Here is a 46,738-nt window from a genome sequence, read left to right as displayed (position 1 = left end):
GAAGAAAGAATTATGACGTTGTCTCCTTATTTGCAAGAGGTGGCGAAGCGCCGCACTTTTGCCATTATTTCTCACCCGGATGCCGGTAAGACTACCATCACCGAGAAGGTGCTGCTGTTCGGACAGGCCATTCAGACCGCCGGTACAGTAAAAGGCCGTGGTTCCAACCAGCACGCTAAGTCGGACTGGATGGAGATGGAAAAGCAGCGTGGGATCTCCATTACTACGTCTGTGATGCAGTTTCCGTATCACGATTGCCTGGTTAACCTGCTCGACACCCCGGGGCACGAAGACTTCTCGGAAGATACCTATCGTACCCTGACGGCGGTGGACTGCTGCCTGATGGTTATCGACGCTGCAAAAGGTGTTGAAGATCGTACCCGTAAGCTGATGGAAGTTACCCGTCTGCGCGACACGCCGATCCTCACCTTTATGAACAAACTTGACCGTGATATCCGCGACCCGATGGAACTGCTCGATGAAGTTGAGAACGAGCTGAAAATCGGCTGCGCACCGATCACCTGGCCGATCGGCTGCGGCAAGCTGTTTAAAGGCGTTTACCACCTTTATAAAGACGAAACCTATCTCTATCAGAGCGGTAAAGGCCACACCATTCAGGAAGTCCGCATTGTTAAAGGGCTGAATAACCCGGATCTCGATGCAGCGGTCGGTGAAGATCTGGCACAGCAGCTGCGTGACGAACTGGAACTGGTGAAAGGCGCGTCTAATGAGTTCGACAAAGAGCTGTTCCTTGCGGGCGAAATCACTCCGGTATTCTTCGGTACTGCGCTGGGTAACTTCGGTGTCGATCATATGCTGGATGGCCTGGTGGAGTGGGCTCCTGCGCCGATGCCGCGTCAGACTGATACCCGTACCGTAGAGGCGAGCGAAGACAAATTTACCGGCTTCGTATTTAAAATTCAGGCCAACATGGACCCGAAACACCGCGACCGCGTGGCGTTTATGCGCGTAGTATCCGGTAAATATGAAAAAGGCATGAAGCTGCGCCAGGTGCGTACTGCGAAAGATGTGGTTATCTCCGACGCGCTGACCTTTATGGCAGGTGACCGTTCGCACGTTGAAGAAGCATATCCGGGCGATATCCTCGGCCTGCACAACCACGGCACCATTCAGATTGGCGACACCTTTACCCAGGGTGAGATGATGAAGTTCACCGGTATTCCGAACTTCGCGCCAGAACTGTTCCGTCGCATCCGCCTGAAAGATCCGCTGAAGCAAAAACAGCTGCTCAAAGGGCTGGTACAGCTTTCCGAAGAGGGCGCGGTGCAGGTGTTCCGTCCAATCTCCAACAACGATCTGATCGTTGGTGCGGTTGGTGTGCTGCAGTTTGATGTGGTGGTATCGCGCCTGAAGAGCGAATACAACGTTGAAGCAGTATATGAATCAGTCAACGTTGCCACCGCCCGCTGGGTAGAATGTGCAGACGCGAAGAAATTCGAAGAGTTCAAGCGTAAGAACGAAAGCCAACTGGCGCTTGATGGCGGCGATAACCTCGCTTACATCGCTACCAGCATGGTCAACCTGCGCCTGGCGCAGGAACGTTATCCGGACGTTCAGTTCCACCAGACCCGCGAGCATTAATTCTTGCCTCCAGGGCGCGGTAGCCGCTGCGCCCTGTCAATTTCCCTTCCTTATTAGCCGCTTACGGAATGTTCTTAAAACATTCACTTTTGCTTATGTTTTCGATGATATCCCGAGCGGTTTCAAAATTGTGATCTATATTTAACAAAGTAATGACATTTCTGACGGCGTTAAATACCGTTCAATGCGTAGATATCAGTATCTAAAGCCGTAGATTGTCATTCTACCGATATTAATAACTGATTCAGAGGCTGTAATGGTCGTTATTCATCACCCATCGCTTTTGTGATGGCGACCATTGACTTCTGTAGAGGGTGAAGTCTCTCCCTATTCAGCAATGCAACCTCGTGTTGCCAGGCTCAAATTACGAGCAAACTTACAGGAATAAATCGATGACTATGACAAGACTGAAGATTTCGAAAACTCTGCTGGCTGTAATGTTGACCTCTGCCGTCGCGACAGGCTCTGCCTACGCGGAAAACAACGCGCAGACTACCAATGAAAGCGCAGGGCAAAAAGTCGATAGCTCTATGAATAAAGTCGGTAATTTCATGGATGACAGCGCCATCACCGCGAAAGTGAAGGCGGCCCTGGTGGATCATGACAACATCAAGAGCACCGATATCTCTGTCAAAACCGATCAAAAAGTCGTGACCCTGAGCGGTTTCGTTGAAAGCCAGGCTCAGGCCGAAGAGGCAGTGAAAGTGGCGAAAGGCGTTGAAGGGGTGACCTCTGTCAGCGACAAACTGCACGTTCGCGACGCTAAAGAAGGCTCTGTGAAGGGCTACGCGGGTGACACCGCCACCACCAGTGAAATCAAAGCCAAACTGCTGGCGGACGATATCGTCCCTTCCCGTCATGTGAAAGTTGAAACCACCGACGGCGTGGTTCAGCTCTCCGGTACCGTCGATTCCCAGGCACAGAGCGACCGTGCTGAAAGTATCGCCAAAGCGGTAGATGGTGTGAAAAGCGTTAAAAATGATCTGAAAACTAAGTAATTCGTCGTAATTCGTCCTCCCGAACTTTGTCGGGAGGCGCGATGTGCACCACACTAAAAATATCGCATTGAGTGATTTTCACGCTCATATCAAGCGGTGACATTAACTATGGTAAAGGAGACGCTTATGTTTCGTTGGGGCATCATATTTCTGGTTATCGCGTTAATCGCCGCCGCACTTGGGTTTGGTGGTCTGGCCGGTACCGCTGCAGGCGCAGCTAAAATTGTCTTTGTCGTCGGGATTATTCTGTTCCTGGTGAGTTTGTTCATGGGCCGAAAACGACCCTAGATTTCAGACCATTAAGAAAATTTTATCCAAAGCCAGTCCAGCGGACTGGCTTTTGCGGTTTTAGCGAATAATAAATTGCGTTACTTTGTCATTCTTTCACAACAAAAACAGGAAGGCAGAGGTGGGGCAGCGAATACCTGTAACGCTTGGTAATATTGCGCCGTTGTCGCTAAGGCCGTTCCAGCCTGGACGAATAGCTCTGGTGTGCGAAGGCGGCGGACAGCGTGGAATTTTCACGGCTGGCGTGCTGGATGAGTTTATGCGCGCGCAGTTTAATCCTTTCGATCTTTATCTCGGCACATCTGCCGGGGCGCAGAACCTCTCGGCGTTTATCTGCAATCAGCCCGGTTACGCGCGCAAAGTCATCATGTGCTATACCACAAAACGCGAATTTTTCGATCCATTGCGCTTTGTCCGTGGAGGAAATCTTATCGATCTCGACTGGCTGGTGGAGGCCACCGCAAGCCAGATGCCGTTGCAAATGGATACCGCCGCGCGGTTGTTTGACAGCGGCAAATCGTTTTATATGTGTGCCTGTCGTCAGGATGACTACGCGCCTAATTACTTTTTACCAACCAAACAAAACTGGCTGGATGTGATTCGCGCCTCCAGTGCGATACCTGGCTTTTATCGTAGCGGAGTGTCGCTGGAAGGCATTAACTACCTGGATGGCGGGATCAGTGATGCGATTCCGGTTAAAGAGGCGGCAAGGCAGGGCGCTAAAACGTTGGTCGTCATCCGCACTGTGCCGTCACAAATGTACTACACGCCGCAGTGGTTCAAACGCATGGAACGCTGGCTGGGTGACAGTAGCCTGCAGCCGCTGGTCAATCTGGTGCAGCATCATGAAACCAGCTATCGTGACATTCAGCAATTTATTGAGAAACCACCGGGCAAGCTGCGGATATTCGAAATTTATCCACCGAAACCATTACATAGTATCGCGCTTGGCAGTCGGATTCCGGCGCTGCGTGAAGACTATAAACTTGGGCGTTTATGCGGTCGTTATTTCCTCGCCACGGTTGGCAAGCTATTAACTGAAAAAGCGCCGCTTACCCGCCATCTGGTGCCAGTGGTGACGCCGGAATCGATCGTTATTCCGCCTGCGCCAGTCGCCAACGATACGCTGGTTGCCGAAGTGAGCGATGCTCCGCAGGCGAACGACCCGACATTTAACAATGAGGATCTGGCTTGATTTGCCGTTTTATCGATACCCACTGCCATTTTGATTTCCCGCCGTTTAGTGGCGATGAAGAGGCCAGCCTGCAACGCGCGGCACAAGCGGGCGTAGGCAAGATCATTGTTCCGGCGACAGAGGCGGAAAATTTTGCCCGCGTGCAGGCGTTAGCGGAAAAATATCAACCGCTGTATGCCGCATTGGGGTTGCATCCGGGGATGTTGGAAAAACATAGCGATGTGTCTCTTGATCAGCTACAGCAGGCGCTGGAAAGGCGTCCGGCGAAGGTGGTGGCGGTGGGGGAGATCGGTCTGGATCTCTTCGGCGACGATCCGCAATTTGAGAGGCAGCAGTGGTTACTCGACGAACAGCTGAAACTGGCGAAACGCTACGATCTGCCGGTGATCCTTCATTCCCGGCGTACACACGACAAACTGGCGATGCATCTTAAACGTCACGATTTACCGTGCACTGGCGTGGTTCACGGTTTTTCCGGCAGCCTGCAACAGGCCGAGCGGTTTGTACAGCTGGGCTACAAAATCGGCGTAGGCGGTACTATCACCTATCCACGCGCCAGTAAAACCCGCGATGTCATCGCAAAATTACCGCTGGCATCGTTGTTGCTGGAAACCGACGCGCCGGATATGCCGCTCAACGGCTTTCAGGGGCAGCCTAACCGACCGGAACAGGCTGTGCGGGTGTTTGACGTGCTTTGCGAGTTGCGCCCGGAACCAGAAGATGAGATTGCCGAAGTGTTGCTTAATAATACGTATGCGTTGTTTAGCGTTAGTGGGTAGTTTACCCTTCGTAGGCAGCATCCGGCAGTCGGCGCATAATGCCTGATGCGACGCTTGTCGCGTCTTATCATGCCTACAGGTTTGTGCCGAACCGTAGGCCGGATAAGGCGTTCACGCCGTATCCGGCAGTTGGCGCACAATGCCTGATGCGACGCTTGACGCGTCTTATCATGCCTACAAGTCTGTGCCGAACCGTAGGCCGGATAAGGCGTTTACGCCGCATCCGGCAGTTGGCGCACAATGCCTGATGCGACGCTTGTCGCGTCTTATCATGCCTACAAGTCTGTGCCGAACCGTAGGCCGGATAAGGCGTTCACGCCGCATCCGGCAGTCGGCGCATAATGCCTGATGCGACGCTTGTCGCGTCTTATCAGGCCTACAGGTTTGTGCCGAACCGTAGGCCGGATAAGGCGTTCACGCCGCATCCGGCAGTTGGCGCACAATGCCTGATGCGACGCTGGACGCGTCTTATCATGCCTACAAGTCTGTGCCGAACCGTAGGCCGCATCCGGCATGTCACAAATACAGCGCCGGAAATATCAACCGGCCCACCCCGCGCACCTTTAATGCATCAGCCAACGGCTCAACGTCTTCCGGCGTGGCGCTCGCCCAGCTTTGCGCCTCGCCATACACGCCGTGGGCATGAAACGCGTTCAGGCGTACCGGAACATCGCCAAGTCCCTTGATAAACGCCGCCAGTTCTTCGATGTGTTGCAAATAATCCACCTGGCCAGGGATTACCAGCAAACGCAGTTCCGCCAGCTTGCCGCGCTCTGCCAGCAAACAGATGCTGCGCTTAATCTGCTGATTATCGCGTCCGGTTAATTGTTGATGACATTCGCTACCCCATGCTTTGAGATCGAGCATTGCGCCGTCACACACCGGGAGTAATTTTTCCCAGCCGGTTTCGCTCAACATGCCGTTACTGTCCACCAGACAGGTGAGATGGCGCAGTTGCGGATCGTTTTTGATAGCAGTAAACAGCGCCACTACAAACGGCAGTTGGGTCGTGGCTTCGCCGCCGCTTACCGTTATCCCTTCAATAAACAGCACCGCTTTGCGGACATGGCTAAGCACTTCGTCCACGCTCATGGATTGCGCCATCGGCGTGGCATGTTGCGGACACCTCTTCAGGCAGGTATCACACTGCTCGCAGACCGCAGCGTTCCACACCACTTTGCCGTCAACAATCTGCAACGCCTGATGCGGACACTGTGGCACGCACTCTCCGCAATGATTACAGCGCCCCATCGTCCACGGATTGTGACAGTTTTTGCAGCGCAGATTGCAGCCCTGCAAAAACAGAGCCAGACGACTGCCTGGCCCGTCAACGCAGGAGAAGGGGATAATCTTACTGACTAAAGCGCATCTGCTGTTCATGGCTTATCACGCGCGGCTGGCGTTCCAGAATACGAGTGTTGCGTGCGGCTTCTTCGCCCAGCCAGGTGGTGTTGGTGCGTGAACCTTCGGCGCGATATTTTTCTAAATCCGACAAACGCACCATATAACCGGTAACGCGAACCAGATCGTTACCGCTGACATTGGCGGTAAATTCACGCATTCCGGCTTTAAAGGCACCGAGGCAAAGCTGTACCAGCGCCTGCGGATTACGTTTGATGGTTTCGTCGAGCGTCAGAATGTCGCTGATGCCGGAATAATAATAAGCATGATGCGGGGCGACAGTTTGCAGATGGGTGATCGGATCTGGCTCATCGCCATAGGGTAAACGCGCGCCCGGCGTGGTGCCGATATCGGAACTGATCCCCGACTGTGCGTGTAACATGGCGCGTTTTTGCCAGCCATATTTCACGGGGGTATTGGCGACAAACTCCGCCAGTTGCGCGCTGATGCGATAACCCACTTCATTTGCGGCGGCTTCTTTACCGTAGCGCGCGGCAATCCCTTCTTTCTCACACAGCAAGTTAACCGCTTCCGCCAGCCCATACATGCCAAACATTGGCACAAAACGTTCAGGGTTAATCAGCCCTTCTTTCACCAGGAAGCTATTCTCAAAGAAGTGTGATTGTTGATAGAGGAATTCACACCGCGCATCGATGATGGCGATCTGCTGCTGGCAGTAGTGCGGTAGAGTGCGCGTAAAGAAGTCATCCAGCGATTCGCTGCGCTCGGCAATGGCTTTCAGGTTAAGGCGTACCAGCGTGCTGCCACCACCCGCCAGCGGCAGTGAGTTGTAACAGCTCACAATCCCGTAGCCCCCTTTTGTGAAAATTTTATCATGCACCGGACCGTTGGCGATGTGCGGTTTGCTACATTCACAGATGTTCTTCGCCACTTCCAGCAGTAGGTCATCAGGGGTGATTTCAGGATCGTAGATAAAGGTCAGGTTCGGTGAAACCTGCTTCAACTCTGCGTCTGCACGTAAGATTGCACGGGTAATGGGCGAATCAGACGGGCCGATATTGGCGTGCATAAAGGCGTCTGGCAGGGTTCTGTCGAGGTAACGCCAGAAACGTTTTATTCGAATATCGATCTCGTCTTGTGTTAGAATTCTAACATACGGTTGCAACAACGCATCCAGTTGCCCCAGGTAGACCGGCATCGATGTGACCGACGGTACGTGGTGGTAAAGAATGGTCAGCAGAGAGAGTGCGTCATCAAGATCTTTCGCGCCTTCCAGCTCCAGCCATTCGGAACCGTTCGCCAGAAAACGGGCGTAATCGGGTAAGACATAGCGCGGTTTGTACGGCGCATGACCTTCAAACATATCGCAGATTACACCCTCATCCAGCGCACGGCGGGCTTCGGCAGGCAGCTGCGGATAAGGCCGATTGTTTTCTGCTTCAAGTGCCAGAAAATGGCGCTTCTGCTCCGGGCTAAGCACTGGGCTGGTGACAATTTGCTGGCAACGTTGTTGCAGTGCATTTTCATCAGAAGTGGGCATCTTCTTTTCCTTTTATGCCGAAGGTGATGCGCCATTGTAAGAAGTTTCGTGATGTTCACTTTGATCCTGATGCGTTTGCCACCACTGACGCATTCATTTGAAAGTGAATTATTTGAACCAGATCGCATTACAGTGATGCAAACTTGTAAGTAGATTTCCTTAATTGTGATGTATATCGAAGTGTGTTGCGGAGTAGATGTTAGAATACTAACAAACTCGCAAGGTGAATTTTATTGGCGACAAGCCAGGAGAATGAAATGACTGATCTGAAAGCAAGCAGCCTGCGTGCACTGAAATTGATGGACCTGACCACCCTGAATGACGACGACACCGACGAGAAAGTAATTGCTCTGTGTCATCAGGCCAAAACTCCGGTCGGCAATACCGCCGCTATCTGTATCTATCCTCGCTTTATCCCGATTGCTCGCAAAACGCTGAAAGAGCAGGGCACCCCGGAAATCCGAATCGCTACGGTAACCAACTTCCCACACGGTAACGATGACATCGAAATCGCGCTGGCAGAAACCCGTGCGGCAATCGCCTACGGTGCAGATGAAGTTGACGTTGTGTTCCCGTACCGCGCGCTGATGGCGGGTAACGAGCAGGTTGGTTTTGACCTGGTGAAAGCCTGTAAAGAGGCTTGCGCGGCAGCGAATGTACTGCTGAAAGTGATCATCGAAACCGGCGAACTGAAAGACGAAGCGCTGATCCGTAAAGCGTCTGAAATCTCCATCAAAGCGGGTGCGGACTTCATCAAAACCTCTACCGGTAAAGTGGCTGTGAACGCGACGCCGGAAAGCGCGCGCATCATGATGGAAGTGATCCGTGATATGGGCGTAGAAAAAACCGTTGGTTTCAAACCGGCGGGCGGCGTGCGTACTGCGGAAGATGCGCAGAAATATCTCGCCATCGCAGATGAACTGTTCGGTGCTGACTGGGCTGATGCGCGTCACTACCGCTTTGGTGCTTCCAGCCTGCTGGCAAGCCTGCTGAAAGCGCTGGGCCACGGCGACGGTAAGAGCGCCAGCAGCTACTAAGTAAGATGCTTTACGCCTGATGCGCTGCGCTTATCAGGCCTACGAGACGTATCTACCCGTAGGCCGGATAAGGCGTAGACGCATCCGGCAAAAGCCGCCTCATACTCTTTTCCTCGGGAGGTTACCTTGTTTCTCGCACAAGAAATTATTCGTAAAAAACGTGATGGTCATGCGCTAAGCGATGAAGAAATTCGTTTCTTTATCAACGGTATTCGCGACAACACTATCTCCGAAGGGCAGATTGCCGCCCTCGCGATGACCATTTTCTTCCACGATATGACAATGCCTGAGCGTGTCTCGCTGACCATGGCGATGCGAGATTCAGGAACCGTTCTCGACTGGAAAAGCCTGCATCTGAATGGCCCGATTGTTGATAAACACTCCACCGGCGGCGTCGGCGATGTGACTTCGCTGATGTTGGGGCCGATGGTCGCAGCCTGCGGCGGCTATATTCCGATGATCTCCGGTCGCGGCCTCGGTCATACTGGCGGTACGCTCGACAAACTGGAATCCATCCCTGGCTTCGACATTTTCCCGGATGACAACCGTTTCCGCGAAATTATTAAAGACGTCGGCGTGGCGATTATCGGTCAGACCAGCTCACTGGCTCCGGCGGATAAACGTTTCTACGCGACCCGTGATATTACCGCAACCGTGGACTCCATCCCGCTGATCACCGCCTCTATTCTGGCGAAGAAACTGGCGGAAGGTCTGGACGCGCTGGTGATGGACGTGAAAGTGGGTAGCGGCGCGTTTATGCCGACCTACGAACTCTCTGAAGCCCTTGCCGAAGCGATTGTTGGCGTGGCTAACGGCGCTGGCGTGCGCACCACCGCGCTGCTCACCGACATGAATCAGGTACTGGCCTCCAGTGCAGGTAACGCGGTTGAAGTTCGTGAAGCGGTGCAGTTCCTGACGGGTGAATATCGTAACCCGCGTCTGTTTGATGTCACGATGGCGCTGTGCGTGGAGATGCTGATCTCCGGCAAACTGGCGAAAGATGACGCCGAAGCGCGCGCGAAATTGCAGGCGGTGCTGGACAACGGTAAAGCGGCAGAAGTCTTTGGTCGTATGGTAGCGGCACAAAAAGGCCCGACCGACTTCGTTGAGAACTACGCGAAGTATCTGCCGACAGCGATGCTGACGAAAGCAGTCTATGCTGATACCGAAGGTTTTGTCAGTGAAATGGATACCCGCGCGCTGGGGATGGCAGTGGTTGCAATGGGCGGCGGTCGTCGTCAGGCATCTGACACCATTGATTACAGCGTCGGCTTTACTGATATGGCGCGTTTGGGCGACCAGGTAGACGGTCAGCGTCCGCTGGCGGTTATCCACGCGAAAGACGAAAACAGCTGGCAGGAAGCGGCGAAAGCGGTGAAAGCGGCAATTAAACTTGCCGATAAAGCACCGGAAAGCACACCAACTGTCTATCGCCGTATCAGCGAATAACGGTATACTGATCTGATCATTTAAATTTGAAGCACTGAGTACGGAGAACATATGAAACGTGCATTTATTATGGTGCTGGACTCATTCGGCATCGGCGCTACAGAAGATGCAGAACGCTTTGGTGACGTCGGGGCTGACACCTTGGGTCATATCGCAGAAGCTTGTGCCAAAGGCGAAGCTGATAACGGTCGTAAAGGCCCGCTCAATCTGCCAAATCTGACCCGTCTGGGGCTGGCGAAAGCACACGAAGGTTCTACCGGTTTCATTCCGGCGGGAATGGACGGCAACGCTGAAGTTATCGGCGCGTACGCATGGGCGCACGAAATGTCATCCGGTAAAGATACCCCGTCTGGTCACTGGGAAATCGCCGGTGTCCCGGTTCTGTTTGAGTGGGGATATTTCTCCGATCACGAAAACAGCTTCCCGCAAGAGCTGCTGGATAAACTGGTCGAACGCGCTAATCTGCCGGGTTACCTCGGTAACTGCCACTCTTCCGGTACGGTCATTCTGGATCAGCTGGGCGAAGAGCACATGAAAACCGGCAAGCCGATTTTCTATACCTCCGCTGACTCCGTGTTCCAGATTGCCTGCCATGAAGAAACTTTCGGTCTGGATAAACTCTACGAACTGTGCGAAATCGCCCGTGAAGAGCTGACCAACGGCGGCTACAACATCGGACGTGTTATCGCTCGTCCGTTTATCGGTGACAAAGCCGGTAACTTCCAGCGTACCGGTAACCGTCACGACCTGGCTGTTGAGCCGCCAGCACCGACCGTGCTGCAGAAACTGGTTGATGAAAAACACGGTCAGGTGGTTTCTGTCGGTAAAATTGCAGACATCTACGCCAACTGCGGTATCACCAAGAAAGTGAAAGCAACTGGCCTGGACGCGCTGTTTGACGCCACCATCAAAGAGATGAAAGAAGCGGGTGATAACACCATCGTCTTCACCAACTTCGTTGACTTCGACTCTTCCTGGGGCCACCGTCGCGACGTCGCCGGTTATGCTGCGGGTCTGGAGCTGTTCGACCGCCGTCTGCCGGAGCTGATGTCTTTGCTGCGCGATGACGACATCCTGATCCTCACTGCTGACCACGGTTGTGATCCGACCTGGACCGGTACTGACCACACGCGTGAACACATTCCGGTACTGGTTTACGGCCCGAAAGTAAAACCGGGTTCACTGGGTCACCGTGAAACCTTCGCGGATATCGGCCAGACTCTGGCAAAATATTTTGGTACTTCTGATATGGAATATGGCAAAGCCATGTTCTGATAATGGGTGCGGCTTGATGCCCTCACCCCGGCCCTCTCCCACAGGGAGAGGGTGAAAACATGTTGATAAGGATAAAACAATGGCTACCCCACACATTAATGCAGAAATGGGCGATTTCGCTGACGTAGTTTTGATGCCAGGCGACCCGCTGCGTGCGAAGTATATTGCTGAAACTTTCCTTGAAGATGCCCGTGAAGTGAACAACGTTCGCGGTATGCTGGGCTTCACCGGTACTTACAAAGGCCGCAAAATTTCCGTAATGGGTCACGGTATGGGTATCCCGTCCTGCTCCATCTACACCAAAGAACTGATCACCGATTTCGGCGTAAAGAAAATTATCCGCGTAGGCTCCTGTGGCGCTGTTCTGCCGCACGTAAAACTGCGCGACGTCGTTATCGGTATGGGTGCCTGCACCGATTCCAAAGTTAACCGTATCCGTTTTAAAGACCATGACTTTGCCGCTATCGCTGACTTTGACATGGTGCGTAACGCGGTAGACGCGGCTAAAGCACTGGGCGTTGATGCTCGCGTTGGTAACCTGTTCTCCGCTGACCTGTTCTACTCTCCGGACGGCGAAATGTTCGACGTGATGGAAAAATACGGCATCCTCGGCGTGGAAATGGAAGCGGCTGGTATCTACGGCGTCGCTGCAGAATTTGGCGCGAAAGCCCTGACCATCTGCACCGTGTCTGACCACATCCGCACTCACGAGCAGACCACTGCCGCTGAGCGTCAGACCACCTTCAACGACATGATCAAAATCGCACTGGAATCCGTTCTGCTGGGCGATAAAGAGTAATTGTGTTTCGCTGAAAGGCGATTGTCGTGTTAAGCCGGAGTGGGAGACTGCTCCGGCTTTTAGTATCTATTCATCAATAGCAACTGATTTATAGATTTACTATTATTTTTCATATAGATAAAAAATAAAATACATTCAAGTATCTATTCACGAATCTATTCATTTATGTTCAGCCGTCATCCAGGAAGGGCATATCAGCAACTCTGGTGGACAACCATAAATTTCTGCCATTTTGCTTTTGATGTTTGAGCTAAGCCGTTCCGTCTTTTCGATCTGTTTTAGAGAATTAATCGAGATACCTAACATTTTACTTACTTCAGCAAGCGATAATTTATGCCTGATACGCACGGCGGCTAGCCAGGAAATACGCTGGCTGAACATTAAATTGATAATCTCCCGTTCCTGGTTTTCCAGATCGATCATATTTCCTTCCCTGGATATTTTAATCAGCGAGTTACCTTACCGCCCCCGCTATCCACGTCGACAACTTCCGTAGCTCTTTTTCCTGGTCCGGGAAGTCAACCAACAGCGCTTCGCACTCTTGTTGCAGCATATCCGCGCGGTACAGGCAGCCTTGCAGTCGCCCGGCGAGGGCTTCCAGCGGCGCGGGGTTGAGGCTGTCGGTAAACACCTGGGCGCGGGTGATATGGCCTTTTTCAACGTCGAAATGCAGTTCCACGCCGCCCCAGCTAAAGCGTTCATCCAGCAGATGCGAGAATGCCGGAGCCTGACCGAAGTTCCATTCCCAGCTACTCTGACGGGCAAAGGTTTCGGCGAAGTTTGGCAAGTCTGGCGTTTTGTCCGGGGAGATGATTTCCGCTTCTACACGCTCGCCATAATGGGCGAAAAAGGCCTTGGTTATGGCCTCGCAAACCTGCTCATGGGTGATCCCCGGCAGCAGCTCGGTGAGGTTGGTCACGCGGGAACGCACTGAGGTAATGCCTTTCGCCGCCAGTTTCTTTTTATCCGGATTGAGATAGTTTGCCAGGCGGCTAAGGTCGGCATTGAGCAGCAAGGTGCCGTGGTGGAAGCCACGATCTTTGGTTTCGCGATAGGCCGATCCTGAGACTTTGCGGTCGCCTTCGGCGGTTTTCACCACCAGATCGTTACGCCCGGACGCTTCGGCGCTGACGCCAAGCGCGTTCAGCGCATTGAGCACAATCGACGTGGAGATGGTTTTATCGTACTCCGGCTTGCCAGCCATAAAGGTAAAGCAGGTATTGCCGAGATCGTGGAACACCGCGCCGCCACCGCTACTGCGCCGTGCCAGGCGGACGTTATCTTCTTCCATCCGCCGGGTATTACACTCTTTCCACGGGTTCTGCGCGCGACCAATCACTACCGTGTCGGCATTGCGCCAGAGAAACAGAACGCGCTGCGTGGCGGGCATCTGGCGAAAAATACACTCCTCCACCGCCAGGTTAAACCACGGGTCGTAAGAGTCAGAGATGAGCAGGCGTAATGTGGACATAACGATTTCCTTTCTTGTAGTAATGGGTCACTCTTTTTTCTCGCTTTCTTCCTCTTCCGGCACCGGTTTGCTGGCGGTTAACAGGAAGGGCGATTGCTGCCAGCGGGTACGTTTACCCTGTAGCAGCGTGCGGGTCAGCACTACGCCGATTGCCAGTGAAAGCAGCAACATCAGGCGTAAAATGTTAGTGGTGTTATCCACCTGTTGGGCTTCGGTGGCGAGCGTATGGGTGTCGAGCGTCAGGCGCAGATAGCCGAGCGGTCCGTTTTTCCCGGCAATTGGTTCGACAATCTGCTGGTTAAAATAGCCGCCCGCTTTTTTACCGTCGAGCGCCAGCCGGTCGCGCACTTCGACGCTTTCGCCAGAACGGGCGATAAGATCGCCTTGTTCGTCATACACGCCCGCGTCGAGGATACGGCTTTCATCCGTTAACTGATCGAGGATCGCCTGAATGCGTTTTTCATCCGGCGAGTCGGTACGCATCAGCGGTGCAACGTTCAGCGTTACCTGACGCGCCAGGGTGCGGGCCAGTTCTTCCAGCTGTGGATTACGTTGTCGCTGGTGGTTTTGACTAAACCATGACGCTCCCTGCATCAGCGCCACTAACAAGGCAAGACAGAACAGGACAATCACTGCCCGATGCAGCCGGAATTTCAGTTTTGTGCGAGCCATCTTCCACCCTTTGAAAATTTGAGACTTAATGTTGCCAGAAGCAATGGATACAAGGTAGCCTCATGCGTTATTTTCCCTGCTTCGAACGATTTTACAGGAGCCTTAATGCCTAACATTACCTGGTGCGACCTGCCTGAAGATGTCTCTTTATGGCCGGGTCTGCCTCTTTCATTAAGTGGTGATGAAGTGATGCCACTGGATTACCACGCAGGTCGTAGCGGCTGGCTGCTGTATGGTCGTGGGCTGGATAAACAGCGTCTGACCCAATACCAGAGCAAACTGGGTGCGGCGATGGTGATTGTTGCCGCCTGGTGCGTGGAAGATTATCAGGTGATTCGTCTGGCAGGTTCACTCACCGCACGGGCTACGCGCCTGGCCCATGAAGCGCAACTGGATGTCGCCCCGCTGGGGAAAATCCCGCACCTGCGCACGCCGGGTTTGCTGGTGATGGACATGGATTCCACCGCCATCCAGATTGAATGTATTGATGAAATTGCCAAACTGGCCGGAACGGGCGAGATGGTGGCGGAAGTAACCGAACGGGCGATGCGCGGCGAACTCGATTTTACCGCCAGCCTGCGCAGCCGCGTGGCGACGCTGAAAGGCGCTGACGCCAATATTCTGCAACAGGTGCGTGAAAATCTGCCGCTGATGCCAGGCTTAACGCAACTGGTGCTCAAGCTGGAAACGCTGGGCTGGAAAGTGGCGATTGCCTCCGGCGGCTTTACTTTCTTTGCTGAATATCTGCGCGACAAGTTGCGCCTGACCGCCGTGGTAGCCAATGAACTGGAGATCATGGACGGTAAATTTACCGGCAATGTGATCGGCGACATCGTAGACGCGCAGTACAAAGCGAAAACTCTGACTCGCCTCGCGCAGGAGTATGAAATCCCGCTGGCGCAGACCGTGGCGATTGGCGATGGAGCCAATGACCTGCCGATGATCAAAGCGGCAGGGCTGGGGATTGCCTACCATGCCAAGCCAAAAGTGAATGAAAAGGCGGAAGTCACCATCCGTCACGCTGACCTGATGGGGGTATTCTGCATCCTCTCAGGCAGCCTGAATCAGAAGTAATTGCTCGCCCGCCATCCTGCGGGCGGCACAGCATTAACGAGGTACACCGTGGCAAAAGCTCCAAAACGCGCCTTTGTTTGTAATGAATGCGGGGCCGATTATCCGCGCTGGCAGGGGCAGTGCAGTGCCTGTCATGCCTGGAACACCATCACCGAGGTGCGTCTTGCTGCGTCGCCAACGGTGGCGCGTAACGAGCGTCTCAGCGGCTATGCCGGTAGCGCCGGGGTGGCAAAAGTCCAGAAACTCTCCGATATCAGCCTTGAAGAGCTGCCGCGTTTTTCCACCGGATTTAAAGAGTTCGACCGCGTACTAGGCGGCGGCGTGGTGCCAGGAAGTGCCATTCTGATTGGCGGTAACCCTGGTGCGGGGAAATCCACGCTGTTGCTGCAAACGCTGTGCAAACTGGCCCAGCAGATGAAAACGCTGTATGTCACCGGCGAAGAGTCGCTGCAACAGGTGGCAATGCGCGCTCATCGCCTTGGCCTGCCGACTGACAATCTCAATATGTTGTCGGAAACCAGCATCGAGCAGATCTGCCTGATTGCCGAAGAAGAGCAACCGAAGCTGATGGTAATTGACTCGATCCAGGTGATGCATATGGCGGATGTACAGTCATCGCCTGGCAGCGTGGCGCAGGTGCGTGAAACGGCGGCTTATCTGACGCGCTTCGCCAAAACGCGCGGTGTGGCGATTGTCATGGTTGGGCACGTAACCAAAGATGGCTCGCTGGCTGGCCCTAAAGTGCTGGAACACTGTATCGACTGTTCGGTGCTTCTGGATGGTGATGCCGACTCCCGTTTTCGCACCTTGCGCAGCCATAAAAACCGCTTCGGCGCGGTGAATGAGCTGGGCGTCTTCGCGATGACCGAACAGGGGCTGCGTGAAGTCAGCAACCCTTCGGCAATTTTCTTAAGTCGCGGAGATGAAGTGACCTCCGGCAGCTCCGTGATGGTGGTGTGGGAAGGAACGCGTCCGTTGCTGGTGGAGATTCAGGCGCTGGTCGATCACTCGATGATGGCGAATCCGCGCCGCGTGGCAGTGGGGCTGGAACAAAACCGTCTGGCAATCCTGCTGGCTGTCTTGCACCGTCACGGTGGTCTGCAAATGGCCGATCAGGATGTATTTGTGAACGTGGTCGGCGGCGTGAAGGTAACCGAAACCAGTGCCGATTTAGCTTTACTGCTGGCGATGGTTTCCAGCCTGCGTGACAGACCGCTGCCACAGGATCTGGTGGTGTTTGGTGAAGTCGGGCTGGCAGGGGAGATCCGCCCGGTGCCCAGCGGTCAGGAACGAATTTCAGAAGCGGCGAAACACGGTTTTCGCCGGGCGATTGTTCCGGCGGCTAACGTACCGAAAAAAGCGCCGGAAGGGATGCAGATTTTTGGCGTTAAAAAACTCTCCGACGCGCTTAGCGTGTTCGACGACTTATAATGAGAGATACGGAGGGAGATATGTCGTCATTTGATTACCTGAAAACTGCCATCAAGCAACAGGGCTGCACGCTACAGCAGGTAGCTGATGCCAGCGGTATGACCAAAGGGTATTTAAGCCAGTTACTGAATGCCAAAATTAAAAGCCCCAGCGCGCAAAAGCTGGAGGCGTTGCACCGTTTTTTGGGGCTTGAATTTCCCCGACAGAAGAAAACCATTGGTGTCGTATTCGGTAAGTTCTACCCGCTGCATACCGGACATATCTACCTTATCCAGCGCGCCTGTAGCCAGGTTGACGAGCTGCATATCATTATGGGTTTTGACGATACCCGCGACCGCGCGTTGTTTGAAGACAGCGCCATGTCGCAGCAGCCCACGGTGCCGGATCGTCTGCGCTGGTTATTACAAACTTTTAAATATCAGAAAAATATTCGCATTCATGCTTTCAACGAAGAGGGCATGGAGCCGTATCCGCACGGCTGGGATGTGTGGAGCAACGGCATCAAAAAGTTTATGGCTGAAAAGGGGATTCAGCCGGACCTGATCTACACCTCGGAAGAAGCCGATGCGCCACAGTATATGGAACATCTGGGGATCGATACGGTGCTGGTCGATCCGAAACGTACCTTTATGAGTATCAGCGGTGCGCAGATCCGCGAAAACCCGTTCCGCTACTGGGAATATATTCCTACGGAAGTGAAGCCGTTCTTTGTACGTACCGTGGCGATCCTTGGTGGCGAGTCGAGCGGTAAATCCACCCTGGTAAACAAACTTGCCAATATCTTCAATACCACCAGTGCGTGGGAATATGGTCGCGATTATGTCTTTTCACACCTCGGCGGTGATGAGATCGCATTGCAGTATTCCGATTACGATAAAATCGCGCTGGGCCACGCACAATACATTGATTTTGCAGTGAAATATGCCAATAAAGTGGCGTTTATTGACACTGATTTTGTCACTACCCAGGCGTTCTGCAAAAAGTACGAAGGGCGTGAGCATCCGTTCGTACAGGCGTTGATTGATGAATACCGTTTCGATCTGGTGATCCTGCTGGAGAACAACACGCCGTGGGTGGCGGATGGTTTACGCAGCCTCGGCAGTTCGGTGGATCGCAAAGAGTTCCAGAACTTGCTGGCGGAGATGCTGGAAGAGAACAATATCGAATTCGTGCGGGTTGAAGAGGACGATTATGACAGCCGTTTCCTGCGCTGCGTGGAGCTGGTGCGGGAGATGATGGGGGAGCAGAGATAACCGCGATGAAACGGCTCAAAGGCGAGGTATAAAATAAGTTTTTTGATGAGTTGAAAACCTCTCTGGAAGAGGCTGTCGAGATTAAACAAGGTTTGAAAAAACCTGCACGGGTGACCCGCTACGAAATTGCGGATACTAAGGCTGTTGTAGGCCGGAAAAGGCGTTCACGCCGTATCCGGCATTCGGTGCTCAATGCCTGATGCGACGCTTACCGCGTCTTATCAGGCCTGGAGATTCACAACGTATTGAAATTTCTTGGTTTGTAGGCCGGATAAGGCGTTCACGCCGCATCCGACATTTTACGCATTACTTCGCAATACGCTTGTACTTGATACGCTTCGGCTCCAGTGCGTCTGCGCCCAGCGTGCGTTTCTTGTACTCTTCGTACTCAGTAAAGTTACCTTCGAAGAACTCAACTTTACCTTCATCCTGGTAGTCCAGGATGTGCGTGGCGATACGGTCGAGGAACCAACGGTCGTGCGAGATAACCATCGCACAGCCCGGGAACTCCAGCAGGGCGTTTTCCAGCGCGCGCAGGGTTTCGATATCCAGGTCGTTGGTTGGTTCGTCGAGCAGCAGCATGTTGCCGCCAACCTGCAGCAGCTTCGCCAGATGCAGACGACCGCGCTCACCACCGGAAAGTTCACCAACGCGTTTACCCTGATCAACCCCTTTAAAGTTAAAGCGGCCAACGTAGGCGCGGCTTGGCATCTCGGTGTTGCCGATCTTCATAATATCCAGCCCGCCGGAAACTTCTTCCCAAACGGTTTTGCTGTTATCCATTGAGTCACGGAACTGATCAACCGATGCCAGTTTCACCGTTTCACCTAAAGTGATGGTGCCGCTGTCCGGCTGTTCCTGACCAGAGATCATACGGAACAGGGTCGATTTACCCGCGCCGTTCGGACCGATGATCCCGACGATTGCCCCTTTCGGGATCGAGAAGCTCAGGTCATCAATCAGCAGGCGATCACCGTAGGATTTACGCAGGTTGCTGACTTCCAGCACTTTATCGCCCAGACGCGGTCCAGGTGGAATAAACAGTTCGTTGGTTTCGTTACGTTTCTGATATTCGGTGCTGTTCAGCTCTTCAAAGCGTGCCAGACGTGCTTTACCTTTCGACTGGCGGCCTTTAGTTCCCTGACGTACCCACTCCAGCTCTTTCTCGATCGACTTACGACGCGCCGCTTCTTGTGAAGCTTCCTGCGCCAGGCGCTGATCTTTCTGCTCCAGCCAGGAGGAGTAGTTGCCTTCCCACGGAATACCTTCACCGCGGTCAAGTTCGAGGATCCAGCCTGCAACGTTATCGAGGAAGTAACGGTCGTGGGTAATCGCCACCACGGTGCCCTCGAAGTCGTGCAGGAAGCGTTCCAGCCAGGCCACGGATTCGGCATCCAGGTGGTTGGTCGGTTCGTCGAGCAGCAGCATGTCTGGTTTTTCCAGCAGCAGGCGGCACAACGCTACGCGACGACGCTCACCACCGGAGAGGTTAGCGATTTTCGCGTCCCAGTCCGGCAGACGTAGCGCATCCGCCGCACGCTCCAGCTGTACGTTCAGGTTATGACCGTCGTGAGCCTGAATGATCTCTTCCAGACGGCCTTGTTCAGCGGCCAGCTTGTCAAAATCGGCATCCGGATCAGCGTACAGCGCATACACTTCATCCAGGCGTTTCAGGGCGTTAACCACTTCAGAAACCGCTTCTTCAATGGACTCACGCACGGTGTGTTCCGGGTTCAGCTGCGGTTCCTGCGGCAGGTAACCAATCTTGATGTCTGGCTGCGGACGCGCTTCACCTTCGATGTCTTTATCAATGCCCGCCATAATGCGCAGCAGGGTAGACTTACCCGCGCCGTTCAGACCCAGGACACCAATTTTTGCCCCAGGGAAGAAACTCAGAGAGATGTTTTTCAAAATATGACGTTTCGGCGGAACAACTTTGCCGACACGATGCATGGTATAAACGAATTGAGCCACGTTGGACTTCGCCTCTATGTTTATCGTGATGATGAGTTTTCAAAGGCGAAGTGTAGCCTTTTTCCCCGCCTAATCCCAGTTGGTCGATCACCTTCGCAGTAAAAGTTAAAAAAGTGTCCGTAACGTGGCGTAAACGGCAATGACTGGTTAGCATAAATCTATTACGCGGCATGACGCTGCATTGATGTATTTACACTTAGAGGATGCGCTTGTGGAAAAAGCCAAACAAGTTACCTGGCGGCTGTTGGCTGCCGGTGTCTGTCTGCTGACGGTCAGCAGCGTGGCGCGAGCCGACTCACTGGATGAGCAGCGTAGCCGTTACGCGCAAATCAAGCAGGCCTGGGATAATCGACAAATGGATGTGGTCGAACAAATGATGCCTGGACTGAAAGATTATCCACTTTATCCCTACCTGGAATACCGTCAGATCACCGATGACCTGATGAATCAACCGGCGGTGACGGTCACTAACTTTGTTCGCGCTAACCCCACGCTTCCTCCCGCTCGCACGCTGCAATCTCGTTTCGTCAATGAACTGGCGCGGCGTGAAGACTGGCGTGGCTTGTTAGCCTTTAGCCCGGAAAAGCCCGGAACTACCGAAGCGCAATGTAATTACTACTATGCAAAATGGAACACCGGGCAGAGTGAAGAAGCCTGGCAAGGGGCGAAAGAGCTGTGGCTAACCGGCAAGAGCCAGCCTAACGCCTGTGACAAGTTATTTAGTGTCTGGCGTGCGTCAGGTAAACAAGATCCGCTGGCGTATTTAGAGCGTATCCGTCTGGCGATGAAAGCGGGTAACACTGGCCTGGTAACAGTGCTGGCAGGGCAGATGCCTGCCGATTACCAGACTATCGCCTCGGCAATCATTTCACTGGCGAACAACCCTAATACGGTACTGACCTTCGCGCGTACAACCGGAGCGACCGATTTTACCCGTCAAATGGCGGCGGTGGCGTTTGCCAGTGTGGCGCGGCAGGATGCTGAAAATGCACGGCTGATGATCCCATCGCTTGCCCAGGCGCAGCAGCTTAATGAAGATCAGATTCAGGAGCTGCGCGATATCGTCGCTTGGCGTTTGATGGGCAACGATGTCACCGACGAGCAGGCGAAATGGCGCGATGACGCCATTATGCGCTCGCAATCTACTTCGCTTATTGAACGCCGTGTACGAATGGCGCTTGGCACCGGCGATCGTCGCGGCCTGAATACCTGGCTGGCGCGTTTGCCGATGGAGGCGAAAGAGAAAGATGAATGGCGTTACTGGCAGGCGGATTTACTGCTGGAACGCGGACGTGAAGCTGAAGCAAAAGAGATTTTGCATCAACTCATGCAACAGCGTGGTTTCTACCCGATGGTTGCTGCACAACGCATCGGCGAAGAGTATGAGCTGAAGATTGATAAAGCGCCGCAGAATGTTGACAGCGCCCTGACTCAGGGGTCGGAGATGGCGCGCGTGCGCGAGTTGATGTACTGGAATCTCGATAACACCGCGCGTAGCGAGTGGGCCAATCTGGTGAAGAGCAAGTCAAAAACAGAGCAGGCTCAACTGGCGCGGTATGCTTTCAACAACCAATGGTGGGATCTTAGCGTTCAGGCAACGATCGCCGGGAAGCTGTGGGATCATCTGGAAGAGCGATTCCCGCTGGCTTACAACGATCTTTTCAAACGTTACACCAGTGGGAAGGAGATCCCGCAAAGCTATGCGATGGCGATTGCCCGTCAGGAGAGCGCCTGGAATCCAAAAGTGAAATCACCGGTAGGGGCCAGCGGCCTGATGCAGATTATGCCTGGTACAGCGACCCATACGGTGAAGATGTTCTCTATTCCTGGTTATAGCAGCCCTGGGCAATTGCTGGATCCGGAAACGAATATCAACATTGGCACCAGTTATCTGCAATATGTTTATCAGCAGTTTGGCAATAACCGTATTTTCTCCTCAGCAGCTTATAACGCCGGACCAGGGCGGGTGCGAACCTGGCTTGGCAACAGCGCCGGGCGTATCGACGCAGTGGCATTTGTCGAGAGTATTCCGTTCTCCGAGACGCGTGGTTATGTAAAGAACGTGCTGGCTTATGACGCTTACTACCGCTATTTCATGGGGGATAAACCGACGTTGATGAGCGCCACGGAATGGGGACGTCGTTACTGATCCGCCCGTTTATGATATGCTATCGTACTCTTTAGCGAGTACAACCGGGGGAGGCATTTTGCTTCCCCCGCTAACAATGGCGACATATTATGGCCCAACAATCACCCTATTCAGCAGCGATGGCAGAACAGCGTCACCAGGAGTGGTTACGTTTTGTCGACCTGCTTAAGAATGCCTACCAAAACGATCTCCATTTACCGTTGTTAAACCTGATGCTGACGCCAGATGAGCGCGAAGCGTTGGGGACTCGCGTGCGTATTGTCGAAGAGCTGTTGCGCGGCGAAATGAGCCAGCGTGAGTTAAAAAATGAACTCGGCGCGGGCATCGCGACGATTACGCGTGGATCTAACAGCCTGAAAGCCGCGCCCGTTGAGCTGCGCCAGTGGCTGGAAGAGGTGTTGCTGAAAAGCGATTGATTTTGTAGGCCTGATAAGACGCGGCAGCGTCGCATCAGGCATCGTGCACCGAATGCCGGATGCGGCGTGAACGCCTTATCCGTCCTACAATGCCTGATATACGGCATTGTGAAACGGACTCAGCGCCAGGATCACCGCCTGGTGATAGACGCTGGCGCGAGTGAGTTTCCCGGCGGTAAACACGCCGATCGCCCCTTCCTTACGACCAATCTCATCAATACCGGTATAACGCGACATCACGGGACCAAGCGCCTCGCCTTCACGCACTTTTTCCAGAATCACCGCAGGCAACGGCAAAGTAGCCGAACGCGCCTCGCCGCGCTGGCTGGCGTTTTCAATCACCACCCAACTGAAAGTGCTGTCACCATCGATGCCAGCTTCAATCGCCACCCAAAAATCAGCCTCTGGAAGTAAACGGCGGGCATTTGCTACCCGATTTCGTGCGCCAGCGCGCGTTTCCTCACTGCCAAAGGGTTGTTCCGGTACACCGCTCTCGACGGCAACGGATGCAATATGGCAGGATCCTTCGCCGAAGATCTCGTGAAATGCCTGCAGAATGGCCTGAATTTTAGCGGGATTGGTGGTCGCACAGACAACTTGGTGCATAATCAGCATTACTCAGAAAATTAACGTTACAGCAGTATACGGAAAAAAAGCATGTTACAGGTATACCTAGTCCGCCACGGTGAAACGCAGTGGAACGCCGAGCGACGTATTCAGGGCCAGTCTGACAGCCCACTGACCGCCAAAGGTGAGCAACAGGCGATGCAGGTGGCAACCCGTGCCAAAGAGCTTGGCATTACGCATATTATCAGTAGCGATTTAGGACGCACCCGGCGTACGGCGGAAATCATCGCCCAGGCCTGCGGCTGTGACATCATCTTTGATTCTCGCCTGCGTGAATTAAACATGGGTGTGCTGGAAAAAAGACATATCGATTCTCTGACCGAAGAAGAAGAGAACTGGCGTCGGCAGCTGGTCAATGGCACCGTTGACGGGCGTATTCCTGAAGGCGAGTCAATGCAGGAGCTCAGCGATCGCGTCAATGCGGCACTGGAATCTTGCCGGGACTTACCGCAGGGAAGCCGACCGCTGCTGGTGAGTCATGGTATTGCACTGGGATGCCTGGTGAGTACGATTCTCGGATTACCAGCATGGGCAGAGCGCCGCTTACGTCTGCGTAACTGTTCTATTTCGCGCGTGGATTATCAGGAAAGCCTGTGGCTGGCGTCTGGCTGGGTCGTTGAAACCGCAGGGGACATCTCGCATCTGGACGCCCCTGCATTAGATGAGCTGCAGCGTTAACGGCGGATAGGAATCAGCAGTTCACAGCGCAGATTAATTGGGCGATCTCCCGCTTTGGCGTCTTCTGCCGGGTAGTATCGCTCAATATCCTGACCTTTACGGCGCGTCAGGTTGAGCATTGGCATGCACGTTCCGTATACCGTCAGGATAAACTCCTGCACGCCGGTTCCCAGACCTTCATAGGTAAACATCACATATTCGCCGCCCTGCAGCATCACCGGATGCCCCGTCAGTACATAGCCATCTGCCTGATCCTGGGCTAACGCGGTGGTATAGAATACCTCTTGTTCGTCGTCTTTATCCTGACTCGGACGCGTTTCATTCAGGCCGTAGAGCACTGGCGGAATGGTCGGCGCGTTGCCGAGAAAATCGTGCCAGAACTGATAACGCATTTCATGGCGGAAATCAGAGATTTGCTCCAGCGAACAGGAGTAGCTCTGGGTAACACCAATCAGCGGCGTATCTTCCAGGGTGACAAATTTATGCTCTGGCATAGTGAATTCACCCAGACGCAGCGGCGGGCGAATACCAAAGGCGCTCCATTCAGGAGAACGGCGGTAAAGTGCAGGAGTCTGGGCAAACTGCTTCTTGAATGCGCGGGTAAATGTCTGTTGAGAGTCGAAGCGGTATTGCAGCGCGATGTCCAGAATCGGACGCGCAGTCAGGCGTAGTGCGACCGCCGATTTCGACAAACGACGAGCACGAATATACGCGCCAATAGCATGGCCAGTGACATCTTTAAACATTCTCTGTAAGTGCCACTTGGAATAACCTGCTTTCGCCGCTACATTGTCGAGCGACAGGGGCTGATCCAGATGACCTTCCAGCCAGATTAAAAGGTCGCGAATAATGCCGGCCTGATCCATAAAATATCCTCATCCTTTCAACAACGAGCACCTGACATCAGGTAATTGGATAATAGCATTTTTTGCTGTTTTAGCATTCAGTGTTTTTTTCTTAGTAGAGTATGTTTTAGGTCTTGACGGAAATAAAAGTATTGAGATTTTGTTCTTAATCAATATGTTATTTACCGTGACGAACTAATTGCTCGTGTAATAGATAAAAATGGTAACAATATGAAATACAAGCATTTGATCCTGTCTTTAAGCCTGATAATGCTGGGGCCATTGGCTCATGCAGAAGAGATTGGTTCGGTCGACACCGTATTTAAAATGATCGGCCCGGATCACAAAATTGTTGTGGAAGCCTTTGACGATCCCGATGTGAAAAATGTCACCTGTTATGTGAGCCGGGCGAAAACAGGTGGTATTAAAGGGGGATTGGGTCTGGCGGAAGATACCTCCGATGCGGCTATTTCTTGTCAGCAAGTCGGGCCGATTGAACTGTCGGATCGTATTAAAAACGGCAAAGCTCAGGGCGAGGTAGTATTCAAAAAACGCACGTCCCTGGTCTTTAAGTCGTTACAGGTCGTGCGCTTTTATGACGCCAAACGCAACGCGCTCGCTTATCTGGCTTACTCCGACAAAGTTGTAGAAGGTTCGCCGAAAAACGCGATTAGCGCGGTTCCTGTCATGCCGTGGCGGCAATAACAGAGGCGATTTATGCAACGGGAAACGGTCTGGTTAGTGGAAGATGAGCAAGGGATAGCCGACACGCTGGTCTACATGTTGCAGCAGGAAGGTTTTGCCGTCGAGGTCTTTGAGCGAGGCTTGCCGGTGCTGGATAAAGCTCGCCAGCAGGCTCCCGACGTCATGATTCTCGATGTTGGTTTGCCTGATATCAGCGGCTTTGAATTATGCCGCCAGTTACTGGCGCTCCATCCGGCGTTACCTGTACTGTTCCTGACGGCCCGAAGTGAAGAGGTCGATCGCCTGCTTGGGCTGGAAATTGGCGCTGACGACTATGTGGCTAAACCGTTTTCACCCCGCGAAGTGTGCGCCAGGGTGCGCACCTTACTGCGTCGGGTGAAGAAGTTCTCGTCGCCGTCTCCCGTCATCCGTATTGGTCATTTTGAATTGAATGAACCCGCGGCGCAGATCAGCTGGTTTGACACGCCATTAACGCTGACGCGGTATGAGTTTTTATTGCTGAAGACGTTACTCAAGTCGCCAGGCCGCGTCTGGTCCCGCCAGCAACTAATGGATAGCGTGTGGGAAGATGCGCAGGACACCTACGATCGCACCGTTGATACCCACATTAAAACGTTGCGTGCCAAGCTGCGCGCCATCAACCCCGATCTTTCACCGATTAATACTCATCGCGGCATGGGATATAGCCTGAGGGGCCTGTAATGCGTATCGGCATGCGGTTGCTGCTGGGCTATTTTTTACTGGTGGCGGTGGCGGCCTGGTTCGTACTGGCTATTTTTGTCAAAGAAGTTAAACCGGGCGTGCGAAGAGCAACGGAGGGGACGTTAATCGATACCGCAACGTTGCTGGCGGAGCTGGCGCGTCCCGATTTGCTCTCTGGGGACCCAACGCATGGGCAACTGGCGCAGGCGTTTAATCAGCTACAACATCGCCCGTTTCGCGCCAATATCGGTGGCATTAACAAAGTGCGCAATGAATATCATGTCTATATGACCGATTCGCAGGGTAAAGTATTGTTCGATTCGGCAAATAAAGCCGTTGGGCAGGATTATTCGCGCTGGAATGACGTCTGGCTAACGTTGCGTGGTCAGTATGGTGCGCGCAGCACGTTGCAAAATCCTGCCGATCCCGAAAGTTCGGTGATGTATGTTGCCGCGCCGATTATGGACGGCTCGCGGCTTATTGGCGTTTTGAGCGTAGGCAAACCGAACGCGGCGATGGCTCCGGTCATTAAGCGTAGCGAGCGGCGAATTTTATGGGCCAGCGCCATTTTGCTGGGGATTGCACTGGTGATTGGCGCAGGCATGGTTTGGTGGATCAACCGCTCCATTGCCCGGCTCACTCGCTATGCCGATTCCGTCACTGACAATAAGCCCGTTCCTCTTCCTGAACTCGGCAGTAGCGAGTTGCGTAAGCTTGCGCAGGCGCTGGAAAGTATGCGCGTGAAGCTGGAAGGGAAAAACTATATTGAGCAGTATGTTTATGCGTTAACCCATGAGCTAAAAAGCCCACTGGCGGCGATTCGTAGCGCGGCGGAAATTTTACGCGAAGGTCCGCCACCGGAAGTGGTGGCTCGTTTTACCGACAACATTCTGACGCAAAATGCGCGTATGCAGGCATTGGTAGAAACGTTACTACGCCAGGCAAGACTGGAGAATCGTCAGGAAGTCGTTCTGACTGTTGTTGATGTGGCGGCATTATTTCGCCGCGTCAGCGAAGCGCGCACCGTGCAGTTGGCAGAAAAAAACATCACTCTACATGTTATGCCCACTGAGGTTAATGTTGCTGCTGAACCGGCGTTACTGGAGCAGGCGCTGGGGAATTTACTGGATAACGCCATCGATTTTACCCCCGAGAGCGGTCGCATAACGCTAAGCGCCGAAGTGGATCAGGAACACGTCGCCCTTAAGGTGCTGGATACCGGTAGTGGTATTCCTGACTACGCGCTGTCACGTATTTTTGAACGCTTTTACTCTTTGCCGCGTGCAAATGGGCAAAAAAGCAGCGGTCTGGGGTTGGCGTTCGTCAGTGAGGTCGCCCGTTTGTTTAACGGCGAAGTCACGCTGCGCAACGTGCAGGAAGGTGGCGTGCTGGCCTCGCTTCGACTTCACCGTCACTTCACATAGCTTCAAATTCTTCCCACATAGCCTTCGTATCCTGCTGCCATTGCAAAGGAGAAGACTATGTTGAAATCCCCCCTGTTCTGGAAAATGACCACCCTGTTTGGTGCCGTATTGCTGTTGTTGATTCCGATAATGCTGATTCGGCAGGTGATTGTCGAACGTGCCGATTACCGTAGCGATGTGGAAGATGCGATTCGCCAAAGTACCAGCGGGCCGCAAAAACTCGTTGGGCCGCTTATCGCTATTCCTGTGACCGAGCTTTATACGGTACAGGAAGAGGATAAAACCGTGGAGCGGAAACGAAGTTTTATCCATTTTTGGTTACCTGAGTCATTGATGGTTGATGGCAATCAGAACGTGGAAGAACGCAAGATAGGGATTTATACCGGTCAGGTCTGGCACAGTGATTTAACGCTAAAAGCCGATTTCGATGTTTCGCGTCTTAGCGAACTCGACGCGCCAAATATCACCTTTGGCAAGCCATTTATTGTGATTAGCGTCGGGGATGCGCGTGGTATTGGTGTGGTGAAAGCGCCTGAAGTTAACGGAACGGCGCTGACCATTGAACCCGGCACCGGGTTAGAGCAAGGCGGGCAGGGCGTGCATATCCCTTTACCCGAAGGGGACTGGCGGAAGCAGAACCTGCAGCTGAATATGGCACTGAATTTAAGCGGTACCGGCGATCTTTCTGTGGTGCCTGCCGGGCGTAATAGCGAAATGACCTTAACCAGCAACTGGCCGCATCCCAGTTTTTTAGGTGATTTTCTACCAGCCAAACGGGAAGTTAGCGAGTCAGGTTTTCAGGCGCAATGGCAAAGCAGCTGGTTTGCTAATAATCTCGGTGAGCGTTTTGCTTCAGGCAATGATACCGGCTGGGAAAACTTCCCCGCGTTTAGCGTCGCAGTGACGACGCCAGCCGATCAATACCAATTAACTGACCGGGCGACTAAGTACGCTATTCTGCTGATTGCGCTGACTTTTATGGCGTTCTTTGTTTTTGAAACGCTCACCGCGCAACGTTTACACCCAATGCAATATTTACTGGTGGGGCTTTCATTAGTGATGTTTTATTTGCTCTTGCTGGCGCTTTCTGAACATACCGGTTTTACCGGGGCATGGATAATCGCCAGTCTGATTGGGGCGTTAATGAACGGTATTTATTTGCAGGCGGTATTGAAAGGCTGGCGCAACAGCATGTTGTTTACCCTCGCGCTGTTGTTGCTGGATGGTGTGATGTGGGGACTACTCAACTCTGCCGATAGCGCGCTGTTGTTGGGAACCAGTGTGCTGGTGGTGGCACTGGCCGGAATGATGTTTGTGACCCGTAATATCGACTGGTATGCGTTTTCACTGCCGAAAATGAAAGCCAATAGAGAAGTTACAACGGACGATGAATTACGTATCTGGAAATAAGGTTGAAAAAAAAAACGGCGCTAAAAAGCGCCATTTTTTTTGACGGTGGTAACGCCGATTAATCTTCCAGATCACCGCAGAAGCGATAACCTTCACCGTGGATGGTGGCGATGATTTCCGGCGTATCCGGCGTAGATTCGAAATGTTTACGAATACGGCGGATCGTCACGTCTACAGTACGGTCGTGTGGTTTCAGCTCACGGCCGGTCATTTTCTTCAGCAGTTCAGCACGGGACTGAATTTTGCCTGGGTTTTCACAGAAGTGAAGCATGGCGCGGAACTCGCTGCGCGGCAGCTTGTACTGCTCGCCATCAGGGCCGATCAACGAACGGCTGTTGATGTCCAGTTCCCAACCATTGAACTTGTAGCTTTCAACGCTACGACGTTCTTCGCTGACAGTACCCAGATTCATGGTACGGGACAGCAGGTTGCGTGCACGAATAGTCAGTTCACGCGGGTTGAACGGTTTGGTGATGTAGTCATCTGCACCGATTTCGAGGCCGAGAATTTTATCGACTTCGTTGTCACGGCCAGTCAGGAACATCAACGCAACATTCGCCTGCTCGCGCAGTTCACGCGCTAACAGAAGACCGTTCTTACCCGGCAGATTGATATCCATGATCACCAGGTTGATGTCATATTCAGAGAGGATCTGATGCATTTCCGCGCCATCTGTCGCTTCGAAAACATCATAGCCTTCCGCTTCGAAAATACTTTTCAACGTGTTGCGTGTTACCAACTCGTCTTCAACGATAAGAATGTGCGGGGTCTGCATGTTTGCTACCTAAATTGCCAACTAAATCGAAACAGGAAGTACAAAAGTCCCTGACCTGCCTGATGCATGCTGCAAATTAACATGATCGGCGTAACATGACTAAAGTACGTAATTGCGTTCTTGATGCACTTTCCATCAACGTCAACAACATCATTAGCTTGGTCGTGGGTACTTTCCCTCAGGACCCGACAGTGTCAAAAACGGCTGTCATCCTAACCATTTTAACAGCAACATAACAGGCTAAGAGGGGCCGGACACCCAATAAAACTACGCTTCGTTGACATATATCAAGTTCAATTGTAGCACGTTAACAGTTTGATGAAATCATCGTATCTAAATGCTAGCTTTCGTCACATTATTTTAATAATCCAACTAGTTGCATCATACAACTAATAAACGTGGTGAATCCAATTGTCGAGATTTATTTTTTATAAAATTATCCTAAGTAAACAGAAGGATATGTAGCATTTTTTAACAATTCAACCGTTAGTACAGTCAGGAAATAGTTTAGCCTTTTTTAAGCTAAGTAAAGGGCTTTTTCTGCGACTTACGTTAAGGATTTGTAAATTCGCACCGCGTAATAAGTTGACAGTGATCACCCTGTTCGCGGTCATTTGGTCAAGAAGAGTGGCAATATGCGTATAACGATTATTCTGGTCGCACCCGCCAGAGCAGAAAATATTGGGGCAGCGGCGCGGGCAATGAAAACGATGGGGTTTAGCGAACTGCGGATTGTCGATAGTCAGGCACATCTGGAGCCAGCCACTCGCTGGGTCGCACATGGATCTGGTGATATTATTGATAATATTAAAGTTTTCCCGACACTGGTTGAATCGTTACACGATGTCGATTTCACTGTCGCCACCACTGCGCGCAGTCGGGCGAAATATCATTACTACGCAACGCCAGTAGAACTGGTGCCGCTGTTAGAGGAAAAATCTTCATGGATGAGCCATGCCGCGCTGGTGTTTGGTCGCGAAGATTCCGGGCTGACTAACGAAGAGTTAGCGTTGGCTGACGTTCTTACTGGTGTGCCGATGGTGGCGGATTATCCTTCGCTCAATCTGGGGCAGGCAGTGATGGTCTATTGCTATCAATTAGCAACATTAATACAACAACCGACGAAAAGTGACACAACGGCAGACCAACATCAACTGCAAGCTTTACGCGAACGAGTCATGGCATTGCTGACGACTCTGGCAGTGGCAGATGACACAAAACTGGTCGACTGGTTACAACAACGTCTGGGGCTTTTAGAGCAGCGAGACACGGCAATGTTGCACCGTTTGCTGCATGATATTGAAAAAAATATCACCAAATAAAAAACGCCTTAGTAAGTATTTTTCAGCTTTTCATTCTGACTGCAATGGGCAATATGTCTCTGTGTGGATTAAAAAAAGAGTCTCTGACAGCAGCTTCTGAACTGGTTACCTGCCGTGAGTAAATTAAAATTTTATTGACTTAGGTCACTAAATACTTTAACCAATATAGGCATAGCGCACAGACAGATAAAAATTACAGAGTACACAACATCCATGAAACGCATTAGCACCACCATTACCACCACCATCACCATTACCACAGGTAACGGTGCGGGCTGACGCGTACAGGAAACACAGAAAAAAGCCCGCACCTGACAGTGCGGGCTTTTTTTTTCGACCAAAGGTAACGAGGTAACAACCATGCGAGTGTTGAAGTTCGGCGGTACATCAGTGGCAAATGCAGAACGTTTTCTGCGGGTTGCCGATATTCTGGAAAGCAATGCCAGGCAGGGGCAGGTGGCCACCGTCCTCTCTGCCCCCGCCAAAATCACCAACCACCTGGTGGCGATGATTGAAAAAACCATTAGCGGCCAGGATGCTTTACCCAATATCAGCGATGCCGAACGTATTTTTGCCGAACTTCTGACAGGACTCACCGCCGCCCAGCCGGGATTCCCGCTGGCGCAACTGAAAACTTTCGTCGACCAGGAATTTGCCCAAATAAAACATGTCCTGCATGGCATTAGTTTGTTGGGGCAGTGCCCGGATAGCATCAACGCTGCGCTGATTTGCCGTGGCGAGAAAATGTCGATCGCCATTATGGCCGGCGTGTTAGAAGCGCGTGGTCACAACGTTACCGTTATCGATCCGGTCGAAAAACTGCTGGCAGTGGGGCATTACCTCGAATCTACCGTCGATATTGCTGAGTCCACCCGCCGTATTGCGGCAAGTCGTATTCCGGCTGATCACATGGTGCTGATGGCAGGTTTCACCGCCGGTAATGAAAAAGGCGAACTGGTGGTGCTTGGACGCAACGGTTCCGACTACTCCGCGGCGGTGCTGGCTGCCTGTTTACGCGCCGATTGTTGCGAGATTTGGACGGACGTTGACGGGGTCTATACCTGCGACCCGCGTCAGGTGCCCGATGCGAGGTTGTTGAAGTCGATGTCCTACCAGGAAGCGATGGAGCTTTCCTACTTCGGCGCTAAAGTTCTTCACCCCCGCACCATTACCCCCATCGCCCAGTTCCAGATCCCTTGCCTGATTAAAAATACCGGAAATCCTCAAGCACCAGGTACGCTCATTGGTGCCAGCCGTGATGAAGACGAATTACCGGTCAAGGGCATTTCCAATCTGAATAACATGGCAATGTTCAGCGTTTCCGGCCCGGGGATGAAAGGAATGGTCGGCATGGCGGCGCGCGTGTTTGCAGCGATGTCACGCGCCCGTATTTCCGTGGTGCTGATTACGCAATCATCTTCCGAATACAGTATCAGTTTCTGCGTTCCGCAAAGCGACTGTGTGCGAGCTGAACGGGCAATGCAGGAAGAGTTCTACCTGGAACTGAAAGAAGGCTTACTGGAGCCGCTGGCGGTGACGGAACGGCTGGCCATTATCTCGGTGGTAGGTGATGGTATGCGCACCTTGCGTGGGATCTCGGCGAAATTCTTTGCCGCGCTGGCCCGCGCCAATATCAACATTGTCGCCATTGCTCAGGGATCTTCTGAACGCTCAATCTCTGTCGTGGTAAATAACGATGATGCGACCACTGGCGTGCGCGTTACTCATCAGATGCTGTTCAATACCGATCAGGTTATCGAAGTATTTGTGATTGGCGTCGGTGGCGTTGGCGGTGCGCTGCTGGAGCAACTGAAGCGTCAACAAAGCTGGCTGAAGAATAAACATATCGACTTACGTGTCTGCGGCGTTGCCAACTCGAAGGCTCTGCTTACCAATGTGCATGGCCTAAACCTGGAAAACTGGCAGGAAGAACTGGCGCAAGCCAAAGAGCCGTTTAATCTCGGGCGCTTAATTCGCCTCGTGAAAGAATATCATCTGCTAAACCCGGTCATTGTTGACTGCACCTCCAGCCAGGCAGTGGCGGATCAATATGCCGACTTCCTGCGCGAAGGTTTCCATGTGGTGACCCCGAACAAAAAGGCCAACACCTCGTCGATGGATTACTACCATCAGCTGCGTTACGCGGCGGAAAAATCACGGCGTAAATTCCTTTATGACACCAACGTCGGTGCGGGGTTGCCGGTCATTGAGAACTTGCAAAACCTGCTCAACGCGGGTGATGAATTGATGAAATTCTCTGGCATTCTTTCTGGTTCGCTTTCTTTCATCTTCGGTAAGTTAGACGAAGGGATGAGCTTCTCCGAGGCCACCATGCTGGCAAGAGAAATGGGCTATACCGAACCGGACCCGCGAGATGATCTTTCTGGTATGGATGTGGCGCGCAAGCTGTTGATTCTCGCCCGTGAAACAGGACGATCACTGGAACTGGCGGATATCGAAATCGAATCTGTGCTGCCCGCAGAGTTTAACGCGGAAGGCGATGTTGCGACTTTTATGGCGAATCTGTCACAGCTCGACGATCTCTTTGCCGCGCGCGTGGCGAAGGCCCGTGATGAAGGAAAAGTTTTGCGCTATGTTGGCAATATTGATGAAGATGGCGTCTGCCGCGTGAAGATTGCTGAAGTGGATGGCAACGATCCGCTGTTCAAAGTGAAAAACGGCGAAAACGCATTGGCCTTCTATAGCCACTATTATCAGCCACTGCCGCTGGTCCTGCGCGGATACGGTGCGGGTAATGACGTTACAGCTGCCGGTGTCTTTGCCGATCTGCTACGCACCCTCTCATGGAAGTTAGGAGTCTAAAATGGTTAAGGTTTATGCCCCGGCTTCCAGTGCCAATATGAGCGTCGGGTTTGATGTGCTCGGGGCGGCGGTGACACCCGTTGATGGTGCATTGCTCGGAGATGTAGTCACGGTTGAGGCGGCAGAGACATTCAGTCTCAACAACCTCGGACGCTTTGCCGATAAGCTGCCGTCAGAACCACGGGAAAATATCGTTTATCAGTGCTGGGAGCGTTTTTGCCAGGAGCTTGGCAAGCAAATTCCAGTGGCGATGACTCTGGAAAAGAATATGCCAATCGGTTCGGGCTTAGGCTCCAGCGCCTGTTCGGTGGTCGCGGCGCTGATGGCGATGAATGAACACTGTGGCAAGCCGCTTAATGACACTCGTTTGCTGGCTTTGATGGGCGAGCTGGAAGGACGAATCTCCGGCAGCATTCATTACGACAACGTGGCACCGTGTTTTCTTGGTGGTATGCAGTTGATGATCGAAGAAAACGACATCATCAGCCAGCAAGTGCCAGGGTTTGATGAGTGGCTGTGGGTGCTGGCGTATCCGGGGATTAAAGTCTCGACGGCAGAAGCCAGGGCTATTTTACCGGCGCAGTATCGCCGCCAGGATTGCATTGCGCACGGGCGACATCTGGCTGGCTTCATTCACGCCTGCTATTCCCGTCAGCCTGAGCTTGCCGCGAAGCTGATGAAAGATGTTATCGCTGAACCCTACCGTGAACGGTTACTGCCTGGCTTCCGGCAGGCGCGGCAGGCGGTTGCGGAAATCGGCGCGGTAGCGAGCGGTATCTCCGGCTCCGGCCCGACCTTGTTCGCTCTGTGTGACAAGCCGGATACCGCCCAGCGCGTTGCCGACTGGTTGGGTAAGAACTACCTGCAAAATCAGGAAGGTTTTGTTCATATTTGCCGGCTGGATACGGCGGGCGCACGAGTACTGGAAAACTAAATGAAACTCTACAATCTGAAAGATCACAATGAGCAGGTCAGCTTTGCGCAAGCCGTAACCCAGGGGTTGGGCAAAAATCAGGGGCTGTTTTTTCCGCACGACCTGCCGGAATTCAGCCTGACTGAAATTGATGAGATGCTGAAGCTGGATTTTGTCACCCGCAGTGCGAAGATCCTCTCGGCGTTTATTGGTGATGAAATCCCGCAGGAAATCCTGGAAGAGCGCGTGCGCGCGGCGTTTGCCTTCCCGGCTCCGGTCGCCAATGTTGAAAGCGATGTCGGTTGTCTGGAATTGTTCCACGGGCCAACGCTGGCATTTAAAGATTTCGGCGGTCGCTTTATGGCACAAATGCTGACCCATATTGCGGGCGATAAGCCAGTGACCATTCTGACCGCGACCTCCGGTGATACCGGAGCGGCAGTGGCTCATGCTTTCTACGGTTTACCGAATGTGAAAGTGGTTATCCTCTATCCACGAGGCAAAATCAGTCCACTGCAAGAAAAACTGTTCTGTACATTGGGCGGCAATATCGAAACTGTTGCCATCGACGGCGATTTCGATGCCTGTCAGGCGCTGGTGAAGCAGGCGTTTGATGATGAAGAGCTGAAAGTGGCGCTGGGGTTAAACTCAGCTAACTCGATTAACATCAGCCGTTTGCTGGCGCAGATTTGCTACTACTTTGAAGCAGTTGCGCAGCTGCCGCAGGAAGCGCGCAACCAGCTGGTTGTCTCGGTGCCAAGCGGAAACTTCGGCGATTTGACGGCGGGTCTGCTGGCGAAGTCACTCGGTCTGCCGGTGAAACGTTTTATTGCTGCGACCAACGTGAACGATACCGTGCCACGTTTCCTGCACGACGGTCAGTGGTCACCCAAAGCGACTCAGGCGACGTTATCCAACGCGATGGACGTGAGTCAGCCGAACAACTGGCCGCGTGTGGAAGAGTTGTTCCGCCGCAAAATCTGGCAACTGAAAGAGCTGGGTTATGCAGCCGTGGATGATGAAACCACGCAACAGACAATGCGTGAGTTAAAAGAACTGGGCTACACTTCGGAGCCGCACGCTGCCGTAGCGTATCGTGCGCTGCGTGACCAGTTGAATCCAGGCGAATATGGCTTGTTCCTCGGCACCGCGCATCCGGCGAAATTTAAAGAGAGCGTGGAAGCGATTCTCGGTGAAACGTTGGATCTGCCAAAAGAGCTGGCAGAACGTGCTGATTTACCCTTGCTTTCACATAATCTGCCCGCCGATTTTGCTGCGTTGCGTAAATTGATGATGAATCATCAGTAAAATCTATTCATTATCTCAATCAGGCCGGGTTTGCTTTTATGCAGCCCGGCTTTTTTATGAAGAAATTATGGAGAAAAACGACAGGGAAAAAGGAGAAATTCTCAATAAATGCGGTAACTTAGAGATTAGGATTGCGGAGAATAACAACCGCCGTTCTCATCGCGTAATCTCCGGATATCGACCCATAACGGGCAATGATAAAAGGAGTAACCTGTGAAAAAGATGCAATCTATCGTACTCGCACTTTCCCTGGTTCTGGTCGCTCCCATGGCAGCACAGGCTGCGGAAATTACGTTAGTCCCGTCAGTAAAATTACAGATAGGCGATCGTGATAATCGTGGCTATTACTGGGATGGAGGTCACTGGCGCGACCACGGCTGGTGGAAACAACATTATGAATGGCGAGGCAATCGCTGGCACCCACACGGACCGCCGCCACCGCCGCGTCACCATAAGAAAGCTCATCATGATCATCACGGCGGTCATGGTCCAGGCAAACATCACCGCTAAATGACAAATGCCGGGTAACAATCCGGCATTCAGCGCCTGATGCGACGCTGGCGCGTCTTATCAGGCCTACGTGAATTCTGCAATATATTGAATCTGCATGCTTTTGTAGGCCGGATAAGGCGTTCACGCCGCATCCGGCATTGACTGCAAACTTAACGCTGCTCGTAGCGTTTAAACACCAGTTCTCCATTGCTGGAGGAAGCTTCATCAAAGAAGTAACCTTCGCTATTAAAACCAGTCAGTTGCTCTGGTTTGGTCAGCCGATTTTCAATAATAAAACGACTCATCAGACCGCGTGCTTTCTTAGCGTAGAAGCTGATGATCTTAAATTTGCCGTTCTTCTCATCGAGGAACACCGGCTTGATAATCTCGGCATTCAATTTCTTCGGCTTCACCGATTTAAAATACTCATCTGACGCCAGATTAATCACCACATTATCGCCTTGTGCTGCGAGCGCCTCGTTCAGCTTGTTGGTGATGATATCTCCCCAGAATTGATACAGATCTTTCCCTCGGGCATTCTCAAGACGGATCCCCATTTCCAGACGATAAGGCTGCATTAAATCGAGCGGGCGCAGTACGCCATACAAGCCGGAAAGCATTCGCAAATGCTGTTGGGCAAAATCGAAATTGTCTTCGCTGAAAGTTTCGGCCTGCAAGCCGGTGTAGACATCACCTTTAAACGCCAGAATCGCCTGGCGGGCATTCTCCGGCGTGAAATCTGGCTGCCAGTCATGAAAGCGAGCGGCGTTGATACCCGCCAGTTTGTCGCTGATGCGCATCAGCGTGCTAATCTGCGGAGGCGTCAGTTTCCGCGCTTCATGGATCAACTGCTGGGAATTGTCTAACAGCTCCGGCAGCGTATAGCGCGTGGTGGTCAACGGGCTTTGGTAATCAAGCGTTTTCGCAGGTGAAATAAGAATCAGCATATCCAGTCCTTGCAGGAAATTTATGCCGACTTTAGCAAAAAAAGAGAATGAGTTGATCGATAGTTGTGATTACTCCTGCGAAACATCATCCCACGCGTCCGGAGAAAGCTGGCGGCCGATATCCGGATGACGCAACGGATCAAACACCGGGCGCACGCCGAGTTTACGCTGGCGTAGATAATCACTGGCAATGGTATGAACCACAGGCGAGAGCAGTAAAATGGCGGTCAAATTGGTAATAGCCATGCAGGCCATTATGATATCTGCCAGTTGCCACATCAGCGGAAGACTTAGCAAGGTGCCGCCGATGACCGTTGCGAAGGTGCAGATCCGCAAACACCAGATCGCTTTAGGGTTGTTCAGGCGTAAAAAGAAGAGATTGTTTTCGGCATAAATGTAGTTGGCAACGATGGAGCTGAAGGCAAACAGAATAACCACGAGGGTAACAAACTCAGCACCCCAGGAACCCATTAGCACCCGCATCGCCTTCTGGATAAGCTGAATACCTTCCAGCGGCATGTAGGTTGTGCCGTTACCCGCCAGTAATATCAGCATGGCGCTTGCCGTACAGATGACCAGGGTGTCGATAAAAATGCCAATCATCTGGACAATTCCTTGCGCTGCCGGATGCGGAGGCCAGGACGCCGCTGCCGCAGCCGCGTTTGGCGTCGAACCCATTCCCGCCTCATTGGAAAACATACTGCGCTGAAAACCGTTAGTAATCGCCTGGCTTAAGGTATATCCCGCCGCGCCGCCTGCCGCTTCCTGCCAGCCAAAAGCACTCTCAAAAATAGACCAAATGACGTGGGGAAGTTGCCCGATATTTATTACGCAAATCACCATGCTGGTCAGCACCCAGATTATCGCCATCAACGGGACAAAACCCTGCATGAGCCGGGCGACGCCATGAAGACCGCGAGTGATTGCCAGCAGAGCAAAGACAGCGAGAATAATGCCTGTCACCAGCGGGGGAAAATCAAAAGAAAAACTCAGGGCTCGGGCAACTGCGTTTGCCTGAACTCCGCTGAAAATTATGCCGTAGGCGATGAGCAAAAAGACGGCGAACAGAACGCCCATCCAGCGCATCCCCAGCCCGCGCGCCATATACCATGCCGGTCCGCCACGAAACTGCCCATTGACGTCACGTTCTTTATAAAGTTGTGCAAGGGAACATTCGGCAAACGAGGTCGCCATGCCGATAAACGCGGCAACCCACATCCAAAAGACGGCTCCAGGTCCACCGGCGGTAATTGCCAGCGCAACGCCGGCCAGGTTGCCGCTACCCACGCGCGCCGCAAGACTGGTACACAATGACTGAAATGAGGTTAAACCGCCTGGCTGTGGATGAATGCTATTTTTAAGACTTTTGCCAAACTGGCGGATGTAGCGAAACTGCACAAATCCGGTGCGAAAAGTGAACCAACAACCTGCGCCGAAGAGCAGGTAAATCATTACCGATCCCCAAAGGACGCTGTTAATAAAGGAGAAAAAATCTGGCATGCATATCCCTCTTATTGCCGGTCGCGATGACTTTCCTGTGTAAACGTTACCAATTGTTTAAGAAGTATATACGCTACGAGGTACTTGATAACTTCTGCGTAGCATACATGAGGTTTTGTATAAAAATGGCGGGCGATATCAACGCAGTGTCAGAAATCCGAAACAGTCTCGCCTGGCGATAACCGTCTTGTCGGCGGTTGCGCTGACGTTGCGTCGTGATATCATCAGGGCAGACCGGTTACATCCCCCTAACAAGCTGTTTAAAGAGAAATACTATCATGACGGACAAATTGACCTCCCTTCGTCAGTACACCACCGTAGTGGCCGACACTGGGGACATCGCGGCAATGAAGCTGTATCAACCGCAGGATGCCACAACCAACCCTTCTCTCATTCTTAACGCAGCGCAGATTCCGGAATACCGTAAGTTGATTGATGATGCTGTCGCCTGGGCGAAACAGCAGAGCAACGATCGCGCGCAGCAGATCGTGGACGCGACCGACAAACTGGCAGTAAATATTGGTCTGGAAATCCTGAAACTGGTTCCGGGCCGTATCTCAACTGAAGTTGATGCGCGTCTTTCCTATGACACCGAAGCGTCAATTGCGAAAGCAAAACGCCTGATCAAACTCTACAACGATGCTGGTATTAGCAACGATCGTATTCTGATCAAACTGGCTTCTACCTGGCAGGGTATCCGTGCTGCAGAACAGCTGGAAAAAGAAGGCATCAACTGTAACCTGACCCTGCTGTTCTCCTTCGCTCAGGCTCGTGCTTGTGCGGAAGCAGGCGTGTTCCTGATCTCGCCATTTGTTGGCCGTATTCTTGACTGGTACAAAGCGAATACTGATAAGAAAGAGTACGCTCCGGCAGAAGATCCGGGCGTGGTTTCTGTATCTGAAATCTACCAGTACTACAAAGAGCACGGTTATGAAACCGTGGTTATGGGCGCAAGCTTCCGTAACATCGGCGAAATTCTGGAACTGGCAGGCTGCGACCGTCTTACCATCGCACCTACACTGCTGAAAGAGCTGGCTGAGAGCGAAGGGGCTATCGAACGTAAACTGTCTTACACCGGCGAAGTGAAAGCGCGTCCGGCGCGTATCACTGAGTCCGAGTTCCTGTGGCAGCACAACCAGGATCCAATGGCAGTAGATAAACTGGCGGAAGGTATCCGTAAGTTTGCTATTGACCAGGAAAAACTGGAAAAAATGATCGGCGATCTGCTGTAATCATTCTTAGCGTGACCGGGAAGTCGGTCACGCTACCTCTTCTGAAGCCTGTCTGTCACTCCCTTCGCAGTGTATCATTCTGTTTAACGAGACTGTTTAAACGGAAAAATCTTGATGAATACTTTACGTATTGGCTTAGTTTCCATCTCTGATCGCGCATCCAGCGGCGTTTATCAGGATAAAGGCATCCCTGCGCTGGAAGAATGGCTGACATCGGCGCTAACCACGCCGTTTGAACTGGAAACCCGCTTAATCCCCGATGAGCAGGCGATCATCGAGCAAACGTTGTGTGAGCTAGTGGATGAAATGAGTTGCCATCTGGTGCTCACCACGGGCGGAACTGGCCCGGCGCGTCGTGACGTAACGCCCGATGCGACGCTGGCAGTAGCGGACCGCGAGATGCCTGGCTTTGGTGAACAGATGCGCCAGATAAGCCTGCATTTTGTACCAACTGCGATCCTTTCGCGTCAGGTTGGTGTGATTCGCAAACAGGCGCTGATCCTTAACTTACCCGGTCAGCCGAAGTCTATTAAAGAGACGCTGGAAGGTGTGAAGGACGCAGCGGGTAACGTTGTGGTACACGGTATTTTTGCCAGCGTACCGTACTGCATTCAGTTGCTGGAAGGGCCATACGTTGAAACGGCACCAGAAGTGGTTGCTGCATTCAGACCGAAGAGTGCAAGACGCGACGTTAGCGAATAAAAAAATCCCCCCGAGCGGGGGGATCTCAAAACAATTAGTGGGATTCACCAATCGGCAGAACGGTGCGACCAAACTGCTCGTTCAGTACTTCACCCATCGCCAGATAGATTGCGCTGGCACCGCAGATCAGACCAATCCAGCCGGCAAAGTGGATGATTGCGGCGTTACCGGCAATGTTACCGATCGCCAGCAGGGCAAACAGCACGGTCAGGCTAAAGAAAACGAATTGCAGAACGCGTGCGCCTTTCAGCGTGCCGAAGAACATAAACAGCGTAAATACGCCCCACAGACCCAGGTAGACACCAAGGAACTGTGCATTTGGCGCATCGGTCAGACCCAGTTTCGGCATCAGCAGAATCGCAACCAGCGTCAGCCAGAAAGAACCGTAAGAGGTGAATGCGGTTAAACCGAAAGTGTTGCCTTTTTTGTACTCCAGCAGACCGGCAAAAATTTGCGCGATGCCGCCGTAGAAAATGCCCATGGCAAGAATAATACCGTCCAGAGCGAAATAACCCACGTTGTGCAGGTTAAGCAGAATGGTGGTCATGCCGAAGCCCATCAGGCCCAGCGGTGCCGGATTAGCCAACTTAGTGTTGCCCATAATTCCTCAAAAATCATCATCGAATGAATGGTGAAATAATTTCCCTGAATAACTGTAGTGTTTTCAGGGCGCGGCATAATAATCAGCCAGTGGGGCAGTGTCTACGATCTTTTGAGGGGAAAATGAAAATTTTCCCCGGTTTACGGTGTCAGACCTGAGTGGCGCTAACCATCCGGCGCAGGCAGGCGATTTGCAGTACGGCTGGAATTGTCACGCGATAGGCACTGCCGCTGACCGCTTTAACCCCATTTAATGCTGCGCCCACAGGGCCTCCCAGACCCGCGCCGCGCAGCAAACCATGCCCAAGCACGCTCATTGCTGCGTGGGTGCGTAAAATGCGGGTCAGTTGGCTGGAAAGCAAATGCGACACGCCTTTTGCCAATAATTTGTCTTTCATCAGCAGCGGCAGCAGCTCTTCCAGCTCATTCACCCTGGCATCGACCGCGTGCAGAAACTCCTGCTTATGTTCCTCGTCCATATTCTTCCAGGTGTTACGCAGAAATTGTTCCAGTAACTGTTGCTCAATCTCAAACGTAGACATCTCTTTGTCGGCTTTCAGCTTCAATCGTTTTGAAACATCGAGCAAAATGGCCCGATACAATTTACCGTGTCCGCGCAGTTTGTTGGCGATACTATCGCCACCAAAATGCTGTAATTCTCCAGCAATCAGCTGCCAGTTGCGGCGATGTTGCTCGGGATGCCCTTCCATCGATTTAAACAGTTCGTTGCGCATCAGTACGCTGGAGAGGCGAGTTTTGCCTTTTTCATTATGGGTGAGCAATCGGGCGAAATTTGCCAACTGTTCCTCACTACAATGCTGAAGAAAATCCAGATCTGAATCATTCAGGTAATTAACATTCATTTTTTGTGGTTTCTATATTCTGGCGTTAGTCGTCGCCGATAATTTTCAGCGTGGCCATATCCGATGAGTTCACCGTATGACCGGAAAAGGTGATTTTTGAGACGCAGCGTTTATTGTCGTTATCACTGTTAATGTTGATCCAGTCAGTGGTTTGCCCTTCTTTTATTTCTGAAGGAATATTCAGACTCTGACTGGCGCTACGGGCGGCTTTGAAATAAACCGATGCACCGCTTAACTGTAAATCGCCATGGTCGGCAGAGAGTTGTATGCGTTTCACAATGCGACAAACAGGAAGTTTCAGCGCCAGATCGTTGGTTTCGTTACGCGGCATTGCAATGACGCCGAGGAGTTTATGGTCGTTTGCCTGCGCCGTGCAGCACAGCATCAGGCTAATCGCCAGGCTGGCGGAAATCGTAAAAACGGATTTCATAAGGATTCTCTTAGTGGGAAGAGGTAGAGGGATGAATATCCACTAGTTTACTGCTGATAAAGAGAAGATTCAGGTACGTAATCTTTTCTTTTTATTACAATTTTTTGATGAATGCCTTGGCTGCGATTCATTCTTTATATGAATAAAATTGCTGTCAATTTTACGTCTTGTCCTGCCATATCGCGAAATTTCTGCGCAAAAGCACAAAAAATTTTTGCATCTCCCCCTTGATGACGTGGGTTACGACCCCATTTAGTAGTCAACCGCAGTGAGTGAGTCTGCAAAAAAATGAAATTGGGCAGTTGAAACCAGACGTTTCGCCCCTATTACAGACTCACAACCACATGATGACCGAATATATAGTGGAGACGTTTAGATGGGTAAAATAATTGGTATCGACCTGGGTACTACCAACTCTTGTGTAGCGATTATGGATGGCACCACTCCTCGCGTGCTGGAGAACGCCGAAGGCGATCGCACCACGCCTTCTATCATTGCCTATACCCAGGATGGTGAAACTCTGGTTGGTCAGCCGGCTAAACGTCAGGCAGTGACAAACCCGCAAAACACCCTGTTTGCGATTAAACGCCTGATTGGCCGCCGCTTCCAGGACGAAGAAGTACAGCGTGATGTTTCCATCATGCCGTTCAAAATTATTGCTGCTGATAACGGCGACGCATGGGTCGAAGTTAAAGGCCAGAAAATGGCACCGCCGCAGATTTCTGCTGAAGTGCTGAAAAAAATGAAGAAAACCGCTGAAGATTACTTGGGTGAACCGGTAACTGAAGCTGTTATCACCGTACCGGCATACTTTAACGATGCTCAGCGTCAGGCAACCAAAGACGCAGGCCGTATCGCTGGTCTGGAAGTAAAACGTATCATCAACGAACCGACCGCAGCTGCGCTGGCTTACGGTCTGGACAAAGGTACTGGCAACCGTACTATCGCGGTTTATGACCTGGGTGGTGGTACTTTCGATATTTCTATTATCGAAATCGACGAAGTTGACGGCGAAAAAACCTTCGAAGTTCTGGCTACCAACGGTGATACCCACCTGGGTGGTGAAGACTTCGACAGCCGTCTGATCAACTACCTGGTTGAAGAATTCAAGAAAGATCAGGGCATTGACCTGCGCAACGATCCGCTGGCAATGCAGCGCCTGAAAGAAGCGGCAGAAAAAGCGAAAATCGAACTGTCTTCCGCTCAGCAGACCGACGTTAACCTGCCGTACATCACTGCAGATGCGACCGGTCCGAAACACATGAACATCAAAGTGACTCGTGCGAAACTGGAAAGCCTGGTTGAAGATCTGGTAAACCGTTCCATTGAGCCGCTGAAAGTTGCACTGCAGGACGCTGGCCTGTCCGTATCTGATATCGACGACGTTATCCTCGTTGGTGGTCAGACTCGTATGCCAATGGTTCAGAAGAAAGTTGCTGAGTTCTTTGGTAAAGAGCCGCGTAAAGACGTTAACCCGGACGAAGCTGTAGCAATCGGTGCTGCTGTTCAGGGTGGTGTTCTGACTGGTGACGTGAAAGACGTACTGCTGCTGGACGTTACCCCGCTGTCTCTGGGTATCGAAACCATGGGCGGTGTGATGACGACGCTGATCGCGAAAAACACCACTATCCCGACCAAGCACAGCCAGGTGTTCTCTACCGCTGAAGACAACCAGTCTGCGGTAACCATCCATGTGCTGCAGGGTGAACGTAAACGTGCGGCTGATAACAAATCTCTGGGTCAGTTCAACCTGGATGGTATCAACCCGGCACCGCGCGGCATGCCGCAGATCGAAGTTACCTTCGATATCGATGCTGACGGTATCCTGCACGTTTCCGCGAAAGATAAAAACAGCGGTAAAGAGCAGAAGATCACCATCAAGGCGTCTTCTGGTCTGAACGAAGATGAAATCCAGAAAATGGTACGCGACGCAGAAGCTAACGCCGAAGCTGACCGTAAGTTTGAAGAGCTGGTACAGACTCGCAACCAGGGCGACCATCTGCTGCACAGCACCCGTAAGCAGGTTGAAGAAGCAGGCGACAAACTGCCGGCTGACGACAAAACTGCTATCGAGTCTGCACTGACTGCACTGGAAACTGCTCTGAAAGGTGAAGACAAAGCCGCTATCGAAGCGAAAATGCAGGAGCTGGCACAGGTTTCCCAGAAACTGATGGAAATCGCCCAGCAGCAACATGCCCAGCAGCAGACTGCCGGTGCTGATGCTTCTGCAAACAACGCGAAAGATGACGATGTTGTCGACGCTGAATTTGAAGAAGTCAAAGACAAAAAATAATCGCCCTATAAACGGGTAATTATACTGACACGGGCGAAGGGGAATTTCCTCTCCGCCCGTGCATTCATCTAGGGGCAATTTAAAAAAGATGGCTAAGCAAGATTATTACGAGATTTTAGGCGTTTCCAAAACAGCGGAAGAGCGTGAAATCAAAAAGGCCTACAAACGCCTGGCCATGAAATACCACCCGGACCGTAACCAGGGTGACAAAGAGGCCGAGGCGAAATTTAAAGAGATCAAGGAAGCTTATGAAGTTCTGACCGACTCGCAAAAACGTGCGGCATATGATCAGTATGGTCATGCTGCGTTTGAGCAAGGCGGTATGGGCGGCGGCGGTTTTGGCGGCGGCGCAGACTTCAGCGATATTTTTGGTGACGTTTTCGGCGATATTTTTGGCGGCGGACGTGGTCGTCAACGTGCGGCGCGCGGTGCTGATTTACGCTATAACATGGAGCTCACCCTCGAAGAAGCTGTACGTGGCGTGACCAAAGAGATCCGCATTCCGACTCTGGAAGAGTGTGACGTTTGCCACGGTAGCGGTGCAAAACCAGGTACACAGCCGCAGACCTGTCCGACCTGTCATGGTTCTGGTCAGGTGCAGATGCGTCAGGGTTTCTTTGCCGTGCAGCAGACCTGTCCACACTGTCAGGGCCGCGGTACGCTGATCAAAGATCCGTGCAACAAATGTCATGGTCATGGTCGTGTTGAGCGCAGCAAAACGCTGTCCGTTAAAATCCCGGCAGGGGTGGACACTGGAGACCGCATCCGTCTTGCGGGCGAAGGTGAAGCGGGCGAGCATGGCGCACCGGCAGGCGATCTGTACGTTCAGGTTCAGGTTAAACAGCACCCGATTTTCGAGCGTGAAGGCAACAACCTGTATTGCGAAGTCCCGATCAACTTCGCTATGGCGGCGCTGGGTGGCGAAATCGAAGTACCGACCCTTGATGGTCGCGTCAAACTGAAAGTGCCTGGCGAAACCCAGACTGGTAAGCTGTTCCGTATGCGCGGTAAAGGCGTCAAGTCTGTCCGCGGTGGCGCACAGGGTGATTTACTGTGCCGCGTTGTCGTCGAAACACCGGTAGGCCTGAACGAGAAGCAGAAACAGCTGCTGCAAGAGCTGCAAGAAAGCTTCGGTGGCCCAACCGGTGAGCACAACAGCCCGCGCTCAAAGAGCTTCTTTGATGGTGTGAAGAAGTTTTTTGACGACCTGACCCGCTAACCTCCCCAAAAGCCTGCCCGTGGGCAGGCTTGGGTAAAATTAGGGTGCGTTGAAGATATGCGAGCACCTGAAAAGTGGCGGGGATCACTCCCATAAGCGCTAACTTAAGGGTTGAACCATCTGAAGAATGCGACGCCTCGGTGCCTCGTTAAGACGATGCCTCG

At 52.4% G+C, this 46,738-nt stretch carries 44 protein-coding genes, 1 pseudogene and 1 other annotated feature; of the genes and pseudogenes, 31 read left to right on the top strand and 14 right to left on the bottom strand.

Features of this window, described 5'->3' with window-relative positions; genetic code table 11:
• Window positions 1-12: 12 nt before the first annotated feature.
• From prfC to RTW80_RS12720, 5 genes are all read left to right on the top strand, one after another.
• Window positions 13-1,602 carry a peptide chain release factor 3 gene (prfC, locus tag RTW80_RS12740; RefSeq protein ID WP_000175943.1) on the top strand — a complete coding sequence of 530 codons (1,590 nt, stop codon included), beginning with the start codon at window positions 13-15 and terminating at the stop codon, window positions 1,600-1,602.
• A gap of 392 nt (window positions 1,603-1,994) precedes the next feature.
• Window positions 1,995-2,600 carry a molecular chaperone OsmY gene (gene osmY, locus RTW80_RS12735; RefSeq protein WP_001295748.1) on the top strand — a complete coding sequence of 202 codons (606 nt, stop codon included), beginning with the start codon at window positions 1,995-1,997 and terminating at the stop codon, window positions 2,598-2,600.
• A 126-nt stretch (window positions 2,601-2,726) separates the two neighbouring features.
• On the top strand, window positions 2,727-2,888 hold the full coding sequence (locus tag RTW80_RS12730; RefSeq protein ID WP_000490275.1) for a DUF1328 domain-containing protein: 162 nt from the start codon (window positions 2,727-2,729) through the stop codon (window positions 2,886-2,888).
• Window positions 2,889-3,009: 121 nt separating this feature from the next.
• A complete protein-coding gene (locus RTW80_RS12725) occupies window positions 3,010-4,083 on the top strand; it encodes a patatin family protein (RefSeq protein ID WP_001300357.1) in 1,074 nt (357 codons plus the stop codon).
• Window positions 4,080-4,862, top strand: coding sequence for a metal-dependent hydrolase (locus RTW80_RS12720; RefSeq protein WP_000563058.1), 783 nt, complete (start codon window positions 4,080-4,082; stop codon window positions 4,860-4,862). The genes RTW80_RS12725 and RTW80_RS12720 overlap by 4 nt, the downstream gene beginning before the upstream one ends.
• A 516-nt stretch (window positions 4,863-5,378) precedes the next feature.
• Here RTW80_RS12720 and RTW80_RS12715 read toward each other — a convergent pair.
• Window positions 5,379-6,242 carry a YjjW family glycine radical enzyme activase gene (locus RTW80_RS12715; RefSeq protein WP_001088439.1) on the bottom strand — a complete coding sequence of 288 codons (864 nt, stop codon included), beginning with the start codon at window positions 6,240-6,242 and terminating at the stop codon, window positions 5,379-5,381.
• Window positions 6,214-7,764 (bottom strand): YjjI family glycine radical enzyme, encoded by a 1,551-nt coding sequence (locus RTW80_RS12710; protein WP_063119370.1) that lies wholly within the window; start codon window positions 7,762-7,764, stop codon window positions 6,214-6,216. Before RTW80_RS12710 ends, RTW80_RS12715 begins: the two co-directional genes overlap by 29 nt.
• A gap of 257 nt (window positions 7,765-8,021) precedes the next feature.
• On the opposite strand from RTW80_RS12710, the gene deoC reads away from it, so the two are divergent.
• The 4 genes from deoC (at window position 8,022) to deoD (ending at window position 12,324) form a co-directional block, all read left to right on the top strand.
• Complete coding sequence (gene deoC, locus RTW80_RS12705; protein WP_001295412.1) at window positions 8,022-8,801, top strand: deoxyribose-phosphate aldolase; 780 nt, start codon at window positions 8,022-8,024, stop codon at window positions 8,799-8,801.
• Between the two features lie 126 nt (window positions 8,802-8,927).
• Window positions 8,928-10,250 carry a thymidine phosphorylase gene (deoA, locus tag RTW80_RS12700; protein WP_000477811.1) on the top strand — a complete coding sequence of 441 codons (1,323 nt, stop codon included), beginning with the start codon at window positions 8,928-8,930 and terminating at the stop codon, window positions 10,248-10,250.
• A gap of 51 nt (window positions 10,251-10,301) precedes the next feature.
• On the top strand, window positions 10,302-11,525 hold the full coding sequence (deoB, locus tag RTW80_RS12695; RefSeq protein WP_000816471.1) for a phosphopentomutase: 1,224 nt from the start codon (window positions 10,302-10,304) through the stop codon (window positions 11,523-11,525).
• Window positions 11,526-11,604: 79 nt separating this feature from the next.
• On the top strand, window positions 11,605-12,324 hold the full coding sequence (deoD, locus tag RTW80_RS12690) for a purine-nucleoside phosphorylase (protein WP_000224879.1): 720 nt from the start codon (window positions 11,605-11,607) through the stop codon (window positions 12,322-12,324).
• A 159-nt stretch (window positions 12,325-12,483) separates the two neighbouring features.
• On the opposite strand, the gene RTW80_RS12685 is transcribed toward deoD, so the two are convergent.
• Genes RTW80_RS12685 through RTW80_RS12675 form a run of 3 tightly spaced genes read right to left on the bottom strand, consistent with a single transcriptional unit; the run spans window position 12,484 to window position 14,467 of the window.
• On the bottom strand, window positions 12,484-12,747 hold the full coding sequence (locus tag RTW80_RS12685; protein ID WP_000566150.1) for a helix-turn-helix domain-containing protein: 264 nt from the start codon (window positions 12,745-12,747) through the stop codon (window positions 12,484-12,486).
• A gap of 31 nt (window positions 12,748-12,778) precedes the next feature.
• Window positions 12,779-13,795 carry a lipoate--protein ligase LplA gene (gene lplA, locus RTW80_RS12680; RefSeq protein ID WP_000105862.1) on the bottom strand — a complete coding sequence of 339 codons (1,017 nt, stop codon included), beginning with the start codon at window positions 13,793-13,795 and terminating at the stop codon, window positions 12,779-12,781.
• A gap of 27 nt (window positions 13,796-13,822) precedes the next feature.
• Window positions 13,823-14,467 (bottom strand): YtjB family periplasmic protein, encoded by a 645-nt coding sequence (locus RTW80_RS12675; protein WP_000124615.1) that lies wholly within the window; start codon window positions 14,465-14,467, stop codon window positions 13,823-13,825.
• Window positions 14,468-14,572: 105 nt separating this feature from the next.
• On the opposite strand from RTW80_RS12675, the gene serB reads away from it, so the two are divergent.
• From serB to nadS, 4 genes and pseudogenes are all read left to right on the top strand, one after another.
• Window positions 14,573-15,541, top strand: coding sequence for a phosphoserine phosphatase (gene serB, locus RTW80_RS12670; protein ID WP_001132955.1), 969 nt, complete (start codon window positions 14,573-14,575; stop codon window positions 15,539-15,541).
• Between the two features lie 48 nt (window positions 15,542-15,589).
• Window positions 15,590-16,972: a DNA repair protein RadA gene (gene radA / locus RTW80_RS12665; RefSeq protein ID WP_001029698.1), complete on the top strand. Its 1,383-nt coding sequence runs from the start codon at window positions 15,590-15,592 to the stop codon at window positions 16,970-16,972.
• A 20-nt stretch (window positions 16,973-16,992) separates the two neighbouring features.
• The gene (gene nadR / locus RTW80_RS12660) at window positions 16,993-18,225 is read left to right on the top strand and encodes a multifunctional transcriptional regulator/nicotinamide-nucleotide adenylyltransferase/ribosylnicotinamide kinase NadR (RefSeq protein ID WP_000093807.1); all 1,233 of its coding nucleotides are present in this window, start codon (window positions 16,993-16,995) and stop codon (window positions 18,223-18,225) included.
• A gap of 38 nt (window positions 18,226-18,263) precedes the next feature.
• Window positions 18,264-18,371: pseudogene (gene nadS, locus RTW80_RS12655) on the top strand (NadS family protein); the annotation flags it as partial.
• A 160-nt stretch (window positions 18,372-18,531) separates the two neighbouring features.
• On the opposite strand, the gene ettA reads toward nadS, so the two are convergent.
• On the bottom strand, window positions 18,532-20,199 hold the full coding sequence (gene ettA / locus RTW80_RS12650; protein ID WP_000046749.1) for an energy-dependent translational throttle protein EttA: 1,668 nt from the start codon (window positions 20,197-20,199) through the stop codon (window positions 18,532-18,534).
• Between the two features lie 211 nt (window positions 20,200-20,410).
• Here ettA and sltY point away from each other — a divergent pair, with 211 nt between their 5' ends.
• Together sltY and trpR are read left to right on the top strand one after the other, a co-directional pair.
• On the top strand, window positions 20,411-22,348 hold the full coding sequence (sltY, locus tag RTW80_RS12645) for a murein transglycosylase (RefSeq protein ID WP_000409456.1): 1,938 nt from the start codon (window positions 20,411-20,413) through the stop codon (window positions 22,346-22,348).
• Between the two features lie 89 nt (window positions 22,349-22,437).
• Window positions 22,438-22,764 carry a trp operon repressor gene (gene trpR, locus RTW80_RS12640; protein WP_000068679.1) on the top strand — a complete coding sequence of 109 codons (327 nt, stop codon included), beginning with the start codon at window positions 22,438-22,440 and terminating at the stop codon, window positions 22,762-22,764.
• Window positions 22,765-22,848: 84 nt separating this feature from the next.
• Here trpR and yjjX read toward each other — a convergent pair whose 3' ends face one another.
• On the bottom strand, window positions 22,849-23,370 hold the full coding sequence (gene yjjX / locus RTW80_RS12635) for an inosine/xanthosine triphosphatase (protein WP_001341279.1): 522 nt from the start codon (window positions 23,368-23,370) through the stop codon (window positions 22,849-22,851).
• Window positions 23,371-23,421: 51 nt separating this feature from the next.
• Here yjjX and gpmB point away from each other — a divergent pair, with 51 nt between their 5' ends.
• Window positions 23,422-24,069 carry a 2,3-diphosphoglycerate-dependent phosphoglycerate mutase GpmB gene (gene gpmB, locus RTW80_RS12630; protein ID WP_000942344.1) on the top strand — a complete coding sequence of 216 codons (648 nt, stop codon included), beginning with the start codon at window positions 23,422-23,424 and terminating at the stop codon, window positions 24,067-24,069.
• Here gpmB and robA read toward each other — a convergent pair.
• Window positions 24,066-24,935, bottom strand: coding sequence for an MDR efflux pump AcrAB transcriptional activator RobA (gene robA, locus RTW80_RS12625; RefSeq protein WP_000371666.1), 870 nt, complete (start codon window positions 24,933-24,935; stop codon window positions 24,066-24,068). The genes gpmB and robA overlap by 4 nt on opposite strands.
• Before the next feature lie 210 nt (window positions 24,936-25,145).
• Between robA and creA the strand changes: the two genes are divergently transcribed.
• From creA to creD, 4 genes are read left to right on the top strand one after another with little or no spacing between them, the layout of a single operon-like run.
• On the top strand, window positions 25,146-25,619 hold the full coding sequence (gene creA / locus RTW80_RS12620; RefSeq protein WP_000875487.1) for a protein CreA: 474 nt from the start codon (window positions 25,146-25,148) through the stop codon (window positions 25,617-25,619).
• A 12-nt stretch (window positions 25,620-25,631) separates the two neighbouring features.
• Window positions 25,632-26,321, top strand: a complete 690-nt coding sequence (creB, locus tag RTW80_RS12615; RefSeq protein WP_001188664.1) for a two-component system response regulator CreB — start codon at window positions 25,632-25,634, stop codon at window positions 26,319-26,321.
• Window positions 26,321-27,745: a two-component system sensor histidine kinase CreC gene (creC, locus tag RTW80_RS12610; protein WP_001219615.1), complete on the top strand. Its 1,425-nt coding sequence runs from the start codon at window positions 26,321-26,323 to the stop codon at window positions 27,743-27,745. The genes creB and creC overlap by 1 nt, the downstream gene beginning before the upstream one ends.
• 57 nt (window positions 27,746-27,802) lie before the next feature.
• The gene (gene creD, locus RTW80_RS12605) at window positions 27,803-29,155 is read left to right on the top strand and encodes a cell envelope integrity protein CreD (RefSeq protein WP_063119372.1); all 1,353 of its coding nucleotides are present in this window, start codon (window positions 27,803-27,805) and stop codon (window positions 29,153-29,155) included.
• A 58-nt stretch (window positions 29,156-29,213) separates the two neighbouring features.
• Here creD and arcA read toward each other — a convergent pair whose 3' ends face one another.
• Window positions 29,214-29,930 (bottom strand): two-component system response regulator ArcA, encoded by a 717-nt coding sequence (gene arcA, locus RTW80_RS12600; protein WP_001194358.1) that lies wholly within the window; start codon window positions 29,928-29,930, stop codon window positions 29,214-29,216.
• Window positions 29,931-30,025: 95 nt separating this feature from the next.
• Between arcA and yjjY the strand changes: the two genes are divergently transcribed.
• The 7 genes from yjjY to RTW80_RS12565 all read left to right on the top strand — a co-directional run bounded on the left by yjjY (window position 30,026) and on the right by RTW80_RS12565 (window position 36,806).
• Window positions 30,026-30,166, top strand: a complete 141-nt coding sequence (yjjY, locus tag RTW80_RS12595; RefSeq protein ID WP_001303782.1) for a protein YjjY — start codon at window positions 30,026-30,028, stop codon at window positions 30,164-30,166.
• Window positions 30,167-30,565: 399 nt separating this feature from the next.
• On the top strand, window positions 30,566-31,252 hold the full coding sequence (locus RTW80_RS12590; RefSeq protein WP_001223182.1) for a tRNA/rRNA methyltransferase: 687 nt from the start codon (window positions 30,566-30,568) through the stop codon (window positions 31,250-31,252).
• Between the two features lie 213 nt (window positions 31,253-31,465).
• On the top strand, window positions 31,466-31,531 hold the full coding sequence (gene thrL, locus RTW80_RS12585) for a thr operon leader peptide (protein ID WP_001386572.1): 66 nt from the start codon (window positions 31,466-31,468) through the stop codon (window positions 31,529-31,531).
• Window positions 31,467-31,586: a sequence feature (Thr leader region), on the top strand. (Overlaps the previous gene by 65 nt.)
• Before the next feature lie 26 nt (window positions 31,587-31,612).
• Window positions 31,613-34,075: a bifunctional aspartate kinase/homoserine dehydrogenase I gene (gene thrA / locus RTW80_RS12580; RefSeq protein ID WP_063119373.1), complete on the top strand. Its 2,463-nt coding sequence runs from the start codon at window positions 31,613-31,615 to the stop codon at window positions 34,073-34,075.
• A gap of 1 nt (window position 34,076) precedes the next feature.
• A complete protein-coding gene (thrB, locus tag RTW80_RS12575) occupies window positions 34,077-35,009 on the top strand; it encodes a homoserine kinase (protein ID WP_000241660.1) in 933 nt (310 codons plus the stop codon).
• A complete protein-coding gene (thrC, locus tag RTW80_RS12570; protein WP_000781063.1) occupies window positions 35,010-36,296 on the top strand; it encodes a threonine synthase in 1,287 nt (428 codons plus the stop codon). It begins immediately after the preceding gene.
• A 213-nt stretch (window positions 36,297-36,509) separates the two neighbouring features.
• On the top strand, window positions 36,510-36,806 hold the full coding sequence (locus RTW80_RS12565; protein ID WP_000738721.1) for a DUF2502 domain-containing protein: 297 nt from the start codon (window positions 36,510-36,512) through the stop codon (window positions 36,804-36,806).
• Between the two features lie 152 nt (window positions 36,807-36,958).
• On the opposite strand, the gene yaaA is transcribed toward RTW80_RS12565, so the two are convergent.
• Both yaaA and RTW80_RS12555 read right to left on the bottom strand, forming a co-directional pair.
• Entirely contained in the window at window positions 36,959-37,735 is a 777-nt protein-coding gene (gene yaaA, locus RTW80_RS12560) for a peroxide stress protein YaaA (protein ID WP_000906210.1), read from the bottom strand.
• A gap of 69 nt (window positions 37,736-37,804) precedes the next feature.
• The gene (locus RTW80_RS12555) at window positions 37,805-39,235 is read right to left on the bottom strand and encodes an alanine/glycine:cation symporter family protein (RefSeq protein ID WP_016232447.1); all 1,431 of its coding nucleotides are present in this window, start codon (window positions 39,233-39,235) and stop codon (window positions 37,805-37,807) included.
• Window positions 39,236-39,513: 278 nt separating this feature from the next.
• Between RTW80_RS12555 and tal the strand changes: the two genes are divergently transcribed.
• Complete coding sequence (gene tal / locus RTW80_RS12550; protein ID WP_000130189.1) at window positions 39,514-40,467, top strand: transaldolase; 954 nt, start codon at window positions 39,514-39,516, stop codon at window positions 40,465-40,467.
• Window positions 40,468-40,581: 114 nt separating this feature from the next.
• Window positions 40,582-41,169, top strand: a complete 588-nt coding sequence (gene mog / locus RTW80_RS12545; RefSeq protein ID WP_001094682.1) for a molybdopterin adenylyltransferase — start codon at window positions 40,582-40,584, stop codon at window positions 41,167-41,169.
• Between the two features lie 34 nt (window positions 41,170-41,203).
• On the opposite strand, the gene satP is transcribed toward mog, so the two are convergent.
• The 3 genes from satP to RTW80_RS12530 form a co-directional block, all read right to left on the bottom strand.
• Window positions 41,204-41,770 carry an acetate uptake transporter gene (gene satP, locus RTW80_RS12540; RefSeq protein WP_000528538.1) on the bottom strand — a complete coding sequence of 189 codons (567 nt, stop codon included), beginning with the start codon at window positions 41,768-41,770 and terminating at the stop codon, window positions 41,204-41,206.
• 148 nt (window positions 41,771-41,918) lie between these two features.
• Window positions 41,919-42,632, bottom strand: a complete 714-nt coding sequence (msyB, locus tag RTW80_RS12535) for an acidic protein MsyB (RefSeq protein ID WP_001102383.1) — start codon at window positions 42,630-42,632, stop codon at window positions 41,919-41,921.
• A gap of 25 nt (window positions 42,633-42,657) precedes the next feature.
• Window positions 42,658-43,062 (bottom strand): DUF2541 family protein, encoded by a 405-nt coding sequence (locus RTW80_RS12530; protein WP_000843568.1) that lies wholly within the window; start codon window positions 43,060-43,062, stop codon window positions 42,658-42,660.
• A 376-nt stretch (window positions 43,063-43,438) separates the two neighbouring features.
• On the opposite strand from RTW80_RS12530, the gene dnaK reads away from it, so the two are divergent.
• On the top strand, window positions 43,439-45,355 hold the full coding sequence (gene dnaK / locus RTW80_RS12525; RefSeq protein ID WP_000516135.1) for a molecular chaperone DnaK: 1,917 nt from the start codon (window positions 43,439-43,441) through the stop codon (window positions 45,353-45,355).
• An 88-nt stretch (window positions 45,356-45,443) separates the two neighbouring features.
• Window positions 45,444-46,574: a molecular chaperone DnaJ gene (dnaJ, locus tag RTW80_RS12520; RefSeq protein WP_001118464.1), complete on the top strand. Its 1,131-nt coding sequence runs from the start codon at window positions 45,444-45,446 to the stop codon at window positions 46,572-46,574.
• Window positions 46,575-46,738: the final 164 nt, after the last annotated feature.

This window comes from Escherichia sp. AM3 (assembly GCF_032029835.1).
Taxonomy (GTDB): Bacteria; Pseudomonadota; Gammaproteobacteria; order Enterobacterales; family Enterobacteriaceae; genus Escherichia; species Escherichia coli.
The sequence above is the reverse complement of the archived record's forward strand: the minus strand, read 5'-3'. Positions and strand labels throughout refer to the sequence as shown.

What these genes read in the sequence shown, in the direction of transcription:
- prfC (WP_000175943.1), top strand. Translation starts at nt 13, where the DNA reads ATGACGTTGTCTCCTTATTTGCAAGAGGTGGCGAAGCGCCGCACTTTT.
- osmY (WP_001295748.1), top strand. Translation starts at nt 1,995, where the DNA reads ATGACTATGACAAGACTGAAGATTTCGAAAACTCTGCTGGCTGTAATG.
- RTW80_RS12730 (WP_000490275.1), top strand. Translation starts at nt 2,727, where the DNA reads ATGTTTCGTTGGGGCATCATATTTCTGGTTATCGCGTTAATCGCCGCC.
- RTW80_RS12715 (WP_001088439.1), bottom strand. Translation starts at nt 6,242, where the DNA reads ATGAACAGCAGATGCGCTTTAGTCAGTAAGATTATCCCCTTCTCCTGC.
- RTW80_RS12710 (WP_063119370.1), bottom strand. Translation starts at nt 7,764, where the DNA reads ATGCCCACTTCTGATGAAAATGCACTGCAACAACGTTGCCAGCAAATT.
- deoC (WP_001295412.1), top strand. Translation starts at nt 8,022, where the DNA reads ATGACTGATCTGAAAGCAAGCAGCCTGCGTGCACTGAAATTGATGGAC.
- deoB (WP_000816471.1), top strand. Translation starts at nt 10,302, where the DNA reads ATGAAACGTGCATTTATTATGGTGCTGGACTCATTCGGCATCGGCGCT.
- deoD (WP_000224879.1), top strand. Translation starts at nt 11,605, where the DNA reads ATGGCTACCCCACACATTAATGCAGAAATGGGCGATTTCGCTGACGTA.
- RTW80_RS12685 (WP_000566150.1), bottom strand. Translation starts at nt 12,747, where the DNA reads ATGATCGATCTGGAAAACCAGGAACGGGAGATTATCAATTTAATGTTC.
- lplA (WP_000105862.1), bottom strand. Translation starts at nt 13,795, where the DNA reads ATGTCCACATTACGCCTGCTCATCTCTGACTCTTACGACCCGTGGTTT.
- RTW80_RS12675 (WP_000124615.1), bottom strand. Translation starts at nt 14,467, where the DNA reads ATGGCTCGCACAAAACTGAAATTCCGGCTGCATCGGGCAGTGATTGTC.
- serB (WP_001132955.1), top strand. Translation starts at nt 14,573, where the DNA reads ATGCCTAACATTACCTGGTGCGACCTGCCTGAAGATGTCTCTTTATGG.
- nadR (WP_000093807.1), top strand. Translation starts at nt 16,993, where the DNA reads ATGTCGTCATTTGATTACCTGAAAACTGCCATCAAGCAACAGGGCTGC.
- trpR (WP_000068679.1), top strand. Translation starts at nt 22,438, where the DNA reads ATGGCCCAACAATCACCCTATTCAGCAGCGATGGCAGAACAGCGTCAC.
- yjjX (WP_001341279.1), bottom strand. Translation starts at nt 23,370, where the DNA reads ATGCACCAAGTTGTCTGTGCGACCACCAATCCCGCTAAAATTCAGGCC.
- gpmB (WP_000942344.1), top strand. Translation starts at nt 23,422, where the DNA reads ATGTTACAGGTATACCTAGTCCGCCACGGTGAAACGCAGTGGAACGCC.
- robA (WP_000371666.1), bottom strand. Translation starts at nt 24,935, where the DNA reads ATGGATCAGGCCGGCATTATTCGCGACCTTTTAATCTGGCTGGAAGGT.
- creA (WP_000875487.1), top strand. Translation starts at nt 25,146, where the DNA reads ATGAAATACAAGCATTTGATCCTGTCTTTAAGCCTGATAATGCTGGGG.
- creB (WP_001188664.1), top strand. Translation starts at nt 25,632, where the DNA reads ATGCAACGGGAAACGGTCTGGTTAGTGGAAGATGAGCAAGGGATAGCC.
- creC (WP_001219615.1), top strand. Translation starts at nt 26,321, where the DNA reads ATGCGTATCGGCATGCGGTTGCTGCTGGGCTATTTTTTACTGGTGGCG.
- creD (WP_063119372.1), top strand. Translation starts at nt 27,803, where the DNA reads ATGTTGAAATCCCCCCTGTTCTGGAAAATGACCACCCTGTTTGGTGCC.
- arcA (WP_001194358.1), bottom strand. Translation starts at nt 29,930, where the DNA reads ATGCAGACCCCGCACATTCTTATCGTTGAAGACGAGTTGGTAACACGC.
- yjjY (WP_001303782.1), top strand. Translation starts at nt 30,026, where the DNA reads ATGACTAAAGTACGTAATTGCGTTCTTGATGCACTTTCCATCAACGTC.
- RTW80_RS12590 (WP_001223182.1), top strand. Translation starts at nt 30,566, where the DNA reads ATGCGTATAACGATTATTCTGGTCGCACCCGCCAGAGCAGAAAATATT.
- thrA (WP_063119373.1), top strand. Translation starts at nt 31,613, where the DNA reads ATGCGAGTGTTGAAGTTCGGCGGTACATCAGTGGCAAATGCAGAACGT.
- thrB (WP_000241660.1), top strand. Translation starts at nt 34,077, where the DNA reads ATGGTTAAGGTTTATGCCCCGGCTTCCAGTGCCAATATGAGCGTCGGG.
- thrC (WP_000781063.1), top strand. Translation starts at nt 35,010, where the DNA reads ATGAAACTCTACAATCTGAAAGATCACAATGAGCAGGTCAGCTTTGCG.
- yaaA (WP_000906210.1), bottom strand. Translation starts at nt 37,735, where the DNA reads ATGCTGATTCTTATTTCACCTGCGAAAACGCTTGATTACCAAAGCCCG.
- RTW80_RS12555 (WP_016232447.1), bottom strand. Translation starts at nt 39,235, where the DNA reads ATGCCAGATTTTTTCTCCTTTATTAACAGCGTCCTTTGGGGATCGGTA.
- tal (WP_000130189.1), top strand. Translation starts at nt 39,514, where the DNA reads ATGACGGACAAATTGACCTCCCTTCGTCAGTACACCACCGTAGTGGCC.
- mog (WP_001094682.1), top strand. Translation starts at nt 40,582, where the DNA reads ATGAATACTTTACGTATTGGCTTAGTTTCCATCTCTGATCGCGCATCC.
- satP (WP_000528538.1), bottom strand. Translation starts at nt 41,770, where the DNA reads ATGGGCAACACTAAGTTGGCTAATCCGGCACCGCTGGGCCTGATGGGC.
- msyB (WP_001102383.1), bottom strand. Translation starts at nt 42,632, where the DNA reads ATGAATGTTAATTACCTGAATGATTCAGATCTGGATTTTCTTCAGCAT.
- RTW80_RS12530 (WP_000843568.1), bottom strand. Translation starts at nt 43,062, where the DNA reads ATGAAATCCGTTTTTACGATTTCCGCCAGCCTGGCGATTAGCCTGATG.
- dnaK (WP_000516135.1), top strand. Translation starts at nt 43,439, where the DNA reads ATGGGTAAAATAATTGGTATCGACCTGGGTACTACCAACTCTTGTGTA.
- dnaJ (WP_001118464.1), top strand. Translation starts at nt 45,444, where the DNA reads ATGGCTAAGCAAGATTATTACGAGATTTTAGGCGTTTCCAAAACAGCG.